This window comes from Streptomyces sp. NPDC107559, from assembly GCF_055657365.1.
On the sequence record NZ_JBVKBD010000005.1, the window covers coordinates 1 to 55557 of the forward strand.

Consider the following 55557-nt stretch of genomic DNA (forward strand, 5'->3'; position numbering starts at 1 on the left):
CGCCCGGTTACATTCCGAACCCGGAAGCTAAGCCTCACAGCGCCGATGGTACTGCAGGGGGGACCCTGTGGGAGAGTAGGACGCCGCCGAACAATTTTTGAGAAAACCCCCGTGCCGTTCGGCACGGGGGTTTTCTGCGTTTAGGCTCGACCCCATGCGCTATGACCTGGTTATTTTCGACAACGACGGAGTCCTCGTCGACAGCGAGCCGATCTCCAACCGGCTCCTGGCGGCCTATCTGACGGAACTCGGGCACCCCACCTCGTACGAGGACTCCATTCGTGACTACATGGGATCCGCGATGCACCGGATCCATGACCTCGTCCAGGAGCGCACGGGCCGGCAGCTGCCCCCGGACTTCGACGACGTCTTCCATGCGCGGGTGTTCGCCGCCTTCGAGCGGGAGTTGAAGCCCGTGCCCGGAGTCGCGGACGTCCTGTCGCAGCTGACGGCGGACGCCGTGCCCTACTGCGTCGCCTCGTCGGGCAGCCACGAACGGATCAGGGTGGGACACCGCACGACCGGACTCGACCGCTGGTTCGACGAGGACCGGATCTTCAGCTCCCAGGACGTCGGGCGGGGGAAGCCGGCGCCGGACCTGTTCCTGTACGCCGCCGAACGGATGGGGGTCCCGCCGCAGAAGTGCGTCGTCATCGAGGACAGTCCCCTCGGGGTGCAGGCGGCCGTCGCGGCCGGGATGGACGTGTACGGGTTCACCGCCATGACACCCGCGGAGCGGCTCGCCGGGGCCACCCAACTCTTCTCGGACCACAGGGAGTTGGCTGACCTGCTGGTGTGACCTGGGGCAGCGCGGCGCGCTGACATTTGTCATGCGGAGCTCCGGACGATCGTTTCTACTGGCGGACCGGGCCCTGGCGGGAAGCTGAGGGCATGACGACGAACACCGAGAGCAAGAGCCAGAGCCAGAGCAAGGCCGCCAACTTCGCGCCGCTCCTCGTGGACGTGGCGGTGCCGATCGGGTCGTACTACCTGTTCAAGGACGGGTTCGGGACGAGCACGCTGATGGCGCTCGGCCTCAGCAGCGTTGCGCCGGCCCTGCGCACCGCGTGGAGCGTGGCCAAGGAGCGCAAGGTCAACGCCTTCGCCCTGCTGATCCTCTGCGTCAACGTGGTCACGCTGCTGCTCAGTTTCGTCGCCGGTGACCCGCGGCTGATGCTCGCCAAGGACAGCGGCGTCAGCAGCGTCATCGCCATCGGCATCCTGGTCTCCGTGGTCATGGGGAAGCCGATGATGACCGCCGGGATGAAGCCCTGGCTGGTGAAGGGCGACGCGGCGCGGGAGGCCGCCTGGGCGCGGCTCCAGGCGGGATCGCCGGCCTTCCGGCGGGCCGAGCGGGTCTTCTCGCTGGTGTGGGGTGTGGTGCTGCTCGCGGAGTGCGCCGTGCGGGTCGTGGGCGCGTACACGCTGCCCGTGGACACCATGGTCTGGCTCGGTTCGGTGATCATGGTTGTCGCGATGGTGCTCGGGTTCCTGGTCAGCGGGGCGCTGGCCGCGGGTCCCATGGCGCACATGGTGATCGCCGAAGCCAAGTCCGAGGGCGCGGTGGTCGGCGGTTCCGCCCCGGCCGAGCCCGCCGCGGCCCGCGGTGCCGTCGCCAAGGTCGCCGCAGCCAGGTAAAGCTGAGCGAAATTCATCTTTGGCTTGATCTACCCACGGGTAGTCCGGGGCCCTACGCTCGCCGCCATGACAGATGTGCTGCGGCGCGGTAGGGCCTCGTTGGCGTTCAGTTTCTTCGCCCAGGGCGCCGCCTTCGCCCTGCTCGTGACGCGGATCCCGGCCATCCAGGATCGGTACGGCGTCTCCGACGCGCTCCTGCCCGTCTTCCTCGCCGCCGTACCCGTACTCGCGGGCGTCGGCAGTGTGACGACCGAGCAGCTGGTGAAGCGAATACCGCCGAGCCGGCTGCTGCGCTGGTCCCAGCCTGTCGTGCTGCTGGCGCTGCTCGGTGTCGGCGCCGGGGACCGGATGGTCGAGCTGGCGGTCGCGCTGGCCGCGTTCGGGCTGGCCGTGGGCGCGCTGGACGCGTCGATGAACATGCTCGGGGTGAGCCTCCAGCGGGCGTACGGGCGCAGCATCATGCTCAGCTTCCACGCCGTGTACAGCCTGGGCGGGATCGTGGGCGCCTCGCTGGCGTGGGTGGGCGCGCACTGGCACCTGGCGCTGTGGGTGTCGTATCTGCCGGTCGTGGCGGTGCTGCTGCCGGCCGCGCTGGTCGGGAGCCGGTGGTACGTCGACGGGGATTCCGAGCCGGTGGACGGCGAGAGCGGCGCCGAGGCGGGCGCCGGGAGCGGTCTGGTGTTCAAGCTGCTGCTTCCGCTCTGTCTGGTGATGACCTTCGCGTACATCGGCGACTCGACCGTCTCCAACTGGAGCGCGAAGTACCTCCAGGACACCCTGGGGAGCTCGGAGCAGCTGGCGACCGTCCCGTACAACGTGTACATGGTGACGACGCTGCTCGGGCGGACGATCGGGGACTTCGGCGTCCGGCGGTTCGGCGCCGCGGCGGTGGTGCGGCTGGGCGCGCTGGTCGCGGCGGCCGGGTTCGCCGTGGTGGCCGGGGCGCCCGGGGCGTGGGTCGGGATGCTCGGTTTCACCTTGCTGGGTCTGGGCCTGTGTGTGCTCGTACCGCAGACCTTCGCCGCCGCCGGACGGCTGTTCCCGGGGGCGTCGGACGCGGCGATCGCGCGGCTGAACATCTTCAACTACGTGGGATTCCTGATCGGTTCGCCTCTGGTGGGCGCGCTCGGGGACGCCTGGAGCTACCGCGGGGCCATGCTCGTACCGATGGTGTTGGTGCTGGTGACGCTGGTGTACGCCAGGTCGTTCGCCGCTCGGTCGGACCGATACGGTGGCGGGCATGAGCGGCCGCGCACAGCTGATGTGGGACGAGGCAGTAACGGGCTATGACTTCGGTCCGGACCATCCGATGGATCCGGTCCGGCTCGCCCTGACCCGGAGCCTGGTCGGCGCCTTCGGGCTCGACAAGGACATCGACGTGGTCGCGGCGAAGCCGGCCGGGGAGTCGACCCTGCGGCTCGTCCACCGGGAGGACTACGTCGAGGCGGTGAAGGCCGCGTCGGCGGATCCCGCGGCGGCGGACCAGTCGTACGGGCTGGGGACGGTGGACGATCCCGCCTTCGCCGGGATGCACGAGGTGTCGGCGCTGATCGCGGGCCAGTCGGTGGGGGCGGCGGAGGCGGTGTGGCGCGGGGACGCGTTGCACGCGGTGAACTTCGCGGGCGGGCTGCACCATGCGATGCCCGGCTCCGCCTCCGGGTTCTGCGTCTACAACGACGCCGCGCTCGCGATCGCGCGGCTGCTGGAACTGGGCGCGGAGAAGGTCGCGTACGTGGATGTCGACGTGCATCACGGCGACGGGGTGCAGGCGGCCTTCTGGGAGGACCCGCGGGTGCTGACGATCTCGTTGCACGAGCACCCCCGGACGCTGTTCCCGCAGACGGGGTGGCCGCAGGAGACGGGTGCGGACGCCGCCGAGGGCACGGCGGTGAACGTGGCGCTGCCGGCCGGGACCGGGGACGCGGGGTGGCTGCGGGCGTTCCACGCGGTCGTGCCCGAGCTGATCGCGGACTTCGGGCCTCAGGTGCTGGTGAGCCAGCACGGGGCCGACACGCACTTCGAGGACCCGCTCGCGCATCTGGCGGTCTCGCTGGACGCGCAGCGGGCCGTGCAGTCGGCCTGTCACGAGCTGGCGCACACGTACGCCGACGGACGCTGGGTCGCGCTGGGCGGGGGCGGGTACGCCGTGGTGGAGGTCGTACCGCGGTCCTGGACGCATCTGGTGAGCATCGCGGCGGGCCGGGAGATCGCCCCGGAGACGGTGATTCCGGAGAGCTGGCGGCAGGAAGTGTTCGCGCGGGCACGGCAGTTGGCACCGATGCGGATGACCGACGGGCGGTGGCCGGTGGCTTGGGCGGACTGGGAGTCCGGGTACGACCCGGCCGACCGTCTGGACCAGGCGGTGCTTGCCACGCGGCGGGCGGTGTTCCCGTTGCGGGGGATGTTGGCGTAGCCGCTCCATGCTCCGCTGGGGGTGTTGTGGGTGACCTGCGGGGTTCGTGGCGGCTGGTTGCGCAGTTCCCTGCGCCCCTGGGGGGTCGGGCTGGTGTTGTGTGGGACCTGCGGGGTTCGTTGTGGCTGGTTGCGGAGTTCCCCGCGCCCCTGGGTGGTCGGGCTGGCGTTGTGTGGGACCTGCGGGTTCGGCGTGGCTGGTTGCGCCGTTCTCCGCGCCCTGGTGGCGGGGGGCGGGGTTAGGCCAACAGTGCGGTGTTCGGGGGTTTTGTGGGCGGGGGTGGTGCGGGTCCGTCAGCATCGCTCACGTGTTGAGCATCGGCGCTCTGCGCGCCCATCTGCTGACCGCGCATCTGGCCGGGCCCGTGGCCACCTCCCGGGAGGAGAGCCTGCGGAGCTATCGGCTGTTCGCCGCCCGGGATCCCCGGGTGCTGATCGGGCTCGATCCCGAATGGTCCTGGTCGCTGCGGGATCTGATCGGGCTGATGGCGGACAAGTGCGGGGTCTCGGGCGACCCCGGTTGTGTCTCCGGCCATGATGTGATCGACCCGGAGCGGACCCTGGCCGCCCTCGACGCCTTCGCCGACCGGCTCGCGGCGGTCGCCCGGCGCGGTGCTCCCGTGCTCCTCGGCACCGGGCACCCGCACCGTCTGCTCGGTTTCTACGCCGCGCTTGCGGACGCGTTGTCGGCGGCAGGATGTACCGTCATCGTCCCAGCGAAGGGTCGCTGTGTCGACATAACGACCCGGTTCGGTCTACGCACGTACAACCTTGATTACGTACAGGGGGTCGCGCTCGTAAGGGAACCCGACGCCGAACGCCCCGGTTGTGAGCCGGGCGCACATACGCACTCGCCGCTCCCGGTTCGTACCGCTCTGGCCGGGGCGGCCGACGCCGGCGGGCCCCTCCCGGAGCTGGTCATCGGGGACCACGGATGGGTCTGCGGGGCAGGTCAGCTGGGGTTCGAGGCCATCGGTCTGGCCGACACCGACGACCCCGCGCTCTTCGTGGGGGAGGCCGAGGGGTCCGTGTCCGTGGTAGTTCCACTTGATGACGCCGTGCGATCCGATTACTACCGTCCGCTTACCCGCTACGTACTCAATCGAGCGTGTCTGTCACAGTAGGCCGCGGATGGGTGCACCTCTTCCCCACTCGCATCACCCGCCCCTAGTCTGGGGAGTGAGCACGCAACGACGAAGAGTCACCGGAAGGGGAAGCCGGTGGCCGTCGAGTGCGGAAGGTTCAGGTGGGTGTCATGGGTGCAGCTGGCGAGAGGCCTCTGAACGAGGTTCAGTTCCTTACCGTGGCGGAGGTCGCCTCGGTGATGCGAGTTTCGAAGATGACCGTGTACCGGTTGGTGCACAGCGGTCATCTGCCCGCGATCCGGGTGGGGAGGTCTTTCCGCGTCCCGGAGCAAGCGGTTCACGAGTACCTCCGTGAGAGCTATGTGGGGGTGGAGACGGCCTGACGGCTGTTCCGGGAAGACCCGGAAACACCTCGATTACGACCTCAGCGCTCGGACGGGTAGGCTAGCCCCTCGTAGGTCGTATGGGCCCATGGCGCCCAGCACCGAGTGATGAGAAGTGAGCGAGGGTAGTCGTGGGCTCTGTTATCAAGAAGCGGCGCAAGCGGATGGCCAAGAAGAAGCACCGCAAGCTGCTCAAGCGCACGCGCGTTCAGCGTCGCAACAAGAAGTAGGCGACAGCGCGAAAGCGTGTCACTGTGGCCCCCCACCGCGATAGGTGGGGGGCCACAGTCCTATCCGGAACCCGTGTTCGGAACCACTGTTTTGCGACACTCGCCGTCGCTTCGTGCATCGCGCGGTCATCACAGCGCAATATCGACCCGCTAAGTTGGCCGCAGACGGGGAACGCAGGCAGGGTACGAGGCCTGGGCAGATGACGGACCCGGGCAGGGTGCGAGGTCGGGAAGGAAGGCGCTGATCTTGGGCAAGGTCGTGCTCGTGACCGGGGTGGCCCGTCAATTGGGGGGCCGGTTCGTCCGGCGCATCCAGCGCGACCCGCAGGTGGACCGGGTCATCGCCGTGGACGCCGTGCCGCCCGAGCACCATCTCGGGGGCGCCGACTTCATCCGGGCCGACATCCGGCAGCCCGCCATAGCGCGGGTGCTCGCCGAGACGAACGCGGACACGGTCGTCCATCTGGACGTCACCGCCACCGCCCTCGGCAGCGGCAGCCGGACCACGGTCAAGGAGACCAACGTCATCGGCACCATGCAACTGCTCGGCGCCTGCCAGAAGTCCCCGACCGTCAAGCGGCTGGTGGTGAAGTCCAGTACGAACGTCTACGGGTCCGCGCCCCGCGACCCGGCCGTGTTCACCGAGACGATGCCGCCCAAGTCGCTGCCCAGCGGCGGCTTCGCCAAGGACACGGTCGAGGTCGAGGGATACGTACGGGGATTCGCGCGGCGCCGGCCCGATGTGGCCGTCTGCGTCCTGCGGTTCGCCAACATCCTCGGCCCGACCGCGGACACGCCGCTCGTGTCGTACTTCGCGCTGCCCGTGCTGCCGACCGTCCTCGGCTACGACCCGCGGCTCCAGTTCGTGCACGAGGACGACGTGGTCGAGGTGCTGCGGATCGCCTCGCACGAGCCGGCCCGCGGCACCCTCAACAGCGGGACGTTCAACATCGCCGGGGACGGCGTCCTGCTGCTCTCCCAGTGCTCCCGGCGGCTCGGCCGCCCCACGGTGCCGCTGCTGCTCCCCGCGGTCACCTGGGCGGGGTCCCTGGTGCGTACGCTGGGAATGACGGACTTCTCGCCCGAGCAGATCCGGCTGCTCACCCACGGCCGGGTCGTGTCGACCGACCAGATGCGCGAGACGCTGGGATTCACGCCGAAGTACACGACCGCGGAGACGTTCGCGGACTTCGCCCGCAGCCAGGGACCCGGGCTGCTGCCGCCGGAGGCCCTCGCGGGGGCCGTCGACCGGATCGCCGCGCTGCCCCTCGCGGGCGGCGGTCACCCCCAGACGCCGAGCGCCAACTGAGGAGCGCACCAACGATGGCGGACGCCAAGGTCATTCCGTTCGACGACGACCGGTCCCGCGGGAGCGCCGTGCAGCGGCCGTCGCGGCGCCGCGGTGCGGGAAGCCGGCGCAAGGGCGGTGAACCCGCCAGGGTCCGCGAGGTCCAGCAGGTCCAGCCCCTGCCCACCCCCGCGGCCGGACAGGATGATGTTCCTGTGACGCACGAGGAACAGCCCTCCCAGGGACCGCAGGACGGCGCGGGCAGCGGTCTGGAGCGCCGGGTGGCGAGCGGGCTGGCGTTTCTGCGCCGCCGCCTCACCGGGGACTACGAGATCGACGACTTCGGCTACGACGAGGAGCTCACCGACCAGGTCCTGATGTCGTTGCTCCGACCGCTGTACGACAAATACTTCCGGGTCGAAGTGAAGGGCATCGAGAACATCCCGGCCGAGGGCGGCGCCCTGATCGTGGCCAACCACTCCGGCACGCTCCCGCTGGACGGCCTGATGATGCAGGTCGCCGTGCACGACCATCACCCCGCGGGCCGGCATCTCAGGTTGCTCGCCGCGGACCTGGTCTTCGTGCTGCCGGTGGTCAACGAGCTGGCGCGCAAGCTCGGCCACACCCTGGCCTGCACCGAGGACGCCGAACGGCTGCTCGCACAGGGCGAGGTGGTGGGGGTGATGCCGGAGGGCTTCAAGGGCATCGGCAAGCCCTTCAGCGAGCGCTACAAGCTCCAGCGTTTCGGCCGGGGCGGCTTCGTCTCCACGGCGCTGCGCCAGGGCACTCCGATCATCCCCTGCTCGATCGTGGGGGCGGAGGAGATCTATCCGATGATCGGCAACGCCAAGACCCTGGCGCGGCTGCTGGGATTCCCGTACTTCCCGCTCACGCCGACCTTTCCGTGGCTCGGCCCGCTGGGTGCGGTTCCGCTGCCGACGAAGTGGACGATCCAGTTCGGCGAGCCGATCGCCACGGACGGCTATCCGCCGGAGGCGGCCGAGGACCCGATGCTGATGTTCAACCTGACCGACCAGGTCAGGGAGCAGATCCAGCACACGCTGTACAAGCTGCTGGTGCAGCGCCGGTCGGTGTTCTTCTGAGTTTCCCGTAGCCGGATACGGCGATGGGGGCGGCCTTCCCGGGAAGGCCGCCCCCATCGCCGTACCGCTGTCGCCGTCGTGTCTAGCCGGCGTCCTGGCTGTCGATGCCCAGGCCGGGCAGCAGGCCCGGGAGCAACGGCGGGAGGGTGACGTCGGGTTCGGCGACCGACGGGCTCGTGGACGGGGAGGCGCTGCCGGTGTCCTTGGGCGGGTCGAGCAGACCGCCGGTGCTGCCGCCGAGCAGTCCGTCGCCCTCGCTGCCGGTGCCGGCCGACCTGCTCGGCCCGCCGGTGCCGGAGTGGCCGGTGTCGGAGGTGCCGGAGCCGGTGCTGGGCGCGCTCGACCGGTGGGCGCCGGACGAACCGTCGGACGTCGAGCCGGGGCTCTGCCGTTGGCCTCCGCCGGTCCGGGCCGGGGCCTGCGGGAGCATGGACTGGAGCGGGGCGACCTCTTCGTCTATGGCGTCGAACACGGACGACACCTGGTCGCTGACGTCCCCGAGCTGGACCGGGAGCTGTTCGCGCAGCGCGCCCCAGGCCTCCCGATGGGAACGGGAGAACGTGGAGAGGGCCTGGATGGGACCCAGGGACTCGGGGTCGCGTTCGAAGGCCGCGTGCAGCAGCCGGTGGCCCTCGGTCGCGTCGTGCTGCATCCCGGACAGGGTGCGGCGGACCTCGCTGAGGGATTCGTGGTCGAGGTGGCCGCTGCGGCCGCGCTCCATCAGCCGACGTGCCTCGCTCAGCCGGGTGGAGGCCTGGTCGAGGTAGGAACGGCCGCGTTCGTCGTCCCCGTCGGACAGATGGTTGAGCTTGAAGTCCTCGATGCCGCGTTTGAGTCCGTAGAGCGAGTCGCCGGGCAGCGCGTCGGAGCTCGCGGAGGCGACTCCGCCGAAGGCTCCCGCGGCGACGCCGACGCTCAGCCCGCCCGCGGTCAGGCCCTTGGCCAGGCGGGAACGCGGTCGGAACTTGCCGAGTCCGGTCGCCCGGTGTGCGCCCCTCGACCGGGAGCGCTGCTCGGGCAGCGCAGTGTCCGTCGCCCCGCCGCCCAGCGTGCCCTCGCGGAGCATGGTCTCCATCGCGGCCACCAAGCGGGCCCGTTGGACGACCTTGACCTCCGGGTCGAGCTCCGGTTTGGGCAGTGCGCCGAGACCGGTGGTGAAGGTCAGCAGCTGACCCTGCTCGGTCCGTTCCGCAGCAGCCGGGGACGACGGAGCCGGTCCTTCGGACTGCTCGGCCGCCGTGCCCAGGTCGGACAGCTCCTCCAGGGCCTGGGCGAAGGCGTTCGCCCGCCGGTGCGCCGATACGTTCGCGATCACTGGCGGCACCTCCTCTCGTCATGACGGTCGGCTCCCCAGGGGGTCCTGAGGGTTGCACACCCTGACCAAGCCCATACGAACGAGTGATCGAAGTCGGCCAGGGAGTGACCACAGGGAGCCTGCATCCCGCACAACGAGCGGCGCGGCACTTGGGTTACGGACGACGGATGATCGGATCGCGAAGTCAACGGTCTTTCACTGAACGTGAGTTGGTGATTGCTGAGAGTGTCCGCCGGGTCAACGGGCGTCGTCCGGGAGGAGCCGCGCCAGGGTGCGGACGGCGCGGTACTGGAGGGTCTTGATGGCGCCCTCGTTCTTGCCCATCACGCGGGCGGTCTCGGCGACGGAGAGCCCCTGGAGGAAGCGCAGTGTCACGCACTCCTGCTGCTGGGGGTTGAGTCGGCGCACGGCGTCGAGCAGGGCGGCGTTGGAGAGGGACTCCAGGACGGAGTCCTCCGGGGAGCGCTCGACCTCGTTGGCGTCGAGCATCTCGCCGGTGGTGACCTCCAGCCGGAAGCGGCTCGACTTGAAGTGGTCGGCGACGAGGTTGCGGGCGATGGTGACCAGCCAGGCGCCGAAGTCGCGGCCCTGCCAGGTGAAGGTCCCGATGCGGCGCAGGGCGCGCAGGAACGTCTCGCTGGTGAGGTCCTCGGCGGTCGCCTTGCCGCCCACCCGGTAGTAGATGTAGCGGTACACGGTGTCGCTGTACTGGTCGTAGAGGCGGCCGAAGGCCTCGGTCTCGCCGGACTGGGCGCGCTCCACGAGGTCCATCATGCGGGCGCTGTCGCTGTCGGCGGCCGGACGGCGGACGGTGGCGCCGGTACCGGTACCGGCGCTCGCCGAACGTCCTCGTCTGCCGACCGTGGCGCTCCCCTCGGCCAGCGCGTAGCAGGGGCCGACGGGGGTGGTGGTGGCGAAGGCGGGGGCGTTGTGGACGGCGGGGACGGGGTACGCGGTGGGGACGAAGCCGCGCAACAGATCATTGACCGTAGCGACCGTTGCGCGCAGCGTAGCCAGGCCCGAGGCGTCAACCCCGACGTGTGGGTACACGGGACTCCCAGAGGCAGAGCTTCCATCACGTGCAGTGCGGGACCGTTCACCCGTCGTAGCGACGGAGGGGTACCGGTTTGCGTCTGAGGAGAATAACGCTTCGTGCAGGCACTGCTACACCCAGTTGCTCAAATCATCGATTACGTCGCTTCTGCAACCGATTGACGCCTGAACGAGTACCGGAGAGTGAGCGATTGCTGATCGGAAATCTTCGGGTTGAGGGTGGGTCCAGGCGTGTTGTGGCCGGGTCGCGCAGCGAGGACTGGGCGGGGCTGGGGACGGGTACGTCACCGCGAATGGCCGGTTCGTGAGCGGGCGTGACTGAATCGGGGCGTCGTGACCGAATCGGGGCGTGGGGACCGGTCGGACCGGTCCCCACGCCCCGGGGGTCGTGCACTGCCGCTGTGTCCGGGCGGCGGTTACCGGCGCCTGCGGTGCAGGGCGATCGCCGCCGCCGTGCCGCCCGCCACCGCGCCGACGCCCGCCGCCGCGGGGATGCCGACCTTGGCCGCCTTGCGGCCCGTGCGGTAGTCGCGCAGACGCCAGTCGAGGCTCCGGGCGTGTCGGCGCAGCTTGGAGTCCGGGTTGATGGCGTAGGGGTGACCGACCAGCGACAGCATCGGGATGTCGTTGTGCGAGTCGCTGTACGCGGCGCAGCGCGAGAGGTCCAGGCCCTCCGCGGCGGCCAGGGCGCGTACCGCCTCCGCCTTCGCCGGGCCGTGCAGCGGCTCGCCCACGAGCTTGCCCGTGTAGATGCCGTCGACGGACTCCGCCACCGTGCCCAGCGCGCCGGTCAGGCCCAGCCTGCGGGCGATCACCCCGGCGATCTCCACGGGGGCCGCCGTGACCAGCCAGACCCGCTGGCCCGCGTCCAGATGGGCCTGGGCGAGGGCGCGGGTGCCGGGCCAGATGCGGCCGGCCATGTACTCGTCGTAGATCTCCTCGCCGATCGACATCAGCTCGGAGACCCGGTGGCCCTTGACGATGGACAGGGCCGAGTCGCGGGCGTCCTGCATGTGTTCGGGGTCCTCGACGCCGGCCAGTCGGAACCACGCCTGCTGCCAGGCGAACTTCGCGAGGTCGCGGGTCTCGAAGAACTTCCGTTTGTACAGGCCCCGGCCGAAGTGGAACAGGGCGGCGCCCTGCATCACGGTGTTGTCGAGGTCGAAGAACGCGGCGGCTTTCTCGTCGCCGAGCACGGGGAAATCGGGCTCCTGGGCGGAGGCCTCCGGCTGCGACGACTTGCGCGCCGCCTCCGCCGAGGCCTCGCCTGCCAACACGCTCCGCGCCGTGGCGGAGCGCCTACGGGGAGTGAGCCATCCGAGAGCGGCCATGGCGTGAGCATAGCCATTCTGTTCGGTGGTTCCGGAGTCGCGAGGTTTGGAGGGTGTGAACTCTCCGCTACCGGGCCGTTAAAGAACCGGCCGACAGGGCGCGAGAATGGGGGGCATGAGTCCCCTCTTTCGGCGTAAGTCTCCCCAGGAGCGCGTGGTCACGCTCATCGGCAAGCCGGGGTGTCATCTGTGTGATGACGCACAGATCGTGATCGAAAAGGTCTGCGGCGATCTCGGCGTGCCGTGGGAGCGCAAGGACATCACCCAGGATCAGGGGCTCCACGACCAGTACTGGGAGCAGATTCCCGTCGTCCTCGTGGACGGACGGCAGCACACCTTCTGGCGCGTGGACGAGCAGAGGCTGCGCAAAGCACTGACCGACTAGTCCAAGTAGCCGGGAAAGTCGCTTAGGATCGATGGTGAGTAGGTCTCGGGGGCGGGAATCGTGAGGAGAGTGTGCGTTTTTGCCCCCGGTTACCAAGGAACAGCGTTGCGTGTGCATCGGGTTCCATCACCTGCGTCACGGGTGCGTGACCCCGGTCACGTTGGCTGGGCAAATCGGACACCATCTTTGTGCACACGTTCACAAAGACATAGCCTGCATTCGACGGGGCGGTCTGGGGACATACGACCGCCCACAGCCCCGCTCTACCCGCAGGAGCACTGTGGCAACTGGCCGAACTCACCGACCGGCGACCCGTAGCCGAGGGATTCCCGAGGCCACCGTCGCCAGGCTTCCGCTGTACCTCCGCGCTCTGACGGCACTGTCCGAGCGTTCGGTGCCCACGGTCTCCTCCGAGGAGCTCGCGGCCGCGGCGGGAGTCAACTCCGCCAAGCTGCGCAAGGACTTCTCCTACCTGGGTTCGTACGGAACGCGCGGTGTCGGCTACGACGTCGAATACCTCGTCTACCAGATCTCCCGCGAGCTGGGCCTGACCCAGGACTGGCCGGTGGTGATCGTCGGTATCGGAAACCTCGGTGCCGCCCTCGCCAACTACGGCGGTTTCGCCTCGCGCGGTTTCCGGGTCGCGGCGCTGATCGACGCCGACCCGGCGATGGCCGGAAAGCCCGTCGCGGGCATCCCGGTCCAGCACACGGACGAACTCGAGAAGATCATCAAGGACAACGGCGTGTCGATCGGTGTGATCGCCACGCCCGCCGGTGCCGCCCAGCCCGTCTGCGACCGGCTCGTGGCCGCCGGGGTGACCTCCATCCTGAACTTCGCGCCGACCGTGCTGTCCGTGCCGGACGGCGTCGACGTGCGCAAGGTCGACCTCTCCATCGAGCTGCAGATCCTCGCCTTCCACGAACAGCGCAAGGCCGGCGAGGAGGCCGCGGACGCCGAGGGCGCCGCCGCGGCCGCCGTCGTCCGCAAGGACTCCGCCGAGCAGGGACCCGACGGGGACGTACCCGCCGTGATGCCGGCATGAGTCTCCTCGTCGTGGGACTGAGCCATCGCAGTGCCCCGGTCAGCGTGCTGGAGCGCGCTTCGCTGAACGCGGACGCCCAGATCAAGCTGCTCCAGGACACCGTCGCCGCCGAACCGGCCGCCGAGGCCACCCTCCTGGCGACCTGCAACCGCATCGAGCTGTACGCCGACGTGGACAAGTTCCACGCCGGTGTCGCCGAGCTGTCCACCCTGCTCGCCCAGCACTGCGGGGTGGGGCTGGAGGAGCTCACTCCTTATCTTTATGTGCACTACGAGGACCGGGCCGTCCACCACCTGTTCTCGGTGGCCTGCGGGCTCGACTCCATGGTCGTCGGCGAGGGGCAGATCCTCGGCCAGATCAAGGACGGCCTCGCCAAGGCGCAGGAGCTGCACTCCGCCGGGCGGCTGCTGAACGACCTGTTCCAGCAGGCCCTGCGGGTCGGCAAGCGCGCCCACTCCGAGACCGGCATCGACCGCGCCGGGCAGTCCCTGGTCACCTTCGGCCTGGAGCAGCTGTCCGGGGGCGCCGACGTACGGACCTGGGTCCGCGGCAGGTCGGCGCTGGTGATCGGGGCCGGTTCGATGTCCTCCCTGGCCGCCGCGACGCTCGCGCGGGCCGGGGTCGGCGAGATCGTGATCGCCAACCGCACCCCCGACCGTGCCGAGCGCCTCGTCCAGCTGCTGGAGGAGCAGTACGGGCAGCGGTCCGCCGAGGCCGACGGCCCGTACGTCCGCACCCGCGCGGTGTCGATGGACGCGGTGTCCGCCGAGCTGACACGTGCCGATATCGCCGTTTCGTGTACCGGTGCGACCGGGCTCGTGCTCGGCGCGGAGACCATCGCCGCCGCGCTGGCGGGCCGTCCCGGCCTGCCGGACGCGGCGATCGCCGGCCCGGACGACGCCCCCGGCGTGTCCGGCAGCGCCCGTACGGACGAGCGGCCGCTGCCGCCCGCCTCGGTCGGCGCCGACGACAACTGCCCGCTCGACCTGGCCGCCGTTCAGTCCGGCTTCTCCGTGATGGGGGAGGCCGCGGTCGCCGGGATGGACGCGGCGACGCTGGAGCAGCACGCGGCCTGGGTCGACAAGGGCACGGTCACCGTCGACCGCCGGGAGGCGCAGCGCGGCGCGGTCGAGGCCGAGGCCGAGCTGATCACCGCGCTCGCCGCGACGGCGGCCTCCATCGGCCGCGTCCCCGAGCGCCGCAGGCCCGAGCAGCCGGCCGGGGCCCCGCGGCCCGAGCCGGTCCTCTTCCTCCTCGACCTCGCGATGCCCCGTGACATCGACGCCGCCGTGCACCGGCTGGCCGGGGTGCGCCTGGTGGACATCGAGTCGCTCGCCGAGGCCTCCGCGGACGCGCCGATGGCGGCCGACGTGGACCAGGTCCGGCGTATCGTCTCCGACGAGGTCGCGGCCTTCGGGGCGGCCCAGCGGGCCGCGCACATCACGCCCACCGTGGTCGCCCTGCGCACCATGGCCGCCGACGTCGTCGCGAGCGAGATCGCGCGCCTCGACGGACGGCTGCCCGGCCTCGACGACAAGCAGCGCGGCGAGATCACCCAGACCGTGCGGCGTGTCGTGGACAAGTTGCTGCACGCACCGACCGTACGGGTCAAGCAGCTCGCGGCCGAACCCGGCGGCGCCGGGTACGCGGACGCGCTGCGGACTTTGTTCGACCTCGACCCGGAGACGGTGGCCTCCGTCTCCCGGGCCGAGGAAAGCATCGAGAAGAACGCCAAGAACCGAGGGCCAGCATGAGTCAGAAGGCACTGAGGCTGGGGACCAGGCGAAGCAAGCTCGCCATGGCCCAGTCCGGGCAGGTGGCGGACGCCGTGAGCCAGGTGACCGGACGGCCCGTAGAGCTCGTCGAGATCACCACGTACGGCGACACCTCCCGGGAGCATCTCTCGCAGATCGGCGGCACGGGGGTCTTCGTGACCGCCCTGCGGGACGCCCTGACGCGCGGCGAGGTCGACTTCGCGGTCCACTCGCTGAAGGACCTGCCGACCACGCAGCCGCAGGAGCTGGCGCTGGCCGCCGTCCCGCTGCGCGAGGACCCGCGTGACGTCATCGTCGCCCGCGACGCGCTGAAGTTCACCGATCTGCCCCGCGGGGCCCGGATCGGTACCGGCTCGCCGCGCCGCGCCGCGCAGCTGAACGCCTACGCGCGCAGCCACGGGCTCGACATCGAGACGGTCTCGATCCGCGGGAACGTGGACACGCGCATCGGCTTCGTGCGCGACGGCGAGCTGGACGCGGTCGTGCTGGCCGCGGCCGGCCTGAACCGCCTCGGCCGCATCGACGAGGTGACCGACTTCCTGTCGGTCGACACGGTTTTGCCCGCCCCCGGCCAAGGGGCCCTGGCGATCGAGTGCTCCGCGGACGACGCGGACCTCGTCGCGGCACTCGGCGAGCTCGACGACCCGTTCACGCGGGTCGCCGTGACCGCCGAACGGTCACTGCTCGCCGCCCTGGAGGCCGGTTGCAGCGCTCCTGTGGGCGCGCTGGCCGACCTTCTGGCCGACGGCCAGATTGTCAACGAAATGCGCCTGCGGGCCGTCGTCGGTACGCCCGACGGCACTCGTACGGTGCAGCTGTCCACCACCGGTCCCGTGCCCGAGACGCACGACGGGGCAATGGCGCTCGGTCGCGAACTCGCTGCCGAGATGCTCGCCCAGGGCGCGGCCGGTCTGATGGGGGAGCAAGCACGGTGAGCCCCACCACCCTTCCCACCGGTCCGGAGCACGGGCACGTCACCTTCCTGGGTGCCGGACCCGGGGATCCGGGACTGCTGACTCTGCGCGCCGTCGAGGCGCTGGCGCACGCGGACGTCCTCGTCGCCGAGCACGAGGTGCTCGACGTCGTACGCACGCACGCCCGACCCGGCGTCGCCGTCGTGAACACGGAGACGGATCCCTCGTCGGATCCGGTTCCGGGCGCAGGCACGCCACAGCTGACGGTCGTTGACGGCACGTCAACAACCGCTGGTGTCCCCGCAGTGAGGGATGCCGCACATCTTGTCATGGAGGCCGCCAGGGGCGGCAGGCGGGTCGTGCGTGCGGTGTCCGGGGACCCCGGACTGGATACGTACGCCGCCGCCGAAATGCTCGCCTGCGCCGCCGCGGGCGTTCCCTTCGAGGTCGTCCCCGGTATCGCGGCCGCCGTCGGCGTGCCCGCGTACGCGGGTGTGCCGCTGCGGGACGCGCAGGGCGCGGACGTACGGTTCGTCGACGCGCGGACCGCTTCGGACCGGTGCTGGACCGAGGTCGGCGCGTCGGACGGGACCGTCGTGGTGTCGACGACCCTGGACTCGGTGGCCGCCGCGGCCGGCGAGCTGGTCTCCGCGGGCCGCAAGCCCGACACCCCGCTGACCGTGACGGTCGGGGGTACGACCACCCGGCAGCGGACCTGGACGGCCACGCTCGGCACGATCGCGCAGACGCTGAAGCAGGCGAAGGTCCTGCCGTCCCCGGACGGCGGCCGGCCGGTGATAGCCGTGGTCGGTGAGCGTTCCGCCCCCGCCCAGCGTGCTCAGCTGGCGTGGTTCGAGTCCAAGCCGCTGTTCGGCTGGAAGGTGCTCGTGCCGCGCACGAAGGAGCAGGCGGCGTCGCTCTCCGACCAACTGCGGTCCTACGGCGCGGTGCCGTACGAGGTCCCGACGATCGCCGTCGAGCCGCCGCGCACGCCTCAGCAGATGGAGCGCGCGGTCAAGGGCCTGGTGACGGGCCGCTACGAGTGGATCGCCTTCACCTCGGTCAACGCCGTCAAGGCGGTCCGGGAGAAGTTCGAGGAGTACGGGCTCGACGCGCGTGCCTTCGCGGGCATCAAGGTCGCCGCGGTGGGCGAGCAGACCGCGAACGCGCTGATCGCCTTCGGTGTGAAGCCGGACCTGGTGCCCAGCGGCGAGCAGTCGGCCGCGGGCCTGCTGGAGGACTGGCCTCCCTACGACCCGGTCTTCGACCCGATCGACCGGGTGTTCCTGCCCCGTGCCGACATCGCCACCGAGACGCTCGTCGCCGGGCTGATCGAACTGGGCTGGGAGGTCGACGACGTCACCGCGTACCGCACCGTGCGCGCGTCGCCGCCACCGGCCGACACCCGGGAGGCGATCAAGGGCGGTGGCTTCGACGCCGTGCTCTTCACGTCGTCCTCCACCGTGCGCAACCTGGTGGGTATCGCGGGCAAGCCGCACAACGTCACCGTGATCGCGTGCATCGGCCCGGCCACGGCCAAGACCGCCGAGGAGCACGGGCTGCGGGTCGACGTCATGGCCCCGGAGCCGTCGGTGCACAAGCTGGCGGAGGCGCTGGCCGAGTTCGGGCTGCGGCGCAGGGCTTCCGCGCAGGAGGCCGGTGACCCGGTCACCCGCCCGAGCGAGCGCCGCCCGGGAGCGCGCAGGCGCCGGTCCACGACCTGACCGCACCTCGCGCCCACGAAGCGCACGCCCCGTCGTCCCGGATCAGTACCGGGACGGCGGGGCGTTGTTCGTCGGGCGCCTCGGCACCGCCCCGCTCAGGTCAGGGTCCAGCCGCCGTTCGCGTACCAGTAGCGCGGCAGGCCCGCGGTGCCGCTGGTGCGGAACGGGACGCCGTCGTCGTCGATGCGTTCGGTGCCGGTGCGGCCCTGTGAGGACCAGTCGAGTTCCAGGTACCAGCGGCAGTCGCAGCCGTCGGTCCTGGCCTCGACCGTCAGCACCTCGGGGTCCGTCACGGAGACCCGGTAGGGCAGGTTCATCGCCGGGACGAGCGTCTCGCCCTCGTAGCCCGGGACCGCGTGGGCGATCGGCCGGTCCTTGTCGAGGGCGACGGTGAACGAGTGGGGGCCCAGGCCGCCGCCGCAGCCCTGGCCCGTCGCGTAGACGTTGCCCTTCACCGGGGCGGCCCGTCCCACGACACGCACCCGCAGCGCCTCCAGGACCACGGCCGCGTCCGTACGCCCCTGCACGGTGATGTCCACCATGGTCTGGCCGCCGTGCACCGCGTCCTGCGAACGCGCCCACGGGGAGGCGTCCTGCGGGGCCGGGGGCGGCGGTACCTGCGCGGGTTCCTTGTCGATGACGTAGTCGTGCTCGCAGCCGATCGCCCAGCGGTGGGAGTTCGCCGTCCAGGTGATCGGTGCGACGGGGGTGGTATTCGCGGCGGAGCCCGTGGACGGGCTCGCGGACGGGTCCGGCGAGCGGTCGCCCGCGGCGGACGCGTGCGGCGTGGCCGAGCCGGACGGCCGGCCGTGGGTGGGGGAGGCGGGCGCGGTCGGGGTGCCGTGCCGGGTGTTCGCCGCCTTCGCGGCCGCCCGGTCGTCGCCGGTGGCCGAGGAGTGCCCGGACGGCAGCAGGGACAGGCTGCCCAGGGTCGCGATCAGCGCGGTCACGACGGCCGCGGCGAGGGGGACGCGACGTCTGTACCAGGGCGGTCGTGCGGCGGGGCGCGGCAGTTCGCCGTGCTCGGGTGAGGAGCCGAGGAGGAGTTCTTCCGAGGGTTCTGGGGTCTCAGAGGTCTCAGGGGGCTTCGGGCTACCGGGGGAGGGGGCGGGCGCGGGTTCGGCAGCCGTCGGGGGTGCGGGGGCGGCCGGGGCCGGGGCGTCCTCGGCGGCCGGGGCGCCCTCGCCGGGGGCATCCTCGCGGGCCGTCGGGAGGGCCTCGCCGTCCGCCGGGAGGGCCCCGGCGGTCTCCGGTACGGACTCCGCGGCCTCCGGTGCGGGCTCCGCGGCTTCCGGTGTGGGCTCGGGTTCCGTCCGGGGACGTTGCCGTGCCGCCACCGCCAGGATCCACCGCCGGTGCAGCTCGATCCGTTCGGCCGCAGTGGCCCCGCACAGCGCGGCGAACCGCTCCACGGGCGCGAAGCCGAGCGGTACGGCCTCCCCCGCGCAGTAGCGGTGCAGTGTCGAGGCGTTCATGTTCAGGCGGCGCGCGAGTGCCGCGTAGCTGCGGTCCGTGCGGTCCTTCAGACGGCGCAGCAGCGCCGCGAACTCCTCCACCTCGTCCTGGGACGGCACCGGTTCTCCCTGTCTCGCGTCCCAGGACGGCATCCCAGGCACTCTCGGTACTCAGAGGTCACAGGGCCTGGGACGGTTCCACCGTTGCGGGTGCGCCGGCGTTCGTTGTGCCCGGACCGAGGGGCCGCCGATGCTTCTGGTGTCGCCGGATCCGCCCCCACGCCACGGGGGTCGAGGGGGCCGAACCCGCACTTGGCGACGCGATCCCGACCCGCGCACAGCGGCGTACTCACGGATCCATCGAACTCACCGAACCCACCGAAACCGGGGAACACGCTCATGAGCAAGAACACGACCGCCCGCAAGACCGTCCGCCGCACCGTTCTGATCGCGGGCCTCGTCGCCGCCGTGGCCCTGCCGCTCGGGCTCACCGCCTCGGCACAGGCGACCCCGGTGAAGGCGGCCCCGGCGAAGGCGGTCACCGCCGCCGCGGCGCAGACGACGGTCACCGGCACGGCGTCCGACAACGTGACCCAGGTCGCCGACTTCTACGGGGCCTACATCGACGCCAAGAGCGACCCGGAGACCGGCGGCCGGCTCGCCACCGAACTGCGGAAGTTCTACGTCACGGCCGGCGGCCTGGGCGAGGTGGCGAAGTGGGAGGCCGCCAACCAGGCGGACGGCGTCCTGCACGCCCAGAACGTCCCGGCGCAGTGGACGGTCAAGGCCACCGGCACCGCCGGACGGGTCGCCGTCACCCTCACCTGGGGTCAGTCGGACCCCACCCAGCTCGTGGTCGACCTGGACCGCAACCACAAGATCACGCACATCGCCGGCAAGTGACCGCACCGCCCTCCGGAGGCCGGGTCCGCGCACCGCGGGCCCGGCCCCACGGCCCCGGGTCCGGGCAGGAGCGGCGGCGCGGACTCCGACGGATCGTCGGCAAAGGTGCATCCGGGGCGGGCGTAGCGTAGACGGCATGACGAAGTACGGATCCTTCCCCGGTACGCGTCCGCGGCGGCTGCGCACCACCCCCGCCATGCGGCGCATGGTCGCCGAGACCCGGCTGCACCCGGCCGACTTCATCCTCCCCGCGTTCGTGCGCGAAGGGGTGAGCGAGCCGGTGCCGATCGGCTCGATGCCCGGGGTCGTGCAGCACACCCGGGACAGCCTGAAGAAGGCCGCGCTGGAGGCGGTCGAGGCGGGGATCTCCGGGATCATGCTCTTCGGGGTGCCGGAGGAGTCGAAGAAGGACGCGCTCGGCACGCCGGGCACCGACCCGGACGGGATTCTCCAGGTCGCGCTGCGCGATGTGCGCGCCGAGGTCGGCGACGACCTGCTGGTGATGTCCGACCTGTGCCTGGACGAGACCACCGACCACGGGCACTGCGGTGTCCTCGACGAGCAGGGCCGCGTCGACAACGACGCCACGCTGGAGCGGTACGCCGAGATGGCGCAGGTCCAGGCCGACGCGGGCGCCCACGTGGTCGGGCCGAGCGGGATGATGGACGGGCAGATCGGCGTCATCCGGGACGCGCTCGACCAGATCGGCCGCGAGGACGTGGCGATCCTCGCCTACACCGCCAAGTACGCCTCCGCCTTCTACGGGCCGTTCCGTGAGGCCGTCGGCTCGTCCCTGAAGGGCGACCGCAAGACCTACCAGCAGGACCCGGCGAACAGCCGCGAGTCCCTGCGGGAGCTCGCGCTCGACCTGGAGGAGGGCGCCGACGTGGTGATGGTCAAGCCGGCCGGCCCCTACCTCGACATCCTGGCCAAGGTCGCCGACGCCGTGGACGTGCCGGTCGCCGCGTACCAGATCTCCGGCGAGTACGCGATGATCGAGGCCGCCGCCGAGAAGGGCTGGATCGACCGGGACCGGGCGATCCTGGAGTCGCTGACCGGCATCAAGCGGGCGGGAGCGCAGAACATCCTCACCTACTGGGCGACCGAGGTGGCGCGCACGCTGCGCTGAACACCTTCCGGACATGGGCACGATCAACTCCGTTGGGGAGTTAGGTTGTTGGCGACCTCAGGATTGGTTGCCCGTTAAATGACCGACTCTCCCAGGGAGACGCCCATGTCCGGTGACGCGCTCAGCCATGACCCCGCCGAGCTGCGCAGGAGGATCGACACCACCAAGGCTCACCCGGCCCGGGTCTACGACGTCTTCCTCGGCGGCAAGGACAACTACCCCGTCGACCGTGCGGCGGCCGCCGCCGCGCTCAGCGCCAACCCGCGCGGCTACCTCGACGTACGGCACAACCGCGACTTCATGCGCCGGGCGGTGAACACGCTGGCGAAGGAGGACGGCATCCGCCAGTTCCTCGACATCGGCACCGGACTGCCGACCGCCGAGAACGTCCACCAGATCGCGCAGCGGATCATCCCCGACTCCCGGGTCGTCTACGTCGACAACGACCCGGTGGTGCTCGCGCACGCGCGCGCCCTGCTGACCTCCGGGCCCGAGGGCGTCACCGACTACATCGACGCCGACTTCAAGAACCCGGCCCAGATCCTCGAACAGGCCGCGAAGATACTCGACTTCGACCAGCCGATCGCCCTGTGCCTGGTGGCGATCCTGCACTTCGTCGAGGACGAGGAGGCCTACCCGATCGTCCGCGGCCTCATCGACGCCCTGCCGTCCGGCAGCCGGCTCGTGCTCAGCCACCTCACCGAGGATCTCAACCCCGAGAACATCCGCGCCGTGCAACGCACCTACACCGAGCGCGGGTTCACCTTCGTGCTGCGCTCCCGGGCCGAGGTCGAGCGCTTCTTCACCGACAGCGGTCTGGAGCTCGCCGAACCGGGCGTCGTCCCGGCGCACCACTGGCACCCGGACGACGCGGCTCCCGTCCCCGAGCAGCCCGAGGCCGAGTACCTCGCCACGCTCGACGCCATCGACAAGGTCCGCTACCACGACATCAACGACGTCACGGACGCCGACATCAACGTCTACGCGGCGCTCGGCCGCAAGGCGTGACCCCGGCGCCCGGCCGCCGGTCCTAGAGGTCCGGACCTCTCAGTCCCACCAGAAGTACCAGGTCTCCGCCGCGATCAGGCTCTTGGCGTAGTCCCGCAGGGCGTCCGGACCGTCCTGCGCGAGTGTGTCGGGGCAGAACGCGAAGTGCTCCGCCGCCACCGCCTCGGCCTGCTCCGGGGTGGTGGGCGGCGCGGCGACCGAGACGACCATGCTGTCGAAGCCGAGGGCCACGACCCGTATGCCGAAGCGGTCCTCCCAGGAGCGCAGCACCGCGCAGTGCACGGCGATGTCCTCCTCGTAGTTCAGCGGGCCGGTCCAGCCGATGGCCGCCGGGATGTCCGCGCTGCGGCGGGCGGGCACCAGCGCCAGATGCGGTTCCTCGAACCGGGTGCGGTCCTCGGCCAGGAGGTCGGCGACCTCGGCCGCCCGGGTGTCCGGATCGGCCGTGCGGGCCGGGGGCGCGCACAGACCGGGCCACTCGTCGCCCGCCGCCGCGTACTCGTCCCAGAAGTCGGCGAGCACCTCCTCGGCGTCGTGGTCGCCGGGGTAGGACACCTCTGCGGGCATCAGCTCCCACTCCTGCGGCCCGCCCTGGCGGCCGCCGAGGTCCAGCAGCACCGGCAGCAGCCCCGCGCGCCCCGCCCGGGCGCCCAGCGCCGACCAGTTGCCCGCCGACACGGGCTGCTCGGCGTGCCACAGCAACGGCTCGTGCCAGGGACCGTCGTCGGTAGCGTCGATCAGTCTCCCCAGCGGGAGTTGGAGCCCGAGCGAGCGTCCGCTCGGGTCGGCCGCCAGCGCGGGCAGCGGGTTGGGAAGGGTCGCCATGACGCCGACTCTAGGTGCAGGCACTGACAGCGGGCCGGGGCGCGGCGGGCTAGCGGGTGACGAAACCGGTGAAGGCGGTCCAGGCGGCGGGGGCGACCAGGAGGGTGGGGCCGTCCGCTTCGGGATTCTTGGAGTCGCGGACGTGGACGGCGTGCGGGCAGGCGGCGATCTCGACGCACTGGCCGCCTTCGCTGCTGCTGTAGCTGGACTTGCGCCAGGCGTAGGCGACTTCGACGCATTCGCCGCCGCTGCAGGACGACTTGAACCACTCAAGTGCGTTGCTCATGGCTCTCCCAGCAGACCGGTCAGCAGGCTTCTGGAGTCCTCGACGGTGAGGGCCTGTGTCCGCAGCATCGCATACTTGCGCGCCAGGATGGACACCTCGTCCGGGTCGGAGACCCACTGGCTGCCGCGTTGCGACTCGGTGTAGGCGAGGTGCTGGTGGTCGGGTGTCTCCAGGAGGGTGAACGGGCCCGCGTCCCCCGCGTGCGATGTGCGGTCGAGGGGGAGGATCTGCAGCGAGAGCCCTGGGAGTTCGGAGTGCTCGCGCAGGGACCGCAACTGGGCGAGATGCGTCTCGCGGCCTCCCGTGGGCATACGCAGCGCGGGCTCCCAGACGACGAAGCTGAGCGTCGGGGAGGCCTTGCGGTGCAGGATCTCCTGGCGGCCGACGCGCGCCTCGACCTTCGTCTCCAACTCGTCCGCGTCGTAGGCGGGAACGCGGCCGGCCAGCAGCGCCCGCGCGTACTCCCGGGTCTGGAGCAGACCCGGGACGACCAGCGCGTCGTACCAGGACAGCGCGATGGCCTCCCGCTCGTGCTGGACGTACAGCTCTGCCCACATCGGGAACTGGTCGATCTCCGGCAGGTTCGCCACCCCCGCCGCCAACAGCCCGCGCGTGTCCAGGAGTTCGTCCAGCAGTTCCGCCAGATCCGGCTTCAGTGGCCGTCGGCCCTGCTCGATCGAGGCGATGGTCTCCTCGTCGAGCATCAGCCGCTCGCCGATCTCGCGCTGGGTCAGGCCCGCCGCCCGCCGGGCCGTCCCGACCTGGACGCCCAGCATCCTCATGGCCGAGAGGTTCTTCTTCCGCGGCGCTTTCCTGGAGTTCATACCGGTCCGACTCCCCACACCCGCCCGTACGCGATCCGGTGGGAACCCGTACAAAAAATCAGTACGGGCTCACTCCCTGATCCAAGATAGTGACTCTCCGCAACTCTCGTGTCGTGAACGAGACGATCCAACTCCCCCTCCTGAGGGAGAAGTTCTTCCGCCGTGAACGCCGGTCCGTGCCCGCCGCCAGGCGGTTCGCGTACGAGGCGCTGGACGGCTGGGGGCTCGTCGGAACCGAGGTCGGGGACGACGCGTTGCTGTGTGTGAGCGAGCTGGCGACCAACGCGCTGGTGCACGGGGTGCCGCCCGGACGGCACTTCCTGGTGTTCCTGCGCTGCGACGGGCGCGTGCTGCGGGTGGAGGTGCACGACAGCGGGCCCGGTGTGCCACGGATCGTGGACGACCGGGACGAGGGCGGGCGGGGGCTGCTGCTGGTCGCCGCGCTGTCCGACAAGTGGGGCGTGGCCGAGCGGGAGCTCGGCAAGGTGGTGTGGTGCGAGTTCGCGTGCAGGCGGCCCGCGGGGTGATCCGAGCGCTGAGCGTCGAGTGTCAGTGGCGACTCCTAGAGTGGCAACGAGTGAGGCGGACGGGGGCTTGTCGTGCTGGTGTGGAGTGTTGTCGTCCAGGGGTACACGGGCGGGCTGGACGAGGACCTGCGATGGGTGTGGCTCAACCCGCGGGGGCGCGCGCTCAAGCAGGCGCCCGGCGTGCTTCGGGGACATCGCGAGGTGCAGCGGATGGCTCAGTTGCGCCGGTGGGTGCGACGGCACCGGCAGGAGTGCGTGGAGCTGGCCCGGGAGTGGGCGCTCGCCGGGGTCGCCGTGCCGGTGGCGCTGGCCGAGGGTGATCCGGTGTGGCGGGAGGTGCTCGCCGAGGAGGGTGCGGCGGTCACCGAGGGGCCCACGGGAGATGACGGGCTGGTCGCCCGGGTGTACGCGCACGCGGTGACCGGGCGGCGCATCGTGCGGGTGATGCGGGAGGACGTGGCGCCGTACCGGGACCGGGTGATGGCGTACGACGAGTGGGAGCGGGTCGAGGGGTTCCGCACCGGCATACCCGCGGACCTCGGCGCGGACCGGCCGTTCGAACTTCCCTTCCCCGAGCGCGCGCTCGCCGCGTGGCCGGGGCGGGAGGAGACGGTCCTGGCGGAGGCCGACCGGATGAGCTGGCTCGCCCTGCACAAGAAGGACACCGACCAGTACTTCAAGGAGCTGGAGAAGTCCGGGCCGGAGCTGCTGCCGATGTTCCTCGACGCGATGGCCGAGCGCTATCTGTGCGACTGTGCCAGAGGCGTCCCGGAAGTGGCCGCCGCCTACTTCGGCCGCGCCCGCAAGGCCGAGCGCGAACAGGCCCTGGCGATGGACCAGGACTGGCTGGACGCGCGCTACGCCAGATTCGCCGAGGCCGGCGCGCTCACCGCGACCGCGCTGCGGGCGCGGGCGAAGGAGCTGAGCGTCAAGGGCGCGGCCACGCCCGAGCGGGTCGCGGCCTTCCGCGGCATCGTGGTCGGACGGGCGGCCGCCCCCGGGGCCATGGGCGGCTCGTACGCACAGCTGGCGACGGACGTGCGCAAGGTGGCCAGGGCCGCCGGGCTGGACCCCGAGGAGGAACTGGCCACGGCGCTGGGGGAGGCCGGGATGGTTCGGCGCGGGCTGCCGTACGACGACGCCTTCTGACCCTGCTCCTCGGCCGGTTCGTGCACGTCGGCGACGCGGTGGACGCCGTGCTCGAGGACGCCGACACGGCGGCAGAGTTCGCCGCCGTGGACGTGGTCGGGCTGCTGATGCCACAACTGCCGGGCCTGGCGCCCGCCTGGGGTGCTGGAAGAGCTCCCGGAGTCGTTACTCGCGGGAGCTCCCCCAGACCTGATCACGCAGCCCGATCACGAACGGTCAGAGCCGCTCGGGCGTCCTGATGCCCAGGAGGTCCATGCCCTTGTGCAGGGTGCGGGCCGTCAGGTCGACCAGGAACAGGCGGTTCTCCATCTGCTCCGGGGTCTCGGCCTTCAGGACCGGGCACTGGTCGTAGAACGTGGTCAGCAGCGACGCGAGCTGGTACAGGTACGACGCCAGCTTGTGCGGCTCGTGACTCGCCGCCACCTCCAGCACCGTCTCGCCGAACTGGTCCAGGTGCAGGCCCAGCGCCCGCTCCGCCGGGGCCAGTTCCAGCTCCGGGTGGGCGGTGGGACGGGCCTCGCCCGCCTTGCGCAGGATCGACTTGATCCGGGCGTAGGCGTACTGGAGGTAGACGGACGTGTCGCCGTTGAGCGACACCATCTGGTCCAGGTCGAACTTGTAGTCGCGCACCGCCGAGGTCGACAGATCCGCGTACTTCACGGCGCCGATGCCGACGTACCGGCCGTTCTCGACGATCTCCCGCTCGGACAGGCCGACCTTCTCGGCCTTCTCCCGGACCACGGACGTCGCCCGCTCGACCGCCTCGTCGAGGAGGTCGACCAGCTTGACCGTCTCGCCCTCACGGGTCTTGAACGGCTTGCCGTCCTTGCCGAGGACCGTGCCGAAGGCGAGCTGGAACGCCTTGACGTCGTCGTTCAGCCAGCCGGCCCGCCGGGCGGTCTCGAAGACCATCCGGAAGTGCAGCGCCTGCCGGGCGTCCACCACGTACAGCAGCGAGTTCGCCTTCAGGTTGAAGACGCGGTCGCGGATCGCGGAGAGGTCGGTGGCCGCGTAGCCGTAGCCGCCGTCGGACTTCTGCACGATCAGCGGGACCGGGTTGCCGTCCGGGCCCTTGATGTCGTCGAAGAACACGCACAGCGCGCCCTCGGAGCGGACCGCGACGCCGGACTCCTCCAGCAGCCGGCAGGTCTCCGCGAGCATGTCGTTGTAGCCGGACTCGCCGACGATGTCCGGGTCCCGGATCTCCATGTCCAGCTTCTCGAAGACGGAGAAGAAGTAGATCTTCGACTCGTCCACGAACTTCTGCCAGACGGCGAGCGTGTGCGGGTCCCCGGCCTGGAGGTCCACGACCCTGCGCCGGGCCCGCGTCTTGAACTCCTCGTCGGAGTCGAAGAGCTTGCGGGCAGCCTTGTAGAGCCGGTCGAGGTTCGACATCGCCTCCTCGCCGCTCACCTCGGCCGACTTGTGGTCCAGCTCGTGCGGGTGCTCGTCCAGGAACTGGATGAGCATGCCGAACTGGGTGCCCCAGTCGCCGATGTGGTGACGCCGTACGACGCTCTCGCCGGTGAACTCCAGGAGCTGGACGACCGCGTCGCCGATCACCGCCGAGCGCAGATGGCCGACGTGCATCTCCTTGGCCACGTTCGGCTGGGCGTAGTCGATCACCGTGGTGCCCGGGTGCGCGGCGAACGGCACGCCGAGGCGGTCGCTGTCCGCGTACCGCGCGGCCAGGTTCTCGGTGATCGCCCGGTCGGCGATCGTGATGTTCAGGAAGCCGGGGCCGGAGACCTCGATGTCCTGGATGACGTCACCCGACCGGACCTGCTCGACGACCTGCGTCGCCAGCTCCCGGGGGTTGGCCTTGGCCTTCTTCGCGAGCGCCAGGATGCCGTTCGCCTGGAAGTCCGCCCGGTCGCTTCGGCGCAGCAGCGGGTCCGCGGAACCGGCGTCCGGCAGGGCTGCCGAGAGTGCCGTCGCGATCTGCTGCTGTACGGATTCGCTGAGGGACGTGACCGAGGCCATGGGATGGATGCCGTTCTCCTCGTGGAATGGATAGACCCGCTCAGTATCCCACGGGGGGTAAAGCGGTTTTCCCAGGCGCGTGGTGGTCTGGGAGAATGGGGAAGGTCAGTACCCCAGACAATTCCTTCAGAAAAAGAGGACGTGCCGATCGTGGCTCAGAGCGCCGAGACCACCGACTGGGTCTCCCGTTTCGCGGACGAGGTCATCGAGGAGTCGGAGCGTCGGGCCCCGGGCAAAACGGCGTCACCCGATACCGCCCCGGTCGTCGTGGTCGCGTCCGGTCTCTCCCCCTCCGGTCCCATCCACCTGGGCAACCTCCGCGAGGTCATGACCCCGCATCTCGTCGCCGACGAGATCCGCCGACGGGGCCGGCAGGTGCGGCACCTGATCTCGTGGGACGACTACGACCGCTACCGCAAGGTGCCGCAGGGCATCCCGGGTGTCGACGACTCCTGGGCCGAGCACATCGGCAAGCCGCTGACCTCGGTCCCGGCCCCGAAGGGCTCCCCGTATCCGAACTGGGCCGAGCACTTCAAGGCCGCCATGGTGGAGGCGCTGGCCGAGCTGGGCGTCGAGTTCGACGGGATCAGCCAGACCGAGCAGTACACCGCCGGTACCTACCGCGAGCAGATCCTGCACGCGATGAAGCACCGCGGTGACATCGACGCGATCCTCGACCAGTACCGCACCAAGAAGGCCCCGGCCAAGCAGCAGCAGTCGCAGAAGCCGGTCGACGAGGCCGAGCTGGAGGCCGCGGAGGGCTCCGGCGCGGCCGCGGAGGACGACGGCAGCGCCGGTTCCGCCGGGTACTTCCCGTACAAGCCGTACTGCGGCAACTGCGAGAAGGACCTGACCACGGTCACCTCCTACGACGACGGCACCACCGAGCTGACGTACAGCTGCAACGAGTGCGGATTCTCCGAGACCGTCCGGCTGAACGAGTTCAACCGCGGCAAGCTGGTCTGGAAGGTCGACTGGCCGATGCGCTGGGCGTACGAGGGCGTCGTCTTCGAGCCGAGCGGTGTCGACCACTCCTCTCCCGGGTCGAGCTTCCAGGTCGGCGGCCAGATCGTCGGCATCTTCGGCGGCAAGCAGCCCATCGGACCGATGTACGCGTTCGTCGGCATCAGCGGCATGGCGAAGATGTCGTCGTCGAAGGGCGGTGTGCCCACCCCGGGCGACGCGCTGAAGATCATGGAGCCGCAGCTGCTGCGCTGGCTGTACGCCCGCCGCAGGCCCAACCAGTCCTTCAAGATCGCCTTCGACCAGGAGATCCAGCGCCTCTACGACGAGTGGGACAAGCTCGACGCCAAGGTCGCCGACGGCTCCGCGCTCCCGGCGGACGTCGCCGCCCACTCGCGCGCGGTGCGCACCGCGGGCGGCGAGCTGCCGCGCACCGACCGGCCGCTGCCGTACCGGACGCTGGCCTCGGTCGCGGACATCACCGCCGGGCACGAGGACCAGGCGCTGCGCATCCTGTCCGAGCTCGACCCGCACAACCCGCTGGGCTCGGTGGACGAGGCCCGTCCGCGTTACGACAAGGCCGAGGCGTGGATCAACACCCATGTCCCCGCCGACCAGCGGACCATCGTGCGCGAGGAGCCGGACGCCGAGCTGCTGAAGTCCCTGGACGAGGACGCCCGGCAGTCGCTGCGGCTGCTGGTCGACGGGCTGGCCGAGCACTGGTCGCTCGACGGTCTGACCCACCTCGTCTACGGCGTTCCCAAGGTCCAGGCCGGCTTCTCCGCCGACGCCACGCCGAAGGAGCTCCCGCCGGAGATCAAGACCGCCCAGCGCACGTTCTTCGCGCTGCTGTACCACCTGCTCGTCGGCCGTGACACCGGCCCGCGTCTGCCCACGCTGCTGCTGGCGGTGGGCCAGGAGCGGGTGCGGGCGCTGCTCGGCGAGTAGCCGCCCTCGGCACTACGACGACGGGGCGCCCGGTGTTCTCACCGGGCGCCCCGTCCTCGTACTCGGTACCCGCCCCTCGCCTGGGCGCGGGCCGTTCACGCGATGTGGTCGTCCTGGAGCTCCGCGGTGTGGCGGTTGGTGAAGCGCAGCACCATGCGCTTGGCGTCCGCGTCCATGACGGAGACGTTGTAGGTCATCTCCACGTTGTCGCTGAACTCGCGCGGGGTGGGGTAGCCGCCGTTGATCGCCTGCTTGAAGACCTGGTAGTACGCCTCCTCGTCCGGCTCCGGGGTGCCGCCGCCCTCACCGAGCTGACGGGTCCGGTTGGGGCCGGCCGGGATGGGGAAGGTGCCGGTCTCCTCCGGGGAGGGTTCCTGGAGCGGGGGCTCCACGTCGTACTGGTCCTGGTACTGCTGGGCGGCCTGCTGCTCGGCGAACCAGGCGGCGTACTGCTGCTGGGGGTCGTACATCGGGTCGTAGCCGCCCTGGTACTCGACCTGCTGCGGGGTCTCGACGAACCACGGGCTCTGGTTCGGGTCGGGCACGAACGCGGGCTCCGGGGCGTACGGGCGGTCGTCGGCCGGGGCGGGCTGCTGCGCGGCGGGCGCCTGCTGCTGCCGCTCGGGGGCGGCCTCCACGGCGCGCGGGGCCGCGGCGGCCAGCGGGGCCGGAGCGTCCGCCGCGAGCGCCGGCTGCGGGGCCGGGGGGAGCAGGACCGGTTCGATGCCCGCGGCCGCGAGGCCCGCCGGGGCGGTCTCGGACAGCGGGACGCCGTAGCGGGCCAGGCGCAGCGGCATCAGGGACTCCACCGGTGCCTTGCGCCGCCAGGTGCGGCCGAAGCGGGAGTGGAGGCGTGCCTGGTAGACGAGACGTTCCTGCTCCAGCTTGATGACCTGCTCGTAGGAGCGCAGCTCCCAGAGCTTCATCCGGCGCCAGAGCAGGAAGGTCGGCACGGGGGAGAGCAGCCAGCGGGTGAGGCGGACGCCTTCCATGTGCTTGTCGGCGGTGATGTCGGCGATCCGGCCGATGGCGTGCCGGGCGGCCTCGACCGCGACGACGAACAGGATCGGGATCACCGCGTGCATGCCGGTGCCCAGCGGGTCCGGCCAGGCGGCGGCGCCGTTGAAGGCGATGGTCGCCGCCGTCAGCAGCCAAGCGGTCTGGCGCAGCAGCGGGAACGGGATGCGGATCCAGGTCAGCAGCAGGTCGAGGGCGAGCAGGACGCAGATGCCCGCGTCGATGCCGATCGGGAAGACATAGGAGAAGTTCCCGAAACCCTTCTTGATCGCCAGCTCGCGCACGGCGGCGTACGAACCGGCGAAGCCGATGCCGGCGATGATCACGGCGCCGGTCACGACCACGCCTATGAGAACGCGGTGCATCCGAGTCAGCTGGATTGGCGCGGCCACCCGTGCTCCTCCCCTTGCGTGTTGTTGCGCGCAACAGAGTGGCACATGTGTACGGCGGACGCGTTGCCGGTGGGTCAGGAGCCCGGTCCCGACAGGACCGGGCTTCCGCAAAATGCCTGAACGAGCCCGGATTTGACCGTGAGTGTGACAGTCAGCTCTTCTTCGACGCTGACGTGGACGGGGACGCGCTCGCGGCCTTGGACGGCGACGACGACGGCGACGGTGACTTCGACGCCGTCTTCGACGGCGAGGGACTCGTCGTGCCCGCGCCGGTGCCCGTCTTGCCGTCGGAGCCGGAGCCGGTGTCGACGCCGTTCGCCGACGCCACGGCCGCCGTCGCCTCCTTCGCCGCCTTCTGCGCGGCCTTCACCAGGTCGTCGGCGTTCGGGGTCTTCTCGCCGGCCAGGCCCGCGCCGTTGTAGTCCAGCGTCACGACCACGTTCGCCACCCGGGTCACGACCGTCTGCTGCTTGAAGGCGCCTTCCTTCTTCTTCAGGTCGTAGCGCACGGTCGTCGCCTCGTCACCCGTGTCGGCCAGCGGCTGCGCCGCCGCGTTCTTCGCCGCCGGCACCGCACGGGCGTCCTGCACCTGCTTGGCGTAGAACACCTGCGCCTGCTTCTCGCCGCTGCCGCGCGCGGCGTCGGAGTCGAACCGCAGCAGGGAGACGTTCAGCCAGCGGAACTGCGAACCCTTCACGCCCTTGTTCTCCAGGCTGCTCCAGGAGCAGCTGGCACGCGAGGCCGCGTCGTCCGAAGTGCCCTCCTTGGCCGACTTCGCACCCTTGGGCACCAGTTCGGTGAGCGTCTTCGCCGACAGCACCCCGCACGCCTTCGGCAGCTTCCCGAACGCCGCGGCCTGCACCGTCCGGGACGCGCTCGCCGAGGGGTCCGCACCGCCCCCGGAACCCTGCTGCGTGCTGTCACCGGAGCCGGAGCCGGAAGCGGATCCGGAGTCGGAGCCGGAGTCCGAGGAGCAGCCCGCCGCGACCAGGATCACGGGGACCGCCGCCGCACCCACAAGGGCAAGGCGAAGGCGCTTCACTCGCCGGACTCGCTGCTCGTACTGGCCGTCTCGCTGGGCTCGTCGCTGCATGCTTCCTTCACTCATGACGCTCGTGGTTCCTGCGGTCGGATCGGGTCCGAGGGGCCACGGTACGCGGTGAGGAAGCGGCTCGGTCGTGCTTCGTCCGGTTTGCGGACAGGGCCGGCCGGGCCCCGAAGTGCCCTCAGCCGGGCAGTGAGTCGGCCAGCTGCGCGGCCAGTTTCCGGGCTCTGTCCTGCATTTCCGCGCTGTCCGGGACGACCCCGACCATCGCCGGCTGCTCCTCGTACACGACCGTCACGATGACGTTCGACGTGCGGAACGCCACAGTCACCGTGCGCTGTTTGGCCGTCGAACCGGAGCTGCTGAGCGCGTCGTCGAGGTACGCCTCGTCGCCGAGACCGTCGAGAACCCGGGGCTGGAGGTCGGCCGGAGTGGCGGAGGACGAGACGGACGGCGAGGCGGAGCCCGAGGGGGACACCGAGGACGAGGAGGAGGGCGAGGACGGCGACGACGACGGGGCCGAAGTCGCGTCCGCGCTCGGGTCGGCGGACCCGCCCGCGGCCCCGGTCTGGGCGCTCCCGGAACTGGAGGCGGCCGGCTCCGGAAGGTCGGCCGCCGTCACCTTCGTGGCGAAGAGCTGCTCGGCCTGGCTGTCGTCGCTCACCGTGTTGTCGTACGACACCACCCGCTCGAAGTCGACGGAGAGGTGGTCGGTCGCGTCCGGAGAATCGATCTTCCAACGGCAGCCGACCTTGCGGTCGTTGTCGTACGCCAGGGTCGCCTGGCCCTGGTAGGCGGTGTCCCGCTGCGCCTCGTCCGTGATCTGCGCGATGCCGGGGAGCAGGGAGTCGAGGGTGCTCTGGCCGACCGCGCCGCACGGCTCGGGGAGCGTGCGGTACTTGCCGGGCTGGGCCGCGGCGGTGACCGCCCCGGCCTCCCCGGGGTTGGAGTTGTCGGTACTGTCGCCCTCGCCGGAGCTACCGGTGCAGCCGGCCAGCACTGCCGCGAGGAGCGCGGCGACGCCGGATACGTACGCCTTCCGCTGCACGGTGAGGCTCCCTTCGACGGTGTCTCGGTGGGTGTCGGTCCCGGGAACGGTCCCGGGCCTGCCAGTGTCCCCGCTGGTTATTCGCTTGCCGCACGGGGGCGGTCCCTGGAGACAATGTGTATCGCACGCACTGCCGTGGACGCCGGTCCGTTGTCCCATACGTCGACCTTGGCGCCGGTTTTGCGATTTCAGGCTTTTCTTTTGATTCCGGGGGAATGAGGACGATATGTCGTACGTGGAGATGCCGGGCGCGAAGGTTCCGATCCGTATGTGGGCCGACCCCGCGGCGGTCGAGGACGTGGCCATGCGCCAGCTCCAGAACGTCGCGACCCTGCCCTGGATCAAGGGCCTGGCCGTGATGCCGGACGTGCACTTCGGCAAGGGTGCGACGGTCGGCTCGGTCATCGCCATGCAGGGCGCGGTCTGCCCCGCGGCGGTGGGTGTCGACATCGGCTGCGGGATGTCGGCGGTCCGTACCTCGCTGACGGAGAACGACCTGCCCGGCGATCTGTCCCGGCTGCGCTCGAAGATCGAGCAGGCGATCCCGGTGGGACGCGGCATGCATGACGACCCCGTCGACCCGGGCGGCTTCCACGGCCTGGCGACCGCGGGGTGGAACGACTTCTGGGGCCGGTTCGACGGGATCGCGGATGCGGTCAAGTTCCGCCAGGAACGCGCCACGAAGCAGATGGGAACGCTGGGTAGCGGGAACCACTATATCGAACTACTGCTCGATTCTGATGGGGCTGTCTGGCTCACGCTGCATTCCGGATCCCGGAACATCGGCAAGGAACTGGCCGAGTACCACATCGGTGTCGCGCAGAAGCTCCCGCACAACCAGGGTCTGGTCGACCGCGACCTGGCGGTATTCGTGACCGACACCCCGCAGATGGCGGCCTACCGCAACGACCTGTTCTGGGCGCAGGAGTACGCGAAGTACAACCGCACGCTCATGATGGCGCTCCTCAAGAACGTGGTCCGCAAGGAGTTCAAGGGCGCGAAAGTCACCTTCGAGCCGGAGATCTCGTGTCACCACAACTATGTGGCGGAGGAGCGGTACGACGGCATGGATCTGCTGGTCACCCGGAAGGGCGCGATCCGGGCCGGCTCCGGCGAGTACGGGATCATTCCTGGCTCGATGGGCACCAGTTCCTACATCGTGAAGGGTCTCGGTAACGAGAAGGCCTTCAACTCGGCGTCGCACGGCGCAGGTCGGCGCATGAGCCGCAACGCTGCCAAGCGCCGCTTCTCGACCAAGGACCTGGAGGAGCAGACGCGGGGCGTGGAGTGCCGTAAGGACTCCGGTGTCGTGGACGAGATCCCCGGCGCCTACAAGCCGATCGAGCAGGTGATGGACCAGCAGCGTGATCTCGTTCAGGTCGTCGCCAAGCTGAAGCAGTTCATCTGCGTGAAGGGCTGACACAAGGGCCGGGGCACCGTCGCCCCGGCTCTTGCGTTGGGCGGCGTTCAGTCGTTGCTCGGCGGCGATACTCGCGCCGTGCGGAGTCGCCACAGGCGCAGGCGGCAGCCCTTCTCGGTGCGCCCGAACTTCTCGGCGGTGGCGGCGATGTCGTCCGACTGAAGTAGCTCGCGGTCTTCGTGGGCGGTCCAACTGCGTCGGGGACCTGTGATCCGCATGCCGGCCGGACGGATCCAAGAGGCGACCGAGTCCGCCTTGACCTGCTTGCGTCCGAGGGACAGGCAGCCCGGGTAGTACAGGTCGGCTGCCAGCGCCTGGGCGGCTTCCTTCTGGTACATGATGTTGTAGACCCCGTCACGGACATTCCGTTTCAGGGTGCGTGCCGCTCCGGTTACCTTCTGGGCGTACTCGCACAAGTGGACCCCGACAGCCGTGCTCGACGTGGTGAGTGAGACGAAGGGGATGCCAGGGCCTGTGTAGCCGACCGATCCGTCGGCGTCGACGAGACCTCGCAGGTAATCACGGCTGGAGAAGGAGACGAGCGGCGGGGCGATGCTGCTGGACTTGCGTCCGTAAGGCAGGCCGAGTTGGTTGAGGGTGGTCCTGGCTGCGAGGGAGCACAGGGTCCAGGTCGCGGACTGGTGACTGTCGGCGAAGTTCGTAGATCGGGTTCGCTCGGTGACGCTGCTGTTGTAGGGCGTCAAATATTTGAACCTGTACAGCAGATCAATGTCTCGGATGTTGAGTTCGACGGTCAGGCGGCCCCTCTGCCCAGAGCCGTGGTGCAGATGCCCGTCCGCCTGCAAGAACCCGAACATGTACGCGTACTCCGGGACCGTGAGATCCATGAACCGGCGCACGTTAGGCTCACAAACAGCCACAGGGAAGCTCCACTTCCATGCTGGTCAGGCCCTCGGCCGGGATGCCGCCCGGACGAGGGCCGTCGTGTTGATGGTGTGGCGTGAGCCTAGGTCGCGAGTTCGGGCGCCATGCGGTTGATCGAGATGGTTCATCCCTCTGGGTGATGCGAGCCGTTTGGGCCGGGGAACCGGAGACGGTGTCGGACCTGTCCTTCGCTACGGGTCCGACCACCGGTCCGACCACAGGTCCGACGCATCGATACGGGGGTAATCACGATGAGGCGTCAGCGCATACGTGCCGCGGCCGGGGCCGCCGGTCTGGTCCTGGTCGCGGGGGTCGTGCTCGCGGGCTGTTCGCAGAGTTACGACGACCGGCGGGGCAAGGGGGACGCCCCGGTGAAGGGCAAGGCGGGCGACGACACCCCGGCCGAGGTCTACAACATGCCGGACGGCTTCGGGAACCTCGCCACCAAGTGCGTCGGGCACGGCTTCCGCGCCTATGTCACGACCAACGGCGGCGGTCCGTCGAACGTGCAGATCGTGCCGGACAAGACGTGCGCCTCCTGAGCCGGCGCCCCGGGCGCGCCGCCGCCGGCTGCGGTGCGCTGCTGCTCGTCGTGCTGCTCGGCGGCTGTTCGCAGAGTTACGACGACCAGCGGGGCAAGGGGGACGCCCCGGTGGCCGGGCGGGCCGGGGAGGACAGCCCGGCCGAGGTGTACAACTTCCCGGACGGCTTCGGGAACGTCTCCACCAAGTGCGTCGGGCAGGGCAGGCGGGCGTACGCCACCACCCGGTTCGTGCAGGAGGACGGCGACGACACCGTGATCATTCCGGCCAACGCGGTGATCGTCGACGACCCGGACTGCCCTGCGCCCTGAGGCTCACTTCGCGTGGCGCACCGGCTCACTTCGCGTGGCGCGCCGGTTCACTTCGCGTGGCGCACCGCGTAGATCATCACGAACGCGACGATGTGGATGCCGAAGAGGAAGTACGCCAGGAAGATCCAGACCCGGCGTTCGTCCCTGGTCTCCTGGGCGAGGCGGCGCTGCTCGGCGGTGCGGGCGGCGTCGTCGGGCGCCTGCTCCGCCAGGCCCTCGCGGTCCACCGTCACAGCTCCCGGTGGACCTTCGTGTTGGACGCCTGGGCTCGCGGGCGGACGACCAGCAGGTCGATGTTGACGTGGGCCGGGCGGGTCACCGCCCAGGTGATGGTGTCCGCGACGTCGTCGGCGGTCAGCGGCTCGGCGACGCCCGCGTAGACCTTCGCCGCCTTCTCCTCGTCGCCGCTGAAGCGGGTCAGCGCGAACTCGTCGGTCTTGACCATGCCGGGCGCGATCTCGATCACCCGCACCGGCCGGCCGACGATCTCCAGGCGCAGGGTCTCGGCGAGGACGTGGGCGCCGTGCTTGGCGGCGACATAGCCCGCGCCGCCCTCGTAGGTGCCGTGGCCCGCGGTGGAGGAGACGACCACGACCGTGCCGTCGCCGCTCGCGTCGAGCTTGGGCAGCAGGGCCTGGGTCAGGTTCAGCGTGCCCAGGACGTTCGTCTCGTACATCGTGCGCCACTGCGCCGGGTCGCCGGTGGCGACCGGGTCCGCGCCCAGCGCGCCGCCCGCGTTGTTGACCAGGACCCCGACGGTCTTGAAGGCGCTCGCGAACTCGTCGACGGCCGCGCGGTCGGTGACGTCCAGCTGGTAGGCGGTCGCCGAGTGGCCCGCCGCGGTGATCTCCTTCGCCAGCGCCTCGATGCGGTCGGCGCGGCGGGCGGTCAGCACGACGCGGTAGCCGGCCGCGGCGAGCTGCCGGGCCGTGGCGGCTCCGATTCCGCTGCTCGCACCGGTGATGACGGCGATGCGGGAGGCGGCGGACGGTGCGGCGGTGGCCATGGGCTGCTCCTCGGGCGTGCGGACGGCTCGGGCCCGCGGACGGCTCGGGTCGGTGGGTGGTGCGGCTGGCGCCCGCTCGTGGGCCTGCGGGTGGCGCGGGCTCGCGGCGGTCGTTCCCGCTCAGGGTAGGCGACGGGTGCGGTCGGACGGGCGGGCGTTCCGAGGGGCGGGCGGTCAGCCGCCGTGCCGCGGCGCCCACATGATCACGGCCATGCCGGCGAGGCAGACGGCGGCGCCCGCCAGGTCCCAGCGGTCGGGGCGGAAGCCGTCCGCGACCACGCCCCACAGGATCGAACCGGCGACGAAGATCCCGCCGTACGCGGCGAGGATGCGGCCGAAGTGGGCGTCGGGCTGGAAGGTGGCGACGAACCCGTACGCGCCGAGCGAGAGGACGCCGCCGGTGATCCACAGCCAGCCGCGGTGCTCGCGCAGGCCCTGCCAGATCAACCAGGCACCGCCGATCTCCAGGAACGCGGCGGCGACGAACAGGGCGGCGGAGCGGACGATCGACATACCTGCAGCCTGGCACGCCCGTCGGCACGCCCGTCGGCACGGTCGGCGCCGGGACGTCACCTGTTGGAGGGCGCCTGCCGTCGGCCGTACGTGGGATACATCCAGGCGACACCCCTGCGACCGGGGTGGAGCGAGCGGAGTGAGGAGTGGTGTCGGCATGCGGAGACCACGCAGGGCACGCGGAACGCGGCGGACCCGCGAGGAGCGGTGGGTACGGAGGTCGTGCGGGGCGCGCCGGGCGCGTGGCACCCGGGGGTTCGTGGTCTGCGGGGTGGCGCTGGCGGCCGTCGGCGGGACGACACCGTTCGCGGGTGCCGCGGGCGCGCCGGAGGCCGACCTGGCGTACCACGGCACGGCGGTGCTGCGCCGCGGCCTGCTCGACGTGCGGCTGACCCCGTACGACCACGGCCCGTCCGCCGTGCCGGACGCGACCGTGCGGCTGCTGTGGTCGGCGCCGCTCGCGGACCGGCAGCGGCTGCCGGGCGGGTGCGTCCGTACGGGGGTGCGTGAGGTGGTGTGCCGGACGGGCGCGCTGGCCGCGGACGGGTTCGGCGAGCGGATCGCGCTGGTGCTGCGGCTGCGCGGCCGGCCGCGGGAGGTGACGCTGACGCTCGGCACGGTGTGGGCCGGCGGCACGGTGGACCGCAACCGGGCGAACGACCGGCAGCGGGTGCTGGTGCTGGACACGGGAGACCCGTACTCCTTCTGAGTGAGGGGCGCGCCCCTGGGACGGGGGCGCGCCCGGCTCCGGGGTGCGGGGGGCGGCCGGTTTCCTGCTAGATACGTGTATGTCGGACCACTTCCGGCCGGTCGCGGCGCGCTCTCTGCGTCGTACGATCTCTGCACGGCGCAGGCGAAGAGGAGCGGGCATGTCCGGGTCGGAGAACGAGCGGTCGCGGCTGCTGGACGAGCTGTCCACCGTCTCCCGTCGCTACATGGCCTCGTACGCCCTGTTCAACCAGGCCGTCGCCGACCATCTCGGCCTGCATCCCACCGATCTCCAGTGCCTGAACCTGCTCACGCTGGAGGGCGGTCCGGTGACCACGGGCCGGATCGCGGAGCTGACGGGCCTGACGACCGGGTCGGCGACCCGGCTGGTGGACCGGCTGGAGAAGGCCGGGTACGTGGTCCGGCAGCGGGACGCGGGGGACCGGCGGCGGGTGCTGGTGGCGACCGTGCCGGAGCGGATCGCCGAGTTCGGGCAGATGTGGAACCGGCTGGCCGGCGGCTGGAGCGCTCTCTTCGACGGCTTGGACAACACCGAACTGGCCCTGATCATCGGGCATATGAGGCGGACGGTGGACTTCAGCGGCGAGCAGATCACCCGGCTGCGGGAGGGGCGGGTCTAGGACCGCGCCACTAGTGCGTGTGCGGGGCGTCCTTCTCGGTGTCGTAGCGCTCCCGTGCCGTGTGGACCTCGTCGAAGTGGGTCTCCGCCCAGTCCTTCACCGCGGTGAGCAGGTGGGCGAGGCTGCTGCCCAGCGGGGTGAGCTCGTAGTCCACCCGGACCGGGACGGACGGGGTGACCGTGCGGGTGAGGATGCCGTCGCGCTCCAGTGAGCGCAGGGTCTGCGTGAGCATCTTGGGGCTCACTCCGGCGATCCTGCGGGCGAGGTCGCTGTAGCGCCGGGGGCCGCCGGCCAGCGCGGAGACGACGAGGCTGACCCACTTGTCGCTGATGCGGTCGAGGAGCTGGTTGGTGGGGCAGCTGCGCAGGAAGGCGTCGTACTCGAAGCGCGCCTGTTCGCGTCGCTGGGCCGCCGTCGTGGTAGCCATGGCTCTCCTCCGGGTGCGGTAGGCACCTTCAGGTAACTACTACCCTCCAGATAGTAGCTCTTCCTAGGGTTGTGCGAGCGGCGCGGGAACAGTGTGGACGCGCCTCAACCGCAGTCGATCCTTGGAGAGTTGTGATGATGCGTGCTGTCGTGGTGACGTCGTTCGGCGGGCCCGAGGCCGTGCAGGTCGTGGAGACCGAGGTGCCCGAGCCGGGTGCCGGGCAGGTCCGGATCAAGGTGGCGGCGGCCGCCCTGAACCCGGTCGACGCCGCGGTGCGGGCCGGTGTGTTCGGGGGTGCGGGCGGGCGGATCGGCCTCGGCTGGGACGTCGCGGGGACGGTGGATGCGGTCGGCCCGGCCACCGCGTGGAGCGTGGGCGACGAGGTGGTGGCGCTCGCCCCCGGTGTGGCCGAGCCGCTGGGTTCGCACGCGGAGTACGTCGTCGTCGGCGCGGACGCGGTGGCCGAGGCGCCCGCGACGGCCGACGCCGTGTCCGCCGCCACCCTGCCGCTGAACGGGCTGACCGCCGTACAGGCCCTGGATCTGCTGGAGTTGACGCCCGGTCAGTCGCTGCTGGTGACGGGCGCGGCGGGCGCCGTGGGCGGTTATGCCGTACAACTCGCCGCCCGCCGTGGGGTGTCGGTGACCGCGCTGGCCCGTGCGCAGGACGAGGAGCTCGTACGGTCTCTGGGCGCCGCGCACTTCACGGCCGGGGAGGCCGGGCCGGCGGGCTTCGACGCGGTGCTGGACGCGGCGGTGCTCGGCGAGGCCGCCTTCGCCCGGGTGCGGGACGGGGGAGCCTACGCCGGGGTGATTCCGGGGGCCGCGCCCGCCGCGGTGCGGGGCGTGCGGACCGGCACGGTCGAGGTGCGCGCCGACGGGGAGCGGCTGGCGGAGCTGGTGCGGCTGGTGGACGAGGGGGCGCTGACGCTCCGGGTGGCGGGGACGTACGCCCTGGACGACGCGGTCAAGGCACACGTCCGGCTGGCGGAGGGCGGGGTGCGGGGGCGGCTGGTCCTCCTTCCCTGAGCCGGCGGGTCCCCGTACGTCTCACGGGCCCTTGCCCGGGGCCCGGCCGCCGGTCTCAGTGGCCGTGCTCCTCGGGTGCACTGCGCGGCAGGAGGCGTACGAACGGCAGGCACAGGGCCACGGCCGCGGCGACCACGGTCAGGCTCACCGTCATCGCGTGGGTCTCGCCGTGCCGGGCGGCCCGGAAGTAGACGGTCGTCACGGCGGCCGCGCCGAGCGCGTTGGCGAGCTGCTGCACGGCGTTGAGCGAGCCGCTCGCGCTGCCCGCCTCCTCGGGGGCGATGTCGCCGATCGTGACGTCGTAGACCGTGCCGAAGCAGGTGCCCATGCCGACGCCGATGACGAACAGCGGCAGGACGAGTTCCCAGGCGCCGGTCCGGCCGAGCGCGCAGAGCAGGAGCAGCGCCGCGCAGCCCGCCAGGATGATCAGCAGGCCGGTGGCGACGAGACGGCGGCCGAAGGCGTGGATGAGCCGGTAGCAGGCGATCGAGGCGACGACGATCCCGGCCGAGAGCGGGATCAGGCCGAGTGCGGCGCCCGCGGGGGAGCGGCCGAGGCCCTGCTGGAGGTAGAGGGAGACGGCGTAGAGCAGGCCGGAGACGGCGGCGAAGGTGGCGACGCCGAGGAGCAGGCCCGAGGTGAAGCCGCGGTGGCGCAGCAGCGACGGCCGCAGCAGGGGGTGCGCGGCGGTGCGCTGGCGGCGCCAGAAGGCCGCGGCCAGCGCCAGGCCGAGCAGCAGGAGGGCGAGCGGGCGGGCGGCCGGACCCTCACCGGCCTGACCTCCCCCGGCCGTGCCGTGGGCCGCGCCGTCGATGAGCCCGCCCAGCAGGCAGAGCATCGCCCCGCCGAGCAGGGCGGCCCCGGGGCCGTCGACGACCGTGTCGCGGGTGCCGGGGTCGTGGGGCAGCAGCCGGGCGGCGGCGAACAGGGCGGCGCCGCCGAGCAGCAGGTTGATCAGGAACATCGGGCGCCAGCCGAGTCCGGCGAGGTCGGCGTCGACGAGGAGCCCGGCCAGCACCGGACCGCTCACGGCGGACAGGCCCATCACCGGTCCGAACAGGCTGAACGCCTTGCCGATCCGGTCGCGCGGCCAGGTGGCGGCCAGGATCCCGAAGCCCTGCGGGATGACGAGGGCCCCGAAGGCGCCCTGGACGAGCCGGGCCAGGACGAGCACGGTCGGGTCCGGGGCGAGTCCGCAGGCCGCCGACGCGGCCACGAAACCGGCGAGGCCGGTCAGGAACAGCCGCCGGCGGCCGTACTTGTCGCCGAGCCGGGCGCCGGGGACGAGCAGTACGCCGAGCGCGAGGGCGTAGGCGGCGCCGAGCCACTGGACGAGGCTCTGACCGCCGCCCAGATCGCGGGCGATCGTCGGGGCGGCGATGTTGGTGATCGTCCCGTCGAGGAGGTCCAGGACGTCGGCGGCCAGGACCACGGCGAGGACCGCCCAGCGGGCGCGGGCGGAGAGGGGGCGGGGTGTCGCCGGGGTCCCGCCCGTGGCCGGGGCCGGCGGTGTGCGCGGGTGATCATCATCTTCGTGATGCAGTATCTGTGTCACGCAGATAAATATCCGTACGCGGCGCCCGGCCGTCAAATCGAATTCCGGCGGGCGGAATACCCACGGACCCGGTCCGGTTGGAGGGGTATAGTTGAAGCGTCAACAACTTGGAGGTTGAACGACCATGCAGTTCGGCATCTTCAGCGTCGGCGACGTCACCCCGGACCCGACCACGGGCCGCACGCCGACCGAGCGTGAGCGCATCAAGGCCATGGTCGCCATCGCGCTGAAGGCCGAGGAGGTCGGGCTGGACGTGTTCGCGACCGGCGAGCACCACAACCCGCCGTTCGTGCCCTCGTCACCGACGACCATGCTCGGCTACATAGCCGCGCGCACCGAGAAGCTGGTCCTCTCCACGTCCACGACCCTGATCACCACCAACGACCCGGTGAAGATCGCCGAGGACTACGCGATGCTCCAGCACCTGGCCGACGGCCGGGTGGACCTGATGATGGGCCGCGGCAACACCGGTCCCGTCTATCCGTGGTTCGGCCAGGACATCCGCGAGGGCATCAACCTCGCCATCGAGAACTACGCCCTGCTGCGCCGGCTGTGGCGTGAGGACGTCGTCGACTGGGAGGGCAAGTTCCGTACGCCCCTACAGGGCTTCACGTCCACCCCGCGGCCGATGGACGACGTGCCGCCGTTCGTCTGGCACGGCTCCATCCGCTCCCCGGAGATCGCCGAGCAGGCCGCCTTCTACGGGGACGGCTTCTTCCACAACAACATCTTCTGGCCCGCCGACCACACCAAGCGGATGGTCGAGTTCTACCGGACCCGGTACGCCCACTACGGCCACGGCACGGCCGAGCAGGCGATCGTCGGCCTCGGCGGCCAGGTGTTCATGCGGAAGAACTCCCAGGACGCCGTGCGCGAGTTCCGTCCGTACTTCGACAACGCGCCGGTCTACGGGCACGGGCCCTCGCTGGAGGACTTCACCGAGCAGACCCCGCTGACCGTGGGCTCCCCGCAGCAGGTGATCGAGCGGACCCTGTCCTTCCGCGAGTACGCCGGCGACTACCAGCGCCAGCTGTTCCTGATGGACCACGCCGGGCTGCCCCTGAAGACCGTGCTGGAGCAGCTCGACCTGCTCGGCGAGGAGGTCGTGCCGGTGCTGCGCAAGGAGTTCGCCGTCGGCCGTCCGGCCGGGGTGCCGGAGGCGCCGACCCACGGGTCGCTGCTCGCGGCCGAGCGGGCGAAGCAGGCCGGGCAGGCCGAAGGCTCTCAGGGGTCCCAGGGTTCCCAGGGCTCCCAGGAAGGGGTGACCGTCGCATGAAGCTCGTCGTCGTCTCCGCGGGGCTGAGCGTCCCGTCCTCCACCCGGCTGCTCGCCGACCGGCTGGCCGCCGCCGTGGACCGGCAGGCCCCGGCGGACGTCCAGGTGATCGAGCTGCGCGAGCTCGCCGTCGAGATCGCGCACCATCTCACCAACGGCTTCCCCGGGCGGACGCTGTCCGCCGCGTTCGACGCCGTGACCCGGGCCGACGGCCTGATCGCCGTCACTCCGGTGTTCTCGGCGTCGTACAGCGGGCTGTTCAAGTCGTTCTTCGACGCGCTCGGCGGCCACGACAAGGACGCGCTGGCCGGCAAGCCCGTGCTGATCGCGGCCACCGGCGGCACCGCCCGGCACTCCCTGGTCCTGGACCACGCGCTGCGCCCGCTGTTCGCCTATCTGCGGGCGGTGGTCGTGCCGACCGGCCTGTACGCCGCATCCGAGGACTGGGGCGCGGAGGGTCTGCCCGAGCGGATCGAGCGGGCGGCGGGGGAGCTGGCCGCGCTGATGCGGGGTCTGGCGGCGGCGGGGCCGGCCCGGGACGACCTCGACGTGGTGCCGTTCGCCGAGCGGCTCGCCGCCCTGCGGTCCGCGGGGTGAACGGCCGCCCGGTGCGGGTTGCGGCCGGGCGGGTGAGAGGCCAGTAAGAAGGGCGCCCTGGGCAAGATCATCAGGTCGTCGGACCCCTGGCGCTTGGCAGACTGGGTCCGTGCCCCAGACTGTGCTGCTCGCCGAAGACGACCGCGCCATCCGCCACGCACTGGAACGCGCCCTGGCCCTGGAGGGCTACCAGGTCACCGCGGTCGCCGACGGCGTCGAGGCGCTGGCGCACGCCCACCGCACCCCGCCGGACGTGCTCGTCCTCGACGTGATGATGCCCGGCATCGACGGACTCCAGGTCTGCCGGGTGCTGCGCGCCGAGGGCGATCGCACCCCGATCCTGATGCTGACCGCGCTGGTGGAGACCGCCGACCGGATCGCGGGCCTGGACGCCGGAGCGGACGACTACGTCGTCAAGCCCTTCGACGTCGAGGAGGTCTTCGCCCGGCTGCGCGCCCTGCTGCGCCGCACCAGCCCGAACGAGACCGCCGCCCCCACCGAGTCCGCGGGTGAGACCCCGGCCGGGGCGCCCGGCGTGCCGGACGGAGCGTCGGCCGAACCGCCGGCCGGGGCGGGAGCGGGTACGGGTGCGGCGTCGGGCGCGTCCTCGGCCCGGGCGTCCGGCCCGGTGCCCGGTGCCTCGCCGTCCGGCCGGCACATCGAGGCGGCCGGGCTGCGGATGGACCGGCAGGCGCGCCGGGCCTGGCGCGGCGGACGCGAACTGGAGCTCACCCGCACCGAGTTCGAGCTGCTGGAACTGCTGGTGCGCAACGCGGGCATCGTCCTCGACCACTCCACCATCTACGACCGCATCTGGGGCTACGACTTCGGGCCCGGCTCCAAGAACCTCGCCGTGTACGTGGGTTACCTGCGCCGCAAGCTCGACGAGCCCGGTGCGCCGCAGCTGATCCACACGGTGCGCGGCGTGGGTTATGTGCTGCGGGAGGACTGAGTGGGCCGCTTCCGGCGGCTGCTGACCTGGCGACGGCCCGGTCTGCTCTCGCTGCGCACCACCCTCGCGGTGTCGTTCGCGGCGGTGGCCGCGGCCGTCACCGTGCTGGTCGGCATCCTGTCGTACAGCGCGGCGGCCCGGCTCGTGCGCGTGGACCAGCAGACCGTGTTCGACGAGGTCGTGCAGGACGTGCGCGACGAGGTCGGCCAGCACCGCATGACACCCGACGACTTCTCCTCCTCCGCGCCCGGCCACGACGTCGTACGGCCGCCGCGCACCGATGTGCAGGTGCTCGGCCCGGACGGCACGGTCGTCGACCGGGGCAGTCCGGGCCTGCCGGTCACCGCCGCCGACCGGACCGTTGCCGCGGCCGCCACCGCCGGCCTGATCGCCGAGCACAAGGACGTCGACGTCGGCAACGACGTCTACCGGGTCGCCACCGTCTCCCTGGGCGGCGGCCGGGGCGCGGTCCAGGTCGCGCAGGAGTTCAGCGACACCGAGGACCTGCTGCGCACGCTCCAGCAGCGCACCCTGGTGCTGATGGCGGCCGTCGTCACCGCGGCCGGTCTGTTCGGCTGGTGGCTGGCCCGGCGTGTCACCCGCCGGCTGGTCGTGCTCACCTCCGCCGCCGAGGACGTCGCCCGCACCCGCCGCCTGGGCGTGCAGGTGCCGGTCACCGGATACGACGAGGTGGGCCGACTGGGCCGTGCCTTCGACCGGATGCTGGGCCGGCTCGCCCAGTCCGAGGAGGACCAGCGCCGGCTGGTCCAGGACGCCGGCCACGAGCTGCGCACCCCGCTCACCTCACTGCGTACGAACATCTCGCTGCTGCGCAGGATCGACGAACTCCCGCCCGCCACCCGGGAGGACCTGGTCGCCGACCTCACCCAGGAGGCACGCGAACTGACCGACCTGGTCAACGAGCTCGTCGACCTCGCTGCGGGCCAGTCCGACACCGAGCCGGCCCAGCAGGTCGACCTGGCCGACATCGCCGAGGACGTCGTCGGCCTGGCCCGGCGCCGCACCGGGCGGGAGATCGTGCTGCGCGCCAGCGGCGACACGACGGCCCACGGGCGCCCCGGGCTGCTCCAGCGGGCGATGTCCAACCTCGTGGAGAACGCCACGAAGTTCGACCGCGACGGCACCGCGCCCATCGAGCTGCACATCGCGGGCCCGGCCCGGCCGGGCACGGTCCGGGTGGAGGTCCTCGACCGGGGTCCCGGCATCGCGGGTGCCGACCTGATCCGCATCTTCGACCGCTTCTACCGGGCCGCCGACGCCCGCGCCCTGCCCGGCTCCGGTCTCGGCCTGTCCATCGTGCGGGAGGTGGCCCTGGCGCACGAAGGCGCGCCGTTCGCCTTCCGGCGGGAGGGCGGCGGCTCGGTGATCGGGTTCACCGTGGGCGGGGGACCGGTGGAGGGGCGGAGCCGGGGCGAATCCTGAGGCCCTCATGGGCCTTCCGCCCTCCCGCCCGGTCCCGTCCTCCTGGCAAGGTCAGTTCTCCTCGGTGCCGGTGCCGGTGCCGGTGCCGGTGCCGGTGCGGCGGGCGTAGGCGCGGGCGGCGCGGGCGCGGTCGCCGCACCGGGTGGAACACCAGTGGCGGCGGCCGTGCCGCAGCAGATAGCGGTTGCAGGGCGGGGAGCCGCAGGCGGTGAGCCGGTCCGCGTCGGAGCCGGTGAGTAGGTCGGCGGCGTCGGCGGCGAGGGTGGCCAGGGCGCGCTCGACGATCCGGGTGGTGGGGTGGGACAGGGCCCGGTGCAGACCGCGGGTGGCGTCCCAGTTCAGCAGGGAGACCGCGGGCGCCCGGGTGAGCGCGTCGTTGAGGCCGTTCAGGGCGCTGCCGGGGGCGGGGTGGCCGTCGACCCGGGAGGAGATCAGGGCGCGGATCTGTTCGCGCAGTGAGCGCAGCTGGGCGGCGCAGGTCTCCCGCAGTTCCGCCTCGACCGGCGCGAGGTCGTGGCCGACCAGCCACCGGGTCGCGGCGGCGGGGGTGCCCAGCAGGTCGAGGACCTGTCCGCCGGGCAGCGCGACGGCGCTGTTGGCGAGGTCGAGGGCGGGGTACCGCTCCGCCCCGGGCGCGATCGGTACCCCGCCCTCCTCGGACGTCACGGCCCCCTGGCTCCCCACGTGCTCCTCGGGCTCCGCGGCCCCGGTCTTTCGCATGGCTCTCATGGTACGTCTTGCATCCATCCGTGAGAAGCGACTACCGTCTCTCACGGATAAACGACTTCTCATCCGTGAGGTGTTTTCTGATGACCCCTGTCGACGCGACCGCCGAACAGATTCCCGTCCGGGTCTTCGGCGGCCCGACCGCACTGATCGAGTACGGCGGACTGCGCTTCCTCAGCGACCCGACCTTCGACGGGACCGGTCACTACCCGACCCCCGGCGGGCCGACCCTGACCAAGACCGCCCCGTCCCGCGTCGAGCCGGGCGACCTCGGCCCCGTGGACGCGGTGCTGCTCTCGCACGACGAACACCCCGACAACCTCGACCGCTCCGGCCGGGCCCTGCTCGCGGAGGTGCCGCTCACCCTCACCACCCGAAGCGGCGCGGGCCGGCTGGGCGGCACGGCCCGCGGGCTGGCCCCCTGGGAGTCCGTGCGACTGGACCGGCCCGGCGGCGGCACCGTCACCGTCACGGCCGCCCCCGCCCTGCACGGACCCGAGGGCGCCGAGCCGATCTCCGGCGAGGTCATCGGCTTCCTGCTGACCTCGGACGACCTGCCCACGGTCTACGTCAGCGGGGACAACGCCTCGCTCGACCTGGTCAGGGAGATCGCGGGCCGGTTCGGCCCGGTGGACACGGCCGTGCTCTTCGCGGGGGCGCCCCGCATCCAGCCCCTCTTCGACGGCGCCCTGCTCGTGCTCGACGGTGCCGGGGCCGCCGAGGCCGCCGGGATCCTCGGCGCCCGTCGGGTCGTACCCGCGCACTGCGACAGCTGGGCGCACTTCACGGAGACCCGTGAGGACCTGGTCGCGGCGTTCGAGGCGGCGGGAGTGGCGGACCGGCTGCAACTGGACTGAACCGGCACCGCGCGACACCGCCGGCCGGGGCGGGGCCGCCGGGCGTGCAAACGGCGAGGGCGGAGCCCGTGAGCTCCGCCCGTTCGTAAGGAAATCTCAGGTCAGGGCCACACCAGGCAGTACGGCTGATGCCCCGCCTCGTGCAGTCGGTGGGAGAAGTCCTGCCACTCGTGCAGGAGCTGGTAGACGTTGAACGCGTCCCGCGGGCCGCCCCGGTCCGGCACGGTCGACCAGATGAACGCCGCCGCGCCCACCGCCTCCTCGCCGACGTCGCGCAGCGGGTCGACGACCGTCGTCGGGAGCTTCACGACCGCGTAGTCGGGGTGCAGGACGACCAGTTCCAAGGGGGGCACCTTGTTGAGGGGGACACCCTGGATGCCGGTCAGCACCATGGCCGCCATCGTCTCCGGCTTGATCTTGGTGAACATGCCACCCATGCCGAGCTCGTCGCCGCCGAGTTCCTCGGGGCGCATCGAGATCGGGACGCGGGCCGCCGTCGCGCCGTCCGGCGCGCCGAAGTATTTGTACGTCACCCCCACCCGACCACCATTCCTGCTACCGGCCCTGAGCCGGTCGACCTCACGGTCGAGCCGGTCGGACTCCATCGGTGCACCATGTGCCTGAAGTGTTTCGTGCGGCTCCTCCGCCTCGCGCCGGTGTTTTCCCCGTTGGGCGCGTCGAGGACCCAGACCGTCAGTCCCCTCGCCCAGCCCGCCACCGCGATGCATATCTCCACCCGACTGCTTTTCTAGGACGCGTGGCCCCCGCCGCGCAACCCGATCATCGTGACAGTGACCTCCCCCACGGTCGCTCGCCGAAACGTGCGCTGAAACAACGGCCCACAGGATCTTCGCAGTCGCGAGCGAGCCCCTGTACGGGCCCCTGAGCGAGCTCCTGGGCAGGCCTTCGAGCGAGCCCGGGCAGGCGCTCGCGGTCCGGCACGGCTCGGCCCGTCCGTAGCTCTGTGTATCAGGTGCCAGTTTCGCAGATGGTACGGGGCGGTCCACCGATTTGCCCGGTCCGGTCCCGGTCGGCCGTCTTCTCCGCTCGGACCGTTCCGGCTCGGGCACGCTCGGTCACGGCCCCGCGTCCGGCCGGTGCGCGGGGCGCCCCGCTGCTCCCTGCCGTTCCCCGGCCCTGGCCTACCCTGAGGAGGTCACGCAGCAAGCGGAGTCCGAACAAGTCGGAGAAGGTCGGAGAAGTCGCAGGTCATGAGCGAATCGCCCTCTTCAGGAGCGCCCTATCCCTACGAAGCGCCTGCCTCGCAGGCCCTGTTCGACCGCGCGGCCGCCGTCACGCCGGGCGGGGTGAACTCCCCGGTCCGCGCCTTCCGCGCGGTGGGCGGTACGCCCCGGTTCATGGTGTCCGGCACCGGTCCGTACCTGACCGACGCGGACGGCCGGGAGTACGTCGACCTCGTCTGTTCCTGGGGCCCGATGATCCTCGGCCACGCGCACCCCGAGGTCGTCGCCGCGGTGCAGGAGGCCGTCTCCCGCGGTACCTCCTTCGGTACTCCCGGTGAGGGCGAGGTCGCGCTCGCCGAGGAGATCGTCGCGCGGGTCGAGCCCGTGCAGCAGGTGCGGCTGGTCTCCAGCGGCACCGAGGCCACCATGTCCGCGATCCGGCTCGCGCGCGGCTTCACCCGGCGGGCCAAGGTGATCAAGTTCGCCGGCTGCTACCACGGGCACGTCGACTCCCTGCTGGCCGCGGCCGGCAGCGGGGTGGCCACCTTCGCGCTGCCCGACACCCCCGGCGTCACCGGGGCCCAGGCCGGCGACACCATCGTGCTGCCGTACAACGACCTGGAGGCGGTGCACGAGGCGTTCCACCGGCACCCGGGGGAGATCGCCTGCGTGATCACCGAGGCGTCGCCGGGCAACATGGGCGTCGTACCGCCGCTGCCCGGCTTCAACCAGGGCCTGAAGGACGCCTGCGCGCAGAACGGCGCGCTGTACATCTCCGACGAGGTGATGACCGGCTTCCGCACCAGCAAGGCCGGCTGGTACGGCGTCGACGGGGTCAAGCCCGACCTGATGACCTTCGGCAAGGTCATGGGTGGCGGCTTCCCGGCCGCCGCCTTCGGCGGACGCGCCGACGTCATGGAGCACCTCGCGCCCGCCGGGCCGGTCTACCAGGCGGGCACCCTCTCCGGGAACCCCGTCGCCACCGCCGCCGGTCTCGCGCAGCTGCGCCTGCTCGACGACGCCGCCTACGCCAAGGTCGACGCCGTGTCGCGGCAGATCCAGGCGCTCGTGTCCGAGGCCCTGGGCAAGGAGGGTGTCGCGCACACGCTGCAGACCGCCTCCAACATGTTCTCCGTCTTCTTCACGGACCGCGCGGTCCGCAACTACGAGGACGCCAAGGCGCAGGAGTCCTTCCGCTTCACCGCCTTCTTCCAGTCGCTGCTGGCGAACGGCGTCTATCTGCCGCCCTCGTCCTTCGAGTCCTGGTTCGTCTCCACGGCCCACGACGAGCGGGCCCTCCAGCGGATCGCCGACGCCCTCCCGGCGGCGGCCCGAGCGGCCGCGGAGGCCACGGCGTGAGCAACGGCATCGACAACAAGGGCATCGGCGGAAGCGGCGACGGCGAACTCACCGTCGTCCACCTCATGCGGCACGGCGAGGTCCACAACCCGGACGGGATCCTCTACGGCCGGCTGCCCGGCTACCACCTGTCCGAACTCGGGCGGCAGATGGCCGACCGGGTCGCCGAGCACCTCGCCTCCCGCGACGTCACCCACGTCGTCGCCTCCCCGCTGGAGCGGGCGCAGGAGACGGCGACGCCGATCGCCAAGGCGCACGGACTCGACCTCGCCACCGACGGCCGGCTCATCGAGGCCGACAACGTCTTCCAGGGCAAGACCTTCGGTGTCGGGGACGGCGCGCTGCGCAAGCCCGACAACTGGAAGCACCTGGTCAACCCGTTCAAGCCGTCCTGGGGCGAGCCGTACGTCGACCAGGTCGTACGGATGATGGGGGCGCTGGACGCGGCCAAGGACGCGGCCCGTGGCCATGAGGCCGTACTGGTCAGTCACCAGCTGCCGATCTGGATCGTGCGGTCCTATGTCGAGCGGCGGCGGCTGTGGCATGATCCGCGCAAGCGGCAGTGCACGCTCGCCTCGCTGACGACCTTCACGTACCAGGGCGACAAGATCGTCTCCGTCGGCTACACCGAGCCGGCCCGCGATCTCGTCCCGGCCCATCTCCTCGCCGGTGCCAAGCCGGTCAAGGGGCAGGGCAAGGCTTTCGGGGCATAGCCGCAGGTACGGAGCCGGTTACGGGCGGGGGCACCGACGCCGACGCGAAAGCGACCTCCGGTGGTCCATGGCCCGTTCGTGACAGCCGTCGCGAGATCCGTGCGATCGCGCGGAACCACCTCGTTCGTCGCGTCCTCTGAATGAGTGACCACCTCAGAACGCGACGAACGGGGGATGCCATGCGCACTCTGACTCGAAGGGGAGCGCTCGGTCTGGGCGCGGGTGCCGCGGCCGCCGCCGGGCTCGCGGGGTGCGGCACGGGCACACCGTCGGACGGTGCGGCCCACGCCGCCGGTTCCGCGAGCCCCCGGGGTTCCGCGAGCCCCTCCGCGACCCCCGGCGGGCAGCCGACCCACACAGCGCGCCCCCTCGGCGACGGCTCGACCTCCTTCAGCGGCCGTCAGCCGCACCAGCCCGCCGCCCCCGTGCCGCTGGAACCCGGCCAGCAGCCGCCGCAGTTCGTCGTCTTCTCCTGGGACGGAGCCGGCGAGGTCGGCAACGGCCTCTTCCCGCGCTTCCTGGACCTCGCCAAGGAGCACGGCGCGAGCATGACCTTCTTCCTGTCCGGGCTGTATCTGCTGCCCGAGTCGAAGAAGCGGCTCTACGACCCGCCCAACAACCCGCGCGGCGCCTCCGACATCGGCTACCTCACCGACGACCACGTCCGCGCGACCCTCACCAACATCCGCCGCGCGTGGCTGGAGGGCCACGAGATAGGCACCCACTTCAACGGGCACTTCTGCGGTGGCAGCGGCTCGGTCGGCCACTGGACCCCGCGGCAGTGGAAGAGCGAGATAGCCCAGGCCAAGGCGTTCGTGAAGGAGTGGCGGACCAACACCGGCTGGACCGATCTGGAGCCGCTGCCCTTCGACTACGACAAGGAACTCGTCGGCGGCCGTACGCCCTGTCTGCTCGGCCAGGACAACCTGCTGCCCGCCGCCCGCGAACTCGGCTGGCGCTACGACGCCTCCTCGCCCGGCGGCCGGCAGGTCTGGCCCGGCAAGCGGCAGGGGATCTGGGATCTGCCGTTGCAGCAGATGCCGTTCCCCGGGCACCGCTTCGAGGTCCTCTCCATGGACTACAACATCCTCGCCAACCAGTCGGTCAACTCCACCAACGCGCCCGCCCACAACTACCCGCGCTGGCGTCAGCAGGCCGCCCAGGCGTACATATCCGGCTTCCAGCGGGCATACGAGACGAACCGGGCGCCCTTCTTCATAGGCAACCACTTCGAGCACTGGAACGGCGGCATCTACATGGACGCCGTGGAGCAGGCCTTCCTGCACATCGCGCGGGAGAAGGAGAAGGGCGCGGACGTACGGCTGGTCTCCTTCCGGCAGTTCACGGACTGGCTCGACGTACAGCGGCCGGAAGTCCTGGAGAAGCTGCGCACGCTGGACGTCGGCCAGCGGCCCGCCGGCGGCTGGCAGGAGTTCCTCAAGCCCGCCCCCGCGAACACCGGCGCACCCACCGGCGCCCCCACGAACCCCGGCGCCCCCACGAACTCCGCCCCCGCCACGGCCACCTGAAAGGCCGCCTGAAATGCGGGTTTCCGCCCGCAAGGGGGGTGCGCAAGATCCTCAGAACGGTCATGCGAAACTTTTCACATGAGTGCCGCCACCCGCACCTCCCCGCGTTCGACGACCAGGCTCCGCCCGCGTCGCACCGCCGCCCTGAGCAGCGTCGGTGCCGCCGTGGCAGCGCTGCTGCTGTCCGCCTGCACGTCCGGGGGCACGTCCGGAGGCGGCGGCAACACCAACTTCGTCCTGGGCAAGGACGGCATCGCGACCGCCGACAAGGGGGAGCGGGCCGCCGCCCCCGACCTGTCCGGTGAGACGGTCGACGGCAAGCAGCTCGACGTCGCCGCCTACAAGGGCCAGGTCGTCGTCCTGAACGTGTGGGGCTCCTGGTGCCCGCCGTGCCGCGCCGAGGCACCCGGCTTCGAGAAGGTCTACCAGGACCTCAAGGGCCAGGGCGTGCAGTTCGTCGGCATCAACACCCGCGACACCAGCACCAGCCCCGCCCGCGCCTTCGAGAAGCAGTACGGCGTCAGCTACCAGAGCCTGTACGACCCGACGGGCAAGCTGATGCTCCGCTTCGCCAAGGGCACCCTCAACCCGCAGGCGATCCCCTCCACGCTCGTCCTCGACCGGGACGGGAAGATCGCAGCGCGCTCGCTGTCCGCGCTCAGCGAGGAGAAGCTGCGCAAGATGATCTCCCCGGTCCTCGCGGAGAAGTGACGTGACCGGAGTGTCCCTGCTCGCCGCGGCGACGGACCCGAACCCGACCGTGCTCAACGGCGCCCTGCTCGTCGCTCTGCCGCTGGCCGTGCTCGCCGGCCTCATCTCCTTCTTCTCCCCGTGCGTCCTGCCGCTCGTACCCGGCTATCTGGCCTACGTCACCGGTGTCACCGGAACCGACCTGGCCGAGGCCCGGCGCGGCCGGATGGTCGCGGGCGCCTCGCTGTTCGTGCTCGGCTTCATGGCCGTGTTCGTCTCCGGCGGAGCGCTGTTCGGCTACTTCGGCTCCACGTTGCAGGACAACAAGGGCGTCCTGACCAAGGTGCTGGGCGTGCTCATGATCCTCATGGGCGTCTTCTTCATGGGGCTGATGCCCTGGCTCACCCAGCGGGAGTTCCGCTTCCACCGCAGGCCCGTGACGGGACTGGTCGGCGCGCCGCTGCTGGGCGCGCTGTTCGGCATCGGCTGGACGCCGTGCATCGGACCGACCCTCTCCTCGGTGCTGGCCCTGTCCGCCCAGCAGTCGAGCGCGGGCCGTGGTGCCATACTGACCGTCGCCTACTGCCTGGGCCTCGGCGTGCCCTTCGTGCTCGCCGCGGTCGCCTTCCGCAAGGCGCTCGGCGCCTTCGGCTGGGTCAAGCGCCACTACGCCTGGGTGATGCGCATCGGCGGCACCATGATGATCGTGACCGGTCTGCTCCTGCTGACCGGCGCGTGGGACCGCATCGTGCAGGACCTGCAGACCTGGTCCACCGGCTTCACTGTGGGGATCTGATCCATGAGCAAGACGACGACCGGCACGCCGACCGACGGGGCCGCGACCGCCCCCGACGACCTCGGCGCCGCCGGTTCCCAGCTGTCCACCGCACCCCTGGAATCGTCGGCGAACCCGCCCGGAATGGGCGTCGTCGGCTGGGCCCGCTGGTTCTGGCGGCAGCTCACCTCCATGCGGGTCGCGCTGCTGCTGCTCCTGCTGCTGGCACTCGGCGCGATCCCCGGCTCGCTGATCCCGCAGTCCGGGACCGACGCGACGAAGGTCGCCGACTTCCGTGACGCCCACGAGACCCTCGCCGCGGTCTACGACAAGCTCGGGCTCTTCCACGTCTACAGCTCGGTGTGGTTCTCCGCGATCTACATCCTGCTGTTCGTCTCCCTCATCGGCTGCATCGTGCCCCGCACCTGGCAGTTCGTCGGCCAGCTGCGCGGCCGTCCGCCGGGCGCGCCCAAGCGGCTGACCCGGCTGCCCGCGTACACGACCTGGCGCACCGAGGCCTCGCCCGAGCAGGTCCGCGAGGCCGCGCTCGCGCTGCTGCGGAAGCGCCGCTTCCGCGCCCACCCCGTGGGCGACGCCGTCGCGGCCGAGAAGGGCTATCTGCGCGAGGTCGGCAACCTCGCCTTCCACATCGCGCTGATCGTGATGCTGACCGCCTTCGCCTGGGGCCAGCTGTTCAAGTCCGAGGGCAACAAGCTGGTCGTCGAGGGCGACGGCTTCTCCAACACGCTCATCTCCTACGACGACTTCAAGTCCGGCAACCTCTTCGGCACGGACGACCTGGTGCCGTTCAGCTTCGTCCTGGACAAGTTCACCGGCACCTACGAGCTGACCGGCCCCAACAAGGGCACCCCGCGCACCTACCAGGCGGCCGTCACCTACAGCGAGGGCGCCTACGGCAAGGAGAGGAAGACCACCGTCAAGGTCAACGAGCCGCTGGAGATCGGCGACTCGAAGGTCTACCTCACCGCCCACGGCTACGCCCCCGTGGTGACCGTCAGGGACGGCAAGGGCGACGTCGTCTTCCACAACGCCGTACCGCTGCTGCCGCTGGATTCCAACGTCACCTCCTCCGGCGTCGTCAAGGTCATGGACGGCTACAAGAGCCCCGCGGGCGTCTCCGAGCAGCTCGGCTTCCAGGCGTTCTTCCTGCCGACCTACGGCGGCGGCAGCGTGGTGTCCTCGCAGTTCCCGGCGATGCTGAACCCGGTGCTGAACCTG

General features: G+C 71.2%; 56 protein-coding genes and 1 rRNA gene (1 of these 57 only partly in view). 38 read left to right on the forward strand and 19 right to left on the reverse strand.

Annotated elements, in window-relative coordinates:
- From rrf to ACZ7OY_RS17045, 10 genes are all read left to right on the forward strand, one after another.
- Positions 1-92 (forward strand): 5S ribosomal RNA (rrf, locus tag ACZ7OY_RS17000); the annotation flags it as partial.
- Between the two features lie 62 nt (positions 93-154).
- Positions 155-799 carry an HAD family hydrolase gene (locus ACZ7OY_RS17005; RefSeq protein ID WP_471912111.1) on the forward strand — a complete coding sequence of 215 codons (645 nt, stop codon included), beginning with the start codon at positions 155-157 and terminating at the stop codon, positions 797-799.
- 92 nt (positions 800-891) lie between these two features.
- A complete protein-coding gene (locus tag ACZ7OY_RS17010) occupies positions 892-1638 on the forward strand; it encodes a VC0807 family protein (RefSeq protein ID WP_471912112.1) in 747 nt (248 codons plus the stop codon).
- A gap of 66 nt (positions 1639-1704) precedes the next feature.
- A complete protein-coding gene (locus ACZ7OY_RS17015; RefSeq protein ID WP_471912113.1) occupies positions 1705-2928 on the forward strand; it encodes an MFS transporter in 1224 nt (407 codons plus the stop codon).
- Positions 2879-4051 (forward strand): acetoin utilization protein AcuC, encoded by a 1173-nt coding sequence (locus tag ACZ7OY_RS17020; RefSeq protein WP_471912114.1) that lies wholly within the window; start codon positions 2879-2881, stop codon positions 4049-4051. The genes ACZ7OY_RS17015 and ACZ7OY_RS17020 overlap by 50 nt, the downstream gene beginning before the upstream one ends.
- A gap of 307 nt (positions 4052-4358) precedes the next feature.
- Positions 4359-5174, forward strand: coding sequence for a phosphatase (locus ACZ7OY_RS17025; RefSeq protein ID WP_471912115.1), 816 nt, complete (start codon positions 4359-4361; stop codon positions 5172-5174).
- A 131-nt stretch (positions 5175-5305) separates the two neighbouring features.
- On the forward strand, positions 5306-5518 hold the full coding sequence (locus ACZ7OY_RS17030; protein WP_015658719.1) for a helix-turn-helix domain-containing protein: 213 nt from the start codon (positions 5306-5308) through the stop codon (positions 5516-5518).
- 131 nt (positions 5519-5649) lie between these two features.
- On the forward strand, positions 5650-5748 hold the full coding sequence (locus tag ACZ7OY_RS17035) for a 30S ribosomal protein bS22 (RefSeq protein ID WP_003948845.1): 99 nt from the start codon (positions 5650-5652) through the stop codon (positions 5746-5748).
- 247 nt (positions 5749-5995) lie between these two features.
- Positions 5996-7057, forward strand: coding sequence for an NAD-dependent epimerase/dehydratase family protein (locus ACZ7OY_RS17040; protein WP_471912116.1), 1062 nt, complete (start codon positions 5996-5998; stop codon positions 7055-7057).
- 14 nt (positions 7058-7071) lie between these two features.
- The gene (locus tag ACZ7OY_RS17045; protein ID WP_471912117.1) at positions 7072-8139 is read left to right on the forward strand and encodes a lysophospholipid acyltransferase family protein; all 1068 of its coding nucleotides are present in this window, start codon (positions 7072-7074) and stop codon (positions 8137-8139) included.
- Between the two features lie 82 nt (positions 8140-8221).
- Here ACZ7OY_RS17045 and ACZ7OY_RS17050 read toward each other — a convergent pair whose 3' ends face one another.
- The 3 genes from ACZ7OY_RS17050 to ACZ7OY_RS17060 form a co-directional block, all read right to left on the reverse strand.
- On the reverse strand, positions 8222-9454 hold the full coding sequence (locus ACZ7OY_RS17050; protein ID WP_471912118.1) for a DUF5667 domain-containing protein: 1233 nt from the start codon (positions 9452-9454) through the stop codon (positions 8222-8224).
- Between the two features lie 237 nt (positions 9455-9691).
- Positions 9692-10504 carry an ECF subfamily RNA polymerase sigma factor, BldN family gene (locus ACZ7OY_RS17055; protein ID WP_471912119.1) on the reverse strand — a complete coding sequence of 271 codons (813 nt, stop codon included), beginning with the start codon at positions 10502-10504 and terminating at the stop codon, positions 9692-9694.
- Positions 10505-10923: 419 nt separating this feature from the next.
- Entirely contained in the window at positions 10924-11838 is a 915-nt protein-coding gene (locus ACZ7OY_RS17060; protein WP_351612817.1) for an HAD family hydrolase, read from the reverse strand.
- 106 nt (positions 11839-11944) lie between these two features.
- Between ACZ7OY_RS17060 and ACZ7OY_RS17065 the strand changes: the two genes are divergently transcribed.
- From ACZ7OY_RS17065 to ACZ7OY_RS17085, 5 genes are all read left to right on the forward strand, one after another.
- Positions 11945-12223 carry a glutaredoxin family protein gene (locus ACZ7OY_RS17065; protein WP_385530974.1) on the forward strand — a complete coding sequence of 93 codons (279 nt, stop codon included), beginning with the start codon at positions 11945-11947 and terminating at the stop codon, positions 12221-12223.
- A 280-nt stretch (positions 12224-12503) separates the two neighbouring features.
- Entirely contained in the window at positions 12504-13268 is a 765-nt protein-coding gene (locus tag ACZ7OY_RS17070; RefSeq protein WP_471912120.1) for a redox-sensing transcriptional repressor Rex, read from the forward strand.
- Positions 13265-15022 (forward strand): glutamyl-tRNA reductase, encoded by a 1758-nt coding sequence (locus tag ACZ7OY_RS17075; protein ID WP_471912121.1) that lies wholly within the window; start codon positions 13265-13267, stop codon positions 15020-15022. The genes ACZ7OY_RS17070 and ACZ7OY_RS17075 overlap by 4 nt, the downstream gene beginning before the upstream one ends.
- The gene (gene hemC, locus ACZ7OY_RS17080; RefSeq protein ID WP_471912122.1) at positions 15019-15978 is read left to right on the forward strand and encodes a hydroxymethylbilane synthase; all 960 of its coding nucleotides are present in this window, start codon (positions 15019-15021) and stop codon (positions 15976-15978) included. The genes ACZ7OY_RS17075 and hemC overlap by 4 nt, the downstream gene beginning before the upstream one ends.
- Positions 15975-17681, forward strand: a complete 1707-nt coding sequence (locus ACZ7OY_RS17085; protein ID WP_471912123.1) for a bifunctional uroporphyrinogen-III C-methyltransferase/uroporphyrinogen-III synthase — start codon at positions 15975-15977, stop codon at positions 17679-17681. The genes hemC and ACZ7OY_RS17085 overlap by 4 nt, the downstream gene beginning before the upstream one ends.
- A gap of 95 nt (positions 17682-17776) precedes the next feature.
- On the opposite strand, the gene ACZ7OY_RS17090 is transcribed toward ACZ7OY_RS17085, so the two are convergent.
- Positions 17777-19255 carry a helix-turn-helix domain-containing protein gene (locus ACZ7OY_RS17090; protein WP_471912124.1) on the reverse strand — a complete coding sequence of 493 codons (1479 nt, stop codon included), beginning with the start codon at positions 19253-19255 and terminating at the stop codon, positions 17777-17779.
- Positions 19256-19534: 279 nt separating this feature from the next.
- Here ACZ7OY_RS17090 and ACZ7OY_RS17095 point away from each other — a divergent pair, with 279 nt between their 5' ends.
- The 3 genes from ACZ7OY_RS17095 (at position 19535) to ACZ7OY_RS17105 (ending at position 22175) form a co-directional block, all read left to right on the forward strand.
- Positions 19535-20038 carry a hypothetical protein gene (locus ACZ7OY_RS17095; RefSeq protein ID WP_471912125.1) on the forward strand — a complete coding sequence of 168 codons (504 nt, stop codon included), beginning with the start codon at positions 19535-19537 and terminating at the stop codon, positions 20036-20038.
- Between the two features lie 136 nt (positions 20039-20174).
- Positions 20175-21167 (forward strand): porphobilinogen synthase, encoded by a 993-nt coding sequence (gene hemB, locus ACZ7OY_RS17100; protein ID WP_471912126.1) that lies wholly within the window; start codon positions 20175-20177, stop codon positions 21165-21167.
- Positions 21168-21272: 105 nt separating this feature from the next.
- Positions 21273-22175 carry an SAM-dependent methyltransferase gene (locus tag ACZ7OY_RS17105; protein ID WP_385530959.1) on the forward strand — a complete coding sequence of 301 codons (903 nt, stop codon included), beginning with the start codon at positions 21273-21275 and terminating at the stop codon, positions 22173-22175.
- A 39-nt stretch (positions 22176-22214) separates the two neighbouring features.
- Here the strand turns inward: ACZ7OY_RS17105 and ACZ7OY_RS17110 are convergent, their stop codons facing one another.
- The 3 genes from ACZ7OY_RS17110 to ACZ7OY_RS17120 are packed head-to-tail and all read right to left on the reverse strand — an operon-like array spanning position 22215 to position 24110.
- Positions 22215-23000 carry a DUF4253 domain-containing protein gene (locus tag ACZ7OY_RS17110; protein ID WP_471912127.1) on the reverse strand — a complete coding sequence of 262 codons (786 nt, stop codon included), beginning with the start codon at positions 22998-23000 and terminating at the stop codon, positions 22215-22217.
- A 49-nt stretch (positions 23001-23049) separates the two neighbouring features.
- Positions 23050-23286: a DUF397 domain-containing protein gene (locus tag ACZ7OY_RS17115; RefSeq protein WP_471912128.1), complete on the reverse strand. Its 237-nt coding sequence runs from the start codon at positions 23284-23286 to the stop codon at positions 23050-23052.
- Entirely contained in the window at positions 23283-24110 is an 828-nt protein-coding gene (locus ACZ7OY_RS17120) for a helix-turn-helix domain-containing protein (protein ID WP_471912129.1), read from the reverse strand. Before ACZ7OY_RS17120 ends, ACZ7OY_RS17115 begins: the two co-directional genes overlap by 4 nt.
- 113 nt (positions 24111-24223) lie before the next feature.
- On the opposite strand from ACZ7OY_RS17120, the gene ACZ7OY_RS17125 reads away from it, so the two are divergent.
- Together ACZ7OY_RS17125 and ACZ7OY_RS17130 are read left to right on the forward strand one after the other, a co-directional pair.
- Positions 24224-24637: an ATP-binding protein gene (locus tag ACZ7OY_RS17125; protein WP_471912130.1), complete on the forward strand. Its 414-nt coding sequence runs from the start codon at positions 24224-24226 to the stop codon at positions 24635-24637.
- Between the two features lie 72 nt (positions 24638-24709).
- The gene (locus ACZ7OY_RS17130; RefSeq protein WP_471912131.1) at positions 24710-25786 is read left to right on the forward strand and encodes a hypothetical protein; all 1077 of its coding nucleotides are present in this window, start codon (positions 24710-24712) and stop codon (positions 25784-25786) included.
- 216 nt (positions 25787-26002) lie between these two features.
- On the opposite strand, the gene argS is transcribed toward ACZ7OY_RS17130, so the two are convergent.
- Complete coding sequence (argS, locus tag ACZ7OY_RS17135; protein WP_471912132.1) at positions 26003-27769, reverse strand: arginine--tRNA ligase; 1767 nt, start codon at positions 27767-27769, stop codon at positions 26003-26005.
- A gap of 141 nt (positions 27770-27910) precedes the next feature.
- Here argS and lysS point away from each other — a divergent pair, with 141 nt between their 5' ends.
- Positions 27911-29680: a lysine--tRNA ligase gene (lysS, locus tag ACZ7OY_RS17140; protein WP_471912133.1), complete on the forward strand. Its 1770-nt coding sequence runs from the start codon at positions 27911-27913 to the stop codon at positions 29678-29680.
- Positions 29681-29775: 95 nt separating this feature from the next.
- Here the strand turns inward: lysS and ACZ7OY_RS17145 are convergent, their stop codons facing one another.
- The 3 genes from ACZ7OY_RS17145 to ACZ7OY_RS17155 all read right to left on the reverse strand — a co-directional run bounded on the left by ACZ7OY_RS17145 (position 29776) and on the right by ACZ7OY_RS17155 (position 33182).
- Positions 29776-31089, reverse strand: coding sequence for a DUF2637 domain-containing protein (locus tag ACZ7OY_RS17145; RefSeq protein WP_471912134.1), 1314 nt, complete (start codon positions 31087-31089; stop codon positions 29776-29778).
- Between the two features lie 151 nt (positions 31090-31240).
- Positions 31241-32197, reverse strand: a complete 957-nt coding sequence (locus tag ACZ7OY_RS17150; protein WP_471912135.1) for a DUF3558 domain-containing protein — start codon at positions 32195-32197, stop codon at positions 31241-31243.
- A 118-nt stretch (positions 32198-32315) separates the two neighbouring features.
- Positions 32316-33182 carry a DUF3558 domain-containing protein gene (locus tag ACZ7OY_RS17155; RefSeq protein WP_471912136.1) on the reverse strand — a complete coding sequence of 289 codons (867 nt, stop codon included), beginning with the start codon at positions 33180-33182 and terminating at the stop codon, positions 32316-32318.
- 226 nt (positions 33183-33408) lie between these two features.
- Here ACZ7OY_RS17155 and ACZ7OY_RS17160 point away from each other — a divergent pair, with 226 nt between their 5' ends.
- On the forward strand, positions 33409-34602 hold the full coding sequence (locus ACZ7OY_RS17160; protein WP_471912137.1) for an RtcB family protein: 1194 nt from the start codon (positions 33409-33411) through the stop codon (positions 34600-34602).
- Between the two features lie 47 nt (positions 34603-34649).
- Here ACZ7OY_RS17160 and ACZ7OY_RS17165 read toward each other — a convergent pair whose 3' ends face one another.
- A complete protein-coding gene (locus tag ACZ7OY_RS17165) occupies positions 34650-35450 on the reverse strand; it encodes a hypothetical protein (RefSeq protein ID WP_471912138.1) in 801 nt (266 codons plus the stop codon).
- A gap of 288 nt (positions 35451-35738) precedes the next feature.
- Here ACZ7OY_RS17165 and ACZ7OY_RS17170 point away from each other — a divergent pair, with 288 nt between their 5' ends.
- Entirely contained in the window at positions 35739-36029 is a 291-nt protein-coding gene (locus ACZ7OY_RS17170) for a hypothetical protein (protein WP_471912139.1), read from the forward strand.
- The gene (locus ACZ7OY_RS17175; RefSeq protein WP_471912140.1) at positions 36017-36340 is read left to right on the forward strand and encodes a hypothetical protein; all 324 of its coding nucleotides are present in this window, start codon (positions 36017-36019) and stop codon (positions 36338-36340) included. The genes ACZ7OY_RS17170 and ACZ7OY_RS17175 overlap by 13 nt, the downstream gene beginning before the upstream one ends.
- A gap of 47 nt (positions 36341-36387) precedes the next feature.
- Here the strand turns inward: ACZ7OY_RS17175 and ACZ7OY_RS17180 are convergent, their stop codons facing one another.
- The 3 genes from ACZ7OY_RS17180 to ACZ7OY_RS17190 form a co-directional block, all read right to left on the reverse strand.
- Positions 36388-36567 (reverse strand): hypothetical protein, encoded by a 180-nt coding sequence (locus tag ACZ7OY_RS17180; protein ID WP_471912439.1) that lies wholly within the window; start codon positions 36565-36567, stop codon positions 36388-36390.
- 2 nt (positions 36568-36569) lie between these two features.
- Positions 36570-37346 (reverse strand): SDR family NAD(P)-dependent oxidoreductase, encoded by a 777-nt coding sequence (locus ACZ7OY_RS17185; protein WP_471912141.1) that lies wholly within the window; start codon positions 37344-37346, stop codon positions 36570-36572.
- A 174-nt stretch (positions 37347-37520) separates the two neighbouring features.
- On the reverse strand, positions 37521-37859 hold the full coding sequence (locus tag ACZ7OY_RS17190) for a YnfA family protein (protein WP_351621305.1): 339 nt from the start codon (positions 37857-37859) through the stop codon (positions 37521-37523).
- Between the two features lie 157 nt (positions 37860-38016).
- On the opposite strand from ACZ7OY_RS17190, the gene ACZ7OY_RS17195 reads away from it, so the two are divergent.
- Both ACZ7OY_RS17195 and ACZ7OY_RS17200 read left to right on the forward strand, forming a co-directional pair.
- On the forward strand, positions 38017-38568 hold the full coding sequence (locus ACZ7OY_RS17195) for a hypothetical protein (RefSeq protein ID WP_471912142.1): 552 nt from the start codon (positions 38017-38019) through the stop codon (positions 38566-38568).
- 160 nt (positions 38569-38728) lie between these two features.
- On the forward strand, positions 38729-39208 hold the full coding sequence (locus tag ACZ7OY_RS17200; protein WP_351621311.1) for a MarR family winged helix-turn-helix transcriptional regulator: 480 nt from the start codon (positions 38729-38731) through the stop codon (positions 39206-39208).
- A gap of 10 nt (positions 39209-39218) precedes the next feature.
- On the opposite strand, the gene ACZ7OY_RS17205 is transcribed toward ACZ7OY_RS17200, so the two are convergent.
- A complete protein-coding gene (locus ACZ7OY_RS17205) occupies positions 39219-39635 on the reverse strand; it encodes a winged helix-turn-helix transcriptional regulator (RefSeq protein WP_471912143.1) in 417 nt (138 codons plus the stop codon).
- A 137-nt stretch (positions 39636-39772) separates the two neighbouring features.
- On the opposite strand from ACZ7OY_RS17205, the gene ACZ7OY_RS17210 reads away from it, so the two are divergent.
- Complete coding sequence (locus ACZ7OY_RS17210; RefSeq protein WP_471912440.1) at positions 39773-40663, forward strand: NADP-dependent oxidoreductase; 891 nt, start codon at positions 39773-39775, stop codon at positions 40661-40663.
- A 55-nt stretch (positions 40664-40718) separates the two neighbouring features.
- On the opposite strand, the gene ACZ7OY_RS17215 is transcribed toward ACZ7OY_RS17210, so the two are convergent.
- Positions 40719-42218, reverse strand: a complete 1500-nt coding sequence (locus tag ACZ7OY_RS17215) for an MFS transporter (protein WP_471912144.1) — start codon at positions 42216-42218, stop codon at positions 40719-40721.
- 124 nt (positions 42219-42342) lie between these two features.
- On the opposite strand from ACZ7OY_RS17215, the gene ACZ7OY_RS17220 reads away from it, so the two are divergent.
- The 4 genes from ACZ7OY_RS17220 (at position 42343) to ACZ7OY_RS17235 (ending at position 46485) form a co-directional block, all read left to right on the forward strand.
- Positions 42343-43494, forward strand: a complete 1152-nt coding sequence (locus ACZ7OY_RS17220) for an LLM class flavin-dependent oxidoreductase (RefSeq protein WP_471912145.1) — start codon at positions 42343-42345, stop codon at positions 43492-43494.
- The gene (locus tag ACZ7OY_RS17225; RefSeq protein WP_471912146.1) at positions 43491-44090 is read left to right on the forward strand and encodes an FMN reductase; all 600 of its coding nucleotides are present in this window, start codon (positions 43491-43493) and stop codon (positions 44088-44090) included. Before ACZ7OY_RS17220 ends, ACZ7OY_RS17225 begins: the two co-directional genes overlap by 4 nt.
- Positions 44091-44199: 109 nt before the next feature.
- Positions 44200-45042: a response regulator transcription factor gene (locus ACZ7OY_RS17230; protein WP_471912147.1), complete on the forward strand. Its 843-nt coding sequence runs from the start codon at positions 44200-44202 to the stop codon at positions 45040-45042.
- Positions 45043-46485 carry a HAMP domain-containing sensor histidine kinase gene (locus ACZ7OY_RS17235; protein WP_471912148.1) on the forward strand — a complete coding sequence of 481 codons (1443 nt, stop codon included), beginning with the start codon at positions 45043-45045 and terminating at the stop codon, positions 46483-46485.
- Positions 46486-46536: 51 nt separating this feature from the next.
- Here ACZ7OY_RS17235 and ACZ7OY_RS17240 read toward each other — a convergent pair whose 3' ends face one another.
- Positions 46537-47214 carry a CGNR zinc finger domain-containing protein gene (locus ACZ7OY_RS17240; RefSeq protein ID WP_471912149.1) on the reverse strand — a complete coding sequence of 226 codons (678 nt, stop codon included), beginning with the start codon at positions 47212-47214 and terminating at the stop codon, positions 46537-46539.
- Between the two features lie 80 nt (positions 47215-47294).
- Here ACZ7OY_RS17240 and ACZ7OY_RS17245 point away from each other — a divergent pair, with 80 nt between their 5' ends.
- Positions 47295-48068 carry an MBL fold metallo-hydrolase gene (locus ACZ7OY_RS17245; protein WP_471912150.1) on the forward strand — a complete coding sequence of 258 codons (774 nt, stop codon included), beginning with the start codon at positions 47295-47297 and terminating at the stop codon, positions 48066-48068.
- A gap of 101 nt (positions 48069-48169) precedes the next feature.
- Here ACZ7OY_RS17245 and ACZ7OY_RS17250 read toward each other — a convergent pair whose 3' ends face one another.
- Positions 48170-48796 carry a hypothetical protein gene (locus tag ACZ7OY_RS17250; protein ID WP_471912151.1) on the reverse strand — a complete coding sequence of 209 codons (627 nt, stop codon included), beginning with the start codon at positions 48794-48796 and terminating at the stop codon, positions 48170-48172.
- 483 nt (positions 48797-49279) lie between these two features.
- Between ACZ7OY_RS17250 and hemL the strand changes: the two genes are divergently transcribed.
- The 6 genes from hemL to resB all read left to right on the forward strand — a co-directional run.
- Complete coding sequence (hemL, locus tag ACZ7OY_RS17255) at positions 49280-50611, forward strand: glutamate-1-semialdehyde 2,1-aminomutase (RefSeq protein ID WP_471912152.1); 1332 nt, start codon at positions 49280-49282, stop codon at positions 50609-50611.
- 65 nt (positions 50612-50676) lie between these two features.
- Positions 50677-51324 (forward strand): histidine phosphatase family protein, encoded by a 648-nt coding sequence (locus tag ACZ7OY_RS17260; RefSeq protein ID WP_351617517.1) that lies wholly within the window; start codon positions 50677-50679, stop codon positions 51322-51324.
- Between the two features lie 179 nt (positions 51325-51503).
- On the forward strand, positions 51504-52853 hold the full coding sequence (locus tag ACZ7OY_RS17265; RefSeq protein WP_471912153.1) for a polysaccharide deacetylase family protein: 1350 nt from the start codon (positions 51504-51506) through the stop codon (positions 52851-52853).
- 78 nt (positions 52854-52931) lie between these two features.
- Entirely contained in the window at positions 52932-53564 is a 633-nt protein-coding gene (locus tag ACZ7OY_RS17270; RefSeq protein ID WP_471912154.1) for a TlpA family protein disulfide reductase, read from the forward strand.
- A 1-nt stretch (position 53565) separates the two neighbouring features.
- Positions 53566-54339: a cytochrome c biogenesis CcdA family protein gene (locus ACZ7OY_RS17275; RefSeq protein WP_338017690.1), complete on the forward strand. Its 774-nt coding sequence runs from the start codon at positions 53566-53568 to the stop codon at positions 54337-54339.
- A gap of 3 nt (positions 54340-54342) precedes the next feature.
- Positions 54343-55557, forward strand: the 5' portion of a protein-coding gene (gene resB / locus ACZ7OY_RS17280; protein ID WP_471912155.1) for a cytochrome c biogenesis protein ResB. Its footprint extends 504 nt past the window's final position; only the first 1215 of its 1719 coding nucleotides appear in the window; it begins with the start codon at positions 54343-54345; its stop codon lies off the right edge, out of view.

Coding starts and splice junctions, on each gene's coding strand:
- ACZ7OY_RS17005 (WP_471912111.1), top strand. CDS start 155: ATGCGCTATGACCTGGTTATTTTCGACAACGACGGAGTCCTCGTCGAC.
- ACZ7OY_RS17010 (WP_471912112.1), top strand. CDS start 892: ATGACGACGAACACCGAGAGCAAGAGCCAGAGCCAGAGCAAGGCCGCC.
- ACZ7OY_RS17015 (WP_471912113.1), top strand. CDS start 1,705: ATGACAGATGTGCTGCGGCGCGGTAGGGCCTCGTTGGCGTTCAGTTTC.
- ACZ7OY_RS17020 (WP_471912114.1), top strand. CDS start 2,879: ATGAGCGGCCGCGCACAGCTGATGTGGGACGAGGCAGTAACGGGCTAT.
- ACZ7OY_RS17030 (WP_015658719.1), top strand. CDS start 5,306: ATGGGTGCAGCTGGCGAGAGGCCTCTGAACGAGGTTCAGTTCCTTACC.
- ACZ7OY_RS17045 (WP_471912117.1), top strand. CDS start 7,072: ATGGCGGACGCCAAGGTCATTCCGTTCGACGACGACCGGTCCCGCGGG.
- ACZ7OY_RS17060 (WP_351612817.1), bottom strand. CDS start 11,838: ATGGCCGCTCTCGGATGGCTCACTCCCCGTAGGCGCTCCGCCACGGCG.
- ACZ7OY_RS17065 (WP_385530974.1), top strand. CDS start 11,945: ATGGGGGGCATGAGTCCCCTCTTTCGGCGTAAGTCTCCCCAGGAGCGC.
- ACZ7OY_RS17075 (WP_471912121.1), top strand. CDS start 13,265: ATGAGTCTCCTCGTCGTGGGACTGAGCCATCGCAGTGCCCCGGTCAGC.
- hemC (WP_471912122.1), top strand. CDS start 15,019: ATGAGTCAGAAGGCACTGAGGCTGGGGACCAGGCGAAGCAAGCTCGCC.
- ACZ7OY_RS17095 (WP_471912125.1), top strand. CDS start 19,535: ATGAGCAAGAACACGACCGCCCGCAAGACCGTCCGCCGCACCGTTCTG.
- hemB (WP_471912126.1), top strand. CDS start 20,175: ATGACGAAGTACGGATCCTTCCCCGGTACGCGTCCGCGGCGGCTGCGC.
- ACZ7OY_RS17105 (WP_385530959.1), top strand. CDS start 21,273: ATGTCCGGTGACGCGCTCAGCCATGACCCCGCCGAGCTGCGCAGGAGG.
- ACZ7OY_RS17110 (WP_471912127.1), bottom strand. CDS start 23,000: ATGGCGACCCTTCCCAACCCGCTGCCCGCGCTGGCGGCCGACCCGAGC.
- ACZ7OY_RS17115 (WP_471912128.1), bottom strand. CDS start 23,286: ATGAGCAACGCACTTGAGTGGTTCAAGTCGTCCTGCAGCGGCGGCGAA.
- ACZ7OY_RS17120 (WP_471912129.1), bottom strand. CDS start 24,110: ATGAACTCCAGGAAAGCGCCGCGGAAGAAGAACCTCTCGGCCATGAGG.
- argS (WP_471912132.1), bottom strand. CDS start 27,769: ATGGCCTCGGTCACGTCCCTCAGCGAATCCGTACAGCAGCAGATCGCG.
- ACZ7OY_RS17150 (WP_471912135.1), bottom strand. CDS start 32,197: ATGAGTGAAGGAAGCATGCAGCGACGAGCCCAGCGAGACGGCCAGTAC.
- ACZ7OY_RS17160 (WP_471912137.1), top strand. CDS start 33,409: ATGTCGTACGTGGAGATGCCGGGCGCGAAGGTTCCGATCCGTATGTGG.
- ACZ7OY_RS17165 (WP_471912138.1), bottom strand. CDS start 35,450: ATGGATCTCACGGTCCCGGAGTACGCGTACATGTTCGGGTTCTTGCAG.
- ACZ7OY_RS17170 (WP_471912139.1), top strand. CDS start 35,739: ATGAGGCGTCAGCGCATACGTGCCGCGGCCGGGGCCGCCGGTCTGGTC.
- ACZ7OY_RS17185 (WP_471912141.1), bottom strand. CDS start 37,346: ATGGCCACCGCCGCACCGTCCGCCGCCTCCCGCATCGCCGTCATCACC.
- ACZ7OY_RS17190 (WP_351621305.1), bottom strand. CDS start 37,859: ATGTCGATCGTCCGCTCCGCCGCCCTGTTCGTCGCCGCCGCGTTCCTG.
- ACZ7OY_RS17195 (WP_471912142.1), top strand. CDS start 38,017: ATGCGGAGACCACGCAGGGCACGCGGAACGCGGCGGACCCGCGAGGAG.
- ACZ7OY_RS17200 (WP_351621311.1), top strand. CDS start 38,729: ATGTCCGGGTCGGAGAACGAGCGGTCGCGGCTGCTGGACGAGCTGTCC.
- ACZ7OY_RS17205 (WP_471912143.1), bottom strand. CDS start 39,635: ATGGCTACCACGACGGCGGCCCAGCGACGCGAACAGGCGCGCTTCGAG.
- ACZ7OY_RS17210 (WP_471912440.1), top strand. CDS start 39,773: ATGCGTGCTGTCGTGGTGACGTCGTTCGGCGGGCCCGAGGCCGTGCAG.
- ACZ7OY_RS17220 (WP_471912145.1), top strand. CDS start 42,343: ATGCAGTTCGGCATCTTCAGCGTCGGCGACGTCACCCCGGACCCGACC.
- ACZ7OY_RS17225 (WP_471912146.1), top strand. CDS start 43,491: ATGAAGCTCGTCGTCGTCTCCGCGGGGCTGAGCGTCCCGTCCTCCACC.
- ACZ7OY_RS17240 (WP_471912149.1), bottom strand. CDS start 47,214: ATGAGAGCCATGCGAAAGACCGGGGCCGCGGAGCCCGAGGAGCACGTG.
- ACZ7OY_RS17245 (WP_471912150.1), top strand. CDS start 47,295: ATGACCCCTGTCGACGCGACCGCCGAACAGATTCCCGTCCGGGTCTTC.
- ACZ7OY_RS17250 (WP_471912151.1), bottom strand. CDS start 48,796: ATGCATCGCGGTGGCGGGCTGGGCGAGGGGACTGACGGTCTGGGTCCT.
- hemL (WP_471912152.1), top strand. CDS start 49,280: ATGAGCGAATCGCCCTCTTCAGGAGCGCCCTATCCCTACGAAGCGCCT.
- ACZ7OY_RS17260 (WP_351617517.1), top strand. CDS start 50,677: ATGCGGCACGGCGAGGTCCACAACCCGGACGGGATCCTCTACGGCCGG.
- ACZ7OY_RS17265 (WP_471912153.1), top strand. CDS start 51,504: ATGCGCACTCTGACTCGAAGGGGAGCGCTCGGTCTGGGCGCGGGTGCC.
- ACZ7OY_RS17270 (WP_471912154.1), top strand. CDS start 52,932: ATGAGTGCCGCCACCCGCACCTCCCCGCGTTCGACGACCAGGCTCCGC.